The organism is Bifidobacterium sp. UTBIF-68, assembly GCF_006408855.1.
Lineage (GTDB): Bacteria > Actinomycetota > Actinomycetes > Actinomycetales > Bifidobacteriaceae > Bifidobacterium > Bifidobacterium reuteri.
In genome coordinates this window covers 1-57,671 of record NZ_JFAN01000009.1, presented here as the reverse complement: position 1 = coordinate 57,671, position 57,671 = coordinate 1, and the positions used below count along the sequence as shown (strand labels likewise).

The window sequence follows — 57,671 nt, the reverse complement described above, 5'->3', positions numbered from 1 at the left end:
ATCGCCGCCTGAGCAGCCGGGGAATTCACCGTGACCGTATCACCCACGCCCACGCCGAGCTGCTCGGCGACGGACCTCGGCAGGGCGATCTCGTCGTTGTCGATTGGCTGGTTGCCGTCCGAAACGGTGACCGGCAGCAGCGAGAGGCTCTTCGCGGTGCCGATGGCGATGCCGGTGACGTGCCGGTCGCCCTTGGCGACGGTCAATCTGGGCACGGTCGCATCGACTCGTACGTCCTCGACCCCGTCGATGGTGCGCAACTGGTCAAGCTGGAAGTCGGCGACGGTAGTGGCGTACGCCTTGTTCTGCTCGTCTTCAGTGGCGTTCTTCAATGCTTCGGAGTCGGTCGTCACCACATAGTTCGCCCCACCGTATAGCGCGGTCTGCTGGTGGACGAGCGAGTCGCCCATCGTGTTCGAGAACAGGAACGTGGCGGCGATGAACGCGGTGCCGATCAGGATGGCGATGCCGGCGGGAATGAGCATCCTGCCGTTCTTGCGCATGAGTTTCAAGGTGATGTCGAACATGATTCGTGACTCCCCCTCTCAAGCGGCGTGACGTGCGGTCACAGCGGCACGGCGGTGGCTTGAGTGACGCTTCGCGGAGGGTTCGGCGTCACTGTCGGCGAATACATCCGCCCTTACGAAACGGTCGTGTGCATCGGACGCCAGCGCGGCGCGCGTAGCCCGTTCGCGTTCGGCCATGAGCAGGTTGTTCATGGCTTCGGCGGTGGGATGCGGCTCATCGGCCACGATGCGTCCATCGGCGAATACGATGGCCCGGTCGGCGTACGATGCGGCCACGGCGTCGTGCGTGACCATGACGATGGTCTGGTCGAGCTCATTGACCGACTGCTTGAGGAATCCGAGCACTTCGGCGCTGGAGACGGAATCGAGGTTGCCGGTGGGCTCGTCGGCGAAGACGAGGCTGGGCTTGGTGATGAGGGCCCTTGCGATGGCCACGCGCTGCTGCTGTCCGCCGGACAGTTCATTGGGACGGTGGCTCAGTCGCTGCTTAAGCCCCAGGGTCTCCACCAGCAGGTTGAACCATTCCCGGTCGGCTTTGGTGCCGGCAAGGGTCAACGGCATGAGGATGTTCTGCTCGGCGGTGAACATGGGCAGCAAGTTGAAGCTCTGGAAGATGAACCCGATCTTGTTGCGACGCAGCAGGGTGAGCTGTTTGTCGTTCATACGGGTCAGGTCCTTGCCTCCGAACAGAATGCGCCCCGAGGTGGCGGAGTCCAGTCCGGCCAGTGTGTGCATCAACGTGGACTTGCCGGAACCGGATGGTCCCATGATGGCGGTGAAGCGCCCGCGCTCGAAGCTCACGTTCACATCGCGCAACGCATGCACCGCATTTGCTCCGGAGCCGTAATCCTTGACGAGGTCTACGGCTTGAATGGCTATGCCTCTGGACGGAAGCTGCATGGATTGCGAATGTACAGGCGAATTGCCGACAGTCATGATCGTCTCTCCTCTTCTTGTGACCGGAACTGTGATATCCGGATGATGATTCCCACTGTATGAAGAGGAGAATGCGCCTCACATCGTGCGCAGGACTGAATTCCATGGTCGCCATCCTCATCCTTGAGGACTATGCCTGTCTTTTTCCGGCGGGTTCTGGCAGCCGGTCGTTACTGCTCCCATTGCCGGTAGTTTGCCTGTCATTGACGGCCACAACAGTCGTCGGAGTGACCGTCCGCCGGATTCATCGTCACACGGCAAACGGAAAGCCCGCGCTGCATGACTCAGCGCGGGCTTTCACTCCCCCATTTCAATTCCGCTCATCCATGATGCACCCCATAAGCATCATGCCCTTCAATCGGAATTGATGGCTTCCTTATCGCCTCTACCTCCTACTCACTTGGCAAGACCGGAGGCACGAACGGCTTCGAAGCCACCCTTGAGGTCGTCGAGGATGTCCTCGATGTTCTCGGTGCCGATGGACAGGCGGATGGTGCCCTGGTGGATGCCCTGGTCCTCGAGCTCCTCCAGAGTCTCCTGGGAGTGCGTGGTGGAGGCCGGGTGGATGATGAGGGACTTCACGTCAGCGACGTTGGCCAGCAGGGAGAACAGGTGCAGGTTGTCAATGAAGACACGGGCCGCGTCCTTACCACCCTTGATGTCGAAGGTGAAGATGGAGCCGGCGCCGTTCGGGAAGTACTTCTTGTACAGCTCGTGGTCGCGGCGACCTTCGATGGACGGGTGGGAGACGGACTCGACTTCCGGCACGGTCTGCAGGTATTCGACGACCTTCAACGCGTTCTCGACGTGGCGCTCGACGCGCAGGGACAGGGTCTCGGTGCCCTGCAGCAGCAGGAAGGCGGCGAACGGGGACAGGGTGGCGCCGGTGTCGCGCAGCAGGATGGCGCGGATGCGGGTCACGAAGGCGGTGCCGCCCAGAGCCTCGTAGAAGTTGAGGCCGTGGTAGGACGGATCCGGCTCGGTGAGGGTCGGGAACTTGCCCGGAACCTCAGCCCAGTTGAAGTTGCCGCCTTCGACGACGACACCGCCCAGCGTGGTGCCGTGGCCGCCGATGAACTTGGTGGCGGATTCGACCACGACATCGGCGCCGTGCTCGAGCGGACGGAACAGGTACGGGGTGGCGAAGGTGTTGTCCACGATCACCGGCAGATGATGCTTGTGGGCGATTGCGGAGATGGCCTCGAAGTCCGGCAGGTCGGCGTTCGGGTTGCCGAAGGTCTCGAAGTAGACGAGCTTGGTGTTCTCCTGGATGGCGTCCTCGAAGTTCTGCGGGACCTCAGGATCGACGAAGGTGGTGGTGATGCCGTCGCGCGGCAGGGTGTGCTTGAGCAGGTTGAAGGTGCCGCCGTAGATGTTCTTGGAGGAGACGATGTGGTCGCCGGACTGGGTGATGTTACGCACGGCGTACTCGACGGCGGCCGCGCCGGAGGCGACGGCGATGCCGGCGGTGCCACCTTCAAGGGCGGCGATGCGGTCCTCGAAGACGCCCTGGGTGGAGTTGGTCAGACGGCCGTAGATGTTGCCCGGGTCTGCAAGGCCGAAGCGGGCCTCGGCGTGGTCGAAGTTGTGGAAGACGTAGCTGGTGGTGGCGTAGATCGGCACTGCGCGGGAGTCGGTGGCCGGATCGGCCTGCTCCTGGCCCACGTGCAGCTGCAGGGTTTCAAAACGGTACTTCTTGTTCTCGGCCATGATGTGCTCCTTGTCGTCGGTCGCGAGGTTCTTTTCCTTGCCACCCGCCTGCCGTATTCGGCGGTTGGCGAGGTGTTGGTTATGAAGGTACGCGCGGCGGATAGCGCGGCGCAAGCCAGACGTTATCGGGGTTGCCTATAGACCCTTATCAGCCGTTGGAATCCTTGGCGTTCACCCACCCTTCACACCGCCGAAATACCCTCCGGCAATCCCGCGACACGCCGAAGCGGCATCACCGTGGACTACGCTCGTCACTGTTGTCCGCGGTTCTTCATCAGACTTTTCGTCTGGGCTGTAATGCGGACGAGATCGCATGCAGCAACATCATCGGAAGACCTGGACCATGACCGACGTGACCTTGTATGAACGTGACCCGAAGTACATCCCGCGCGTTGCCGCCGTACACGATATGTGCGGCTATGGCAAATGCTCGCTGACCGCGGCGATACCGATCCTCTCCGCGGCCGGATGCGACGTGTGCCCGGTCCCCACCGCCCTGTTCTCCGCGCACACCAAGTATCAGGTGTTCACGTTCCACGACACCACGGATATCCTTTCCGGATATCTCGACGCCTGGCAGGCCGAGGATGTGGAGCTCGACGCCGTGTATTCGGGGTTCCTTGGCTCACCGGAGCAGGTGGCGATCATCCAGAGGCTGTACAGCGACTACCCTGCCGCCCTGCGGCTGGTCGACCCGGTGATGGGAGACGGCGGACGGACGTACACCACGTATACGCCCGAACTATGCGAGGCGATGGGGGCGTTGGCGACCGGCGCCGATGTCCTGATGCCGAATCTCACCGAAGCATGCATCCTCACCCATCGCGACTACCAAGGCCAGGATCTGAACGACGATCAGGTGAATGGTTTGCTGGATGCGCTGCTTGAGTTGGGTGCCAAGAACGTGGTGCTCAAGGGCATCGACCATGGCGATGACCGTATCGTCAATTATGTGGCTTCGGCATCGGACGGCGCTGCAGGCAAGATCGAGCTGAAGCACCTCAAACTGCCGTACATGATCCACGGCACCGGCGACGTCTTCGCATCCGCACTGTGCGGGGCGGTGATGGCGGGCCGCGGTCTGGCGGAATCCGCGCGGATCGCCGGCGAATTCGTGCGCCATGCGATGGCAAGCACCCGTGACCAGCCGCACTTCGAGGACCGTGGGGTCAGTTTCGAGCTCAACCTCGGCGAGCTCACCGATCTGGTGCGCTAAGGCCTGCACCGAGACGCGGCCTACCGGTTCTTGAAGTACCTGAGCAAGTGGCTTTCCCGGGTGAGCATCACCGCGACCCCCGCGCCCGACAGCACGCCCACCACTGCAGCGACCGGAACCCGAAGCATCGTGTCGGCGAGCGCCGCGGCCTCCGCATCCCCGTTCTGCAACCATACCCATGCCCACAATGGACTGGTCAACAGCACTGCAGCGGTCGCCCATACGATCGTCTCCAACACGATCTGCATCAACAGCGCGGTTTTCGGAACCCCGCAATGCAACGCGGAAGCCATCTCGAGTCTGCGCGTCCATGTAGCGATGAATCCCAATGCCATCGCGGCCACCAAAGCGATCCACGGCGTGTAGGCGGTCAGTCTCACGCGGAACAGGGACGCACTGTCCAGTGCGCTGCCTTTGCTCATGTTGAGCTTGGCGATCTGAGGACGTTCCTGCGTGGCATCCATGCCGGAACCGATGCCCGTCATGCGCAGCAACGATTCGATGTCCTTGGTCTCGGGCCAGGTGCGCACCCAACACTGGCTGAATGATTCCGACGAGTTGGCGGGCACCGGAGCCAACGCAACATACGAGAATCCTGACTTGCGACCGTCGTCCGGCCACTCGAACACCCCGGACACCTGTACGTTGCGCCCGTCCCGCAATGCCAGGACACTGCCCGCCGCGGCGGCGAACGGCTTGGCCGCTTCGGCCGAGAGCATCACGCCTTCCTCACCGTCTTCCGATGCGGTCTCGGTATCGGCGTCCTTCGAAACCGAGACCTGCTCCCCTCCACCGGACAGGTCGTCGGCGCTCGTGCCTGTAGTGCTCAAAGCGAACACCCTACGCGCCCCCGGCGTGATCTCCATCAAGGGCACTCCTGTGGATGGCAGGGCCGCGAACACCAGCTTCTGGTCGGTCTGTCGTACAGCGCCAGCCGCTTCGACACCATCCAATGAGGCAAGCCGGTCGCAGGCGGCGCCATCGATGTGATTGTTGTATTCCATTACCCATGTCGAGCCGCCGGCTGCCACGTATTCATCGGTCTGTCGCTGAATGGAGGCGATAGTCAGCCAATCAGCACCGACCAGCAGGAGAATCAGGCATGCAAGTCCCACCGCCAGCGCACATGCATGACTGGTGCCGCTGATCAGGTCGCGCCACGCCTCCCCCAGCATGCCGACAAGTCGCATGCGCGCGATCTTGGCTTCACGCTGCAGCTGCGTCATGATGCACCTCCTCGCTTTGCCAGTCGCGCAGGTCGATGAGGTCGGTGCAGGCGTCCCGCGTGCGCGGGTCATGCGTGGCCACGACGACAATCGCCCCGCTCATCGACAGGTTGTGCAGGTGCTCGTTGACCGTGGCCGCCGTATTGAGGTCAAGTTGCGCGGTCGGCTCGTCCACGAGCAGCAGCCCGGCGTGTGAAGCCACGCCGCGCGCGAGCATCAACCGTTGCGCTTCACCGCCCGACAGGTCACGAAAAGGCTTCGCGGCCAGTTCATCCAAGCCAAAAGCCTCCAACAGGGCCATGGCATGGGTTTCGGCATCCCTCCGGCGCTCGCCGCGCGCGATGAACGGCAGGGCCACATGATCGAGCGCGGTGCGGCGGGCCACGCCGTGGGGGTTCTGCAGCACCCAGCACACACGTCCACAATCGACGCGCTCCACCATGCCCGTCACCGGCTCCACCCATCCGGCGATGATGGACAGCAACGTGGATTTGCCCGATCCGGACGGCCCGGTGAGCGCATAGACGTGTTTGGGAAGTAGCGTCATGGTCAGGTGACGGAACAGCATGTCCTCGCCGGTACGGTCGAAACTGTGGCCGATATCGGTGAGGATCACACGACGGCCTTCACCTTGCTCCTCCAGTGAGGAGACCGATGCCGAGGAGACCGATGCCGGGGAAACCTCCGGCATCACCGATGAGCAGGAGGATGCCGCAGCCGATTGGGTATCAGGCCGCGAATCCAGCCTCGAATCAGCCTTCGAATCCGACTGCACAGACGTGCTGCGATCCGGCTCTCCGGAATCAGTTCCACGCAACGTACCCTTCGCCAAAGGGTTCCTCCGCCTCCTCCAAATCATCTCACTGCCCGTCCTGGCCTGAGGCGGAACCGGCTTCGGCATCGCAGTGTTGGGCGGTGCGCGGGGTCACATCCACGTGATCGAACTGCTGCCCATCGCCGACGCTGACCATGGTCTTGCCGAGCTGTGAGGCGATGATGGACACTTTCACCGGCTTGGCGTCCACACTCACGCATCCGAGTCCGCCCGAGGCGTCGTAGACCGCGGAGGGTGGCACGGTGAGCGCGGTCAGCGGCTGAGCGAGTCTCCAATCGTAGGACACGCTGAGTGCGCCACCGCTCGTCCCGGATGCCCCGCCAACGGCACCCGTTCCCCCGACGCCACCGGTCGGCGCGCCGCCGGAATCCCCGCTCATCGACGCCAGACGGAAGGCCACGGATCCGCCGATCGCCGCGAGCATCGCGGGATCGGTGAGTTCGACGGTTCCGGCCGGCACGGCGAACGTCTGCTCGCCGATGACGAGTGTGCGGTCGCCGACCACCAGATCGGTGGCGGACGTCGGCAGCGTCGCCTTGAGCGGGATCGCGGCAGTGGTGAACAGGTCAGCGCCCGCCGTGATCTGCCGCCCCACGGCGATTGAGGATTGCTTGACCGTCACTGAGTCGGAGGGCAGCCAGACGAACGATTCCGGCCCGATCGACCAGCCCGAGTCGGCGGTGATGCGGGCGGCTCCCTTGCTGTCGGCGAGCGCATTGTAGGCGACGATGGTGTCCCACGTCATCACATCGGAGTCGGGTGCGGCATAGCCGAGGCGACGCAGTACGGCATTGAGACCGGCCGCGTCGGACCCGCGGGTGCCGCTGGTCAGCGTGCGGTACAACGGCACGTCGGTGTGCAGGGCGAGAACTGGCCTGGCGTCCACGTCGAACACCGTGCTGCCGGAGCCGATGACAGTACCTGTACCGGCGGAGGTGCCGGTGATGGTGCCCGATACCGGCGAGGTGACGGTGGACGATTCGCCGAGGGAGACGGCCAGCGTCACGGAACGCGCGTCGTCGAACTGGGCGGAGGCCACCTTCACCGTCGTGGCCTCGGTGCTGGAGACCAGGGACGGCGGGATCTTGGAGCGGGTGAGGAGGAACCCGCCGCCAAGACCCACCGCGAATATCACCAAGGCGAGCAGTACCACGATGGAGGCCGCCACCCCATTGCGCGCGGCCCGCAGTTCCTTGCGATCCCTCGCTGCGCCTTTCCGCTTCATGTCGGCCTCCTTGCCTTGTGCCCCACGCTTTGCGTCCCATGACTTGCGCCGTCTTACGCCGTTTGGCACCCGGAGAATCAGGAAGAACAGGCGCTGGTGCATTCCTTGGTTGATTTCAGCGTATTCCCGGTTCCTGTCGCTTCCCAATACCGTTGTCATCCGAAAGACGACATGTTCCGACCGCTACTGATGCAGCGGGTCCTGTCCGCACGCCCAGAACTGCTGGCCCTGTGGCGAATTCGCATCGTATTTGTAGTCCGGGTTGGGCTGGCCATCGAAAGTGGTGCTCATGTACTCGCTGAAGAACTCATGCCAACGTCGGAGATTGGCCTCGAACTGGCTGTTGTCGGTCACGTTCGCGGTGTTCATCGTGCTCATGTACTCGTCTTCGCTGATGGGGCTCGGCAGCAGATCGTGCTTGGCATAGCATTGGTATGTCTTGCGTGCCATGGCCTCCTGATCGACGTTGTCCGGGTTCGTATTCATGGCCGCGTACAGGCTGGAGATATCACCCGAGCCGGTCTTGGCATGGCACTCGTCCATGACCTTGAACTGCTCGTCGTCGGACATCGATCCGCGATACTGGCCGACCGCCTCGCCCCGGTCCAACGTCCAAGTGGCCTGCAGTCCATAGGGTTCGAGGCACTTGTTGTAGTCGTCGTAGATCTCCTGCACCTCGGCTTCGGTGATCTTGCCGTCCTTGAGGATGTTCTTGGCCAGATCGGTGGGCGCCTGGTCGTATTCCTTCTTGAATTCCGCGGCGTACGGCCCGGAGAAGGTCGGCTCGCCGCCGGCGCCGGTCATGCCGGCGGCCTTGGACGGTCCGTTGGCGTCCGCGACCTGTCCACAGCCTGCGAGCATCGTACACGCCAACGTCACCGCACCTATCAGCACGATCGCGTGGCGCAGCCGTTGACGAATCGTCGTTGCCGTATTTCCCTGCATGATGGCCTCCTTGCCTAATGGATTCGTATGTGTGTTGCGTGTTGCGCCTACTGCTGGCTCAGCGCGTCGGTCTGGCATTCCCAGAATTGCTTCGCCTTGCCGGCGTCGTAGTCCGGGTTCGGGCTGCCGTCATCGTTGCGTTCCATGTAGACGCGGTAGAACTCGTTCCACTTCCGGGTCTTTTCGACGATCTGCTCCTCGCTCAGACCCTCCGCGCCGGTGACCTCCAGATCGAGGAACTCCTGCTCGGTGATGGGCTTGGGCAGCAGGTCGCGCTGTTTGAGGCACTGGTATATCGCACGCTGCCTGGCACCGGCGTCAACGTTGTTCGGATTGCTTTGCAGCGCGTCATACATGGACTCGACGTTCCACAGGTCGGTCTCGACGGCGCATTCGGCGTTCTTCTGGTTCATCTCATCCTCGCTCAGACTGCTTGCCCGCACCTGGGAAAGCTGTCCCTTGGTGGAGACCAGACCGTACGGCGCAAGGCACTTGTTCTGCGCGTCGAAAACCTCCGTAAGCTCCGCGTCGGTGACCCGGCAGTCCTCGAGGATGCGTTTTCCCAGTTCGGTCTTGGATTGCTCCCAATTGAGCTTGAATTCGGCCGCGTACGGGCCTTGGAAATCGGGCGCTTTGCAGACGGTCGCCGCAGCGTTCGACGGTGTCTTGCCTTCGGTGTTCGCCGCGCCGCCACCCTGCCCCGGACCGGAACAGGCCGCCATCGCCAAGCACAACGGCACCAGCACGCCCGCCGCGATCATCCGCTGCGCGACGCCGCCATATCCGTTCGTGTTCATCGTCATCCCCACCAATCATCGTGGACTTCCTTGTCATGATTCAGCTTAGGCACGCTTCCCGCGTGGATCGCAATCGCCGTGTAGTCGGTGAGGTTACAAGCGGCGAGGTTACAAGGATCGGCCATTCAGACCGTTTTGGTTGGTCCGCCAGCGTCTTTTGCCGCGTGCTTTTTGTCGTGTGTCTGTTGCCGTGTGTCTGTTGCCGTGGAAGTTGTTGACAAGGGGCTGTATGTACGCACCATCACGAGACAGACGCGTACATACGGTCCCTTATGCTCCCAAAACAGGCGGTAAGTACGCGAGACCTTCGTCGAGACGCGTACTTACCGCCGCTTTCATCGTCGGACACCGTCAGAAGGAGCCAGAGTAGCCATCGGCATCTGGCCATTCCGAAATCATCCGATGTCTGTCATCCGCTGGCTTACGCGAGTTCTCGCACGACGGCCCCATCTGTCATACCTTGGTTTTACGGACAACGAAGTCACAAAGACACTGTGCGAACGGCTGAACGGCATCCGTGACATTCACCCGCCGCGCAAAAACCAAAGATCAAAGACCAAAGACCCAAGGCCAAGACCAAAGGACGGAACTGATGAAACGCAGCACAACCTACGCAATTCGCATGTCCATCATGTCTTTCACGTTGATGTTGACGCTGTCCGGCTGCGGAGGCGTGCCGGGTACCGATACCACTCCTCAAGCCGCCGAGCCCACGTTCTCCGGCCCGTGGGCCGAGGATTTCCAACGAAATTACGATGACGCGAGTCAACAGGGCAACACATTCGCGCAGGACGTGCTGCGAGATGGGCGGATTACCGAGGCCGAGGCCACCGAGGCGGTCAACCGGTATGCGTCGTGCATGAAGGACGCCGGGTTCGCGCTCGATTACGTCAATCCGGACGGCAGCAGCCAGATGTCGGGCGAACTGACCGACGCCGAGAATGCGCGATACGGTGAGGCGGATGGTACCTGCGATGCATCATCGGGCTCCCGGTGGATCACGGCGCTGTACAACGCTGTCGCCGGCGATCCGAACGGCGATCTGCGCAATCGCAGCGACGAAGAGGCTCGTCAGGATCTGGCCGACTGTCTCAAACGCAAGGGCGTGGTCGGCGATGAGTTCACCGCCAAGGACATTCCCGAAGTCAATGCGAGCGGCGACGAGAATTGGGAGTTCCAACGCCAATTCGTCGAGCCGGGCGGCAGGTACTACAGCGAGCGCAGCACCGACATACTCACCCAATGCAACATGGATCCGCGGCAGTAAGGTAACATCCGTCCCACCGTGTGGGAGTGGATTTTCGGTTTCCCAGGAATTCCGCCATTCCCCGCCCCTACTGGTCTGTCTCGTAAATAATTGAGGAATTCAGCTTGTTCTCTCCCCCAGTCAGCTTCGCCGACAGCCCCCTCGTCAGAGGGGGCCAGGACCACTCGACCAATTACGAGACTAACCAATACATGGTGGGTAGTTCCCTACGCCATGCGGCTTATACATGCGGCCAGCGGCCCGGCATGCCCAGGCCACCATTCAGTCACCCGCATGCCTCGACCTTCTGTCGGAAGTCTGCATCGGCGCGCTTGCCTGCATCGAACGGCCCGGCGCCCGCACGGCTGTCACGATCGTAGTCATCAATCGAATACGATTCGCTCACCAACCCCTGCCGCACATAACAATCGATGATAATCTGCCGCGCATCCTTGCCGTCGTTGTCCGGATTGATCTCGGCGGCGCTGGCCAGCTGCCATATGGTCTGTGCCCCGTCGCGCGTCGAGCAGGTCTTCACATCCTGATTGAACGTGCCACCCCACGCCGCCGACTCCGCCTGGGATGCCCCGCTGGGCGGCCGCGAGCTTATCTCCCCCAGCTCCCCCATCGTGATCGAATCCGTGTCGTGACCCAGATCGCCCAGACATTGGAGCACGTGATCGTTGAGCTCGGCAAGCTCGGATTGCGTGATCACGCCGTCTTCGAGAATCCCCACCGCGAAGTCGGCGCCATCATCCTGCAACGTCCGGCGGGCTTGCCCCAGCTCAGCGGCATAGTGCGCGTTGAGGTCATATCCGCCAGCCGTCTCCATAGTTCCTTCGGTTCCTTCGGAGTCCGGGCCGCCGGACAACGGACCGGCGCAGGCAGTCAGCGCGCATAGCATTACGGCGGCCACGCACGCCGCCGTCAGCCATGCACGCCCCGCACCGGAAGCTCCGGGAGTGCCGGACGCGCCAGGAATCCCGAATGAACACGAATCATGCATGTCAGCTCCTTCGCCGTCGGAACGGCATCATCACGCCGTTGCCGCCATGCTATGCAATCGTTCGCGGAACGTCACGCCCATGTGTAATCCCATGGATGACGCGATTTCGCGGTACGGCCGGCGTCACACCGCAACCGGTCTCACAAGCCAGGCATCTCGACGCTGAGCGAGGGATGGCCGCCGTCCTTGGACGCCACGTCGCGCAGCGTCACATAATCGGATTCGACGCCGCACTGACGAATGATCTCGTTCTTCTCCTGACTGCCGATCGAACCCCGAACCGTAACGATCACCTCGCCTCCGCCGCCGTCGACCGGCTGCGCCTGAAGCCCATACACGGACAGGCATTCGTTATACGCCGTGCGCACCTCCGCAAGTTCGTCGTCTGTCACCACACCATCCTCGAGCACTTCGCGGCCGAGCCCGGTATGCAGGTTGTTCCATGCGTTGAGCAGGTCGTATTTGTCCGGCCCGGTGAATTCCGGGTGCTCGCTTCCGGACGACAACTGCGCGTCCGTGCCGTTCGTCGCGTTGTATGGCACGTCACGCCATGGCTCAGGCAGCAGCATGGCCCAGATGATGGCGCCGATCGCAACGATCACCAGCAGCGCGGTGGAGGCAATCGCGACGACCCGCCGCCGCACGTCGGCGTTCATGATGGGCTCCCGGAATCACGCTCCGACCGCGCGAGGGCACGCCCATCGGGGTGTAAGGCGCCGTTCCGTTCCGAGGCCGTCCCCGAATCCGATCTGCCAAATGAATCCCCGGCCGGCCGCGTAGGGATGCGCGCGTACAGCACCCAATCACCGTCCTCGGCGCTGTCGTTGAGCACACCGCCGAGCCCCGCGATAATGCGGCGGTGCATCATGAGCCCGCTGCCGTGCGAGGGGATGCCGGCGCTGAAATCAACGTTGCCATCGGAAACGGCCATCTCCCGGCGATCATCGGGTTCGTCGGCGGTGTCGGAGTCCACGCCGACGAAGCTTGCGCGGTTCTCGCCACGCCCCCTCGCCTCGCCGTCATCATGTTCGGCGTCGCGCGGCTGCCGCAACGGGTTGGTCTCCATGATTTCGATGATGTCGTGCCCCAACGTCACCACGCAGTAGTAGCCGCCTGTGGCAGGATCGAGATGACGGCCGATGTTCGCCGTGAGCTCGCCGATGAGGTTGGCCGCCTCCCGGACCGATTCGTCGGCGGCATCGTCCGGCAGCTCGCCGCGTATCTCGAAGGTGCCATGGAATCCAAGGCGGGACAGACGCTCCCTGCCCGCACCGACGGCCTGCACAATTGTCGCTGCGCCCACGGTACGGTCCGGCCGCACCGACCCGGCGTGGTCCGCCGAACCGGTCGGATTCGCCAATTGCCCGGGTGCAACCTCCTCCAACAGGTCGATGACGTGATGAATCTCATCGAGCACATCAAGCGCCTGCGTGTTGACGAATTCCCAGTCCCGCCGCTCAGTGGCGTGGGCGGGGTCGTCGGGCGTCCTCCGCAGCTGTCGCTGCGCGGTCAGAGCGATGTACGAGAGTCCCCCGCTGGCCGAATCGTGGATGCGCGAGGCCAGTCGTGTGTTGCGTCTCAAGGTGTCGGCCTGCCATTGCCTGCGCTCCAACGCCATCGCATGTTCGCGCATCTCGTCGCGCTGCTTGCGCCACCGGAAGGACATGCCGGCCATGGTGGCGAGGGTGAACATGCCGATGTAGTTGACCATGCCCACCCATGTGGCGGATATGGCGTTAAACGTGTTAAGAGCCACCGGCACGCATTCGGCGAGCGAAACGGTGACTAGCGCGCCAATTGCCACGGGAATGGCGCTGTCATATCCGATGATCGCGAGCGCCAGATACGCAGCCACAGCGGGTTAGGCCCGGAAAGATCAAGCACGAACAGACGGCCGAGCACCGTGGCGATGATCATCCATCCGGACGTGCGCGGCATGAACGGTGAAAGGACGATGCCCACCACGGATATACCGGAGAACAGGAAGTTCAGCGGGTAGACCGGCGGAATCGCAGCCCATTCGATAAGCGTGGCTGCAAGAATGAACAGGGCCATGGCTACGCGGAACCAATGTGTGCGGAACCATCGCGACACGAATGCGGCACTCCTCATGGCGCGGTTCCCGGCGCAGTTTCCGACGCGGCGCGCGGCACGGTCCTCCTCCCCTCCACGGCTCCCGTCGGGCTCTTCAGCATGGTCTCCGCCACGACTCCCGCTATGGTTCTCACTACGGCTCTCGCGCACCGCGTGCTCCGCGACGGCGTTCATCGTTCGTCCTCCGCCGCGCCTGTCCACAGGGCTACCGCCTGTCCCCGTGAATTGACGCCCAGCTTGTGGATGGCACGGGTGAGATAGGTCTTGGCCGTGGAGACGCTCACCTGCATCTCCCCGGCGATCTGTTCGGTTCCCAGCCCCCGCGAACACAGATTCATGGCCTCGGCCTCCCTGTCGGAGAGCAGGAACTGTCGCGGCAGACGCCGGCCGGACAGACGCTGGTGGGCCTCCGACGAGGTCTGGAAACCCTCGCCCCAAGTACCGCCCGCCGCCACAGCGCGGATAGCGTCCACAATCGGCGCCTCGACGGATTTGGGTACGATTCCTTGGGCGCCGGCTTCGGCGGCCTTGGACGCATACACCGCCAGGGAGAACGAGGTGACGGCCAGGATCATCACACGCGCGGTCTGCACACGAATCGTCCTGCACACCACCAGGCCGGACAGCTCGTCCATCGACATGTCGGTGAGCAGCACATTCGGACTCCGTTGCGCATCGAGGCACCGCGCGACCGCATCCCGTCCGGAGACGGTCTTCCACAGCACGCGCGCCTCCGGCATCAGCTCACTGATGGCGCGTTCCAGAAAGGCCAGCGAAAACTCGTCGTTGTCCAGCAATCCGATGGTCACGATAGGACGAACCGTTTCGGCCATCTCCCCCTCCTTTGCGGCAAGCCCTGCAACGCTGCTTTCACGGTAACACCAATATGCGGCCGCAACAGAATCGCCACGTCATCCGTCGGACGACAATCGGAATACTGCCCTAACAAACTGTGGATAACCCGGATTCCATCCACACGTTATCCACAACACTCCGAACCGCGTCATAGTATCCACATTCGCCGGTCGGCCTTGCGCTGCGCACATCGCAACCCGCACAGTGGATTCATGAGCAATTCAGCATCAATGCAGATCACAGGACACAGCGATACGCTGGTCACGCACCGCGGCGATTCCGCATCTTCCCGGCTCCGTCGCCCCATGCCGGTTTCCGCCCCGGATGAGCCGTCCTTCCGGCATGACACCGACCACGAACCGGACCGTCTCGCCCAGGACATGGCGAATCCTCTTCTGACGGCCAGACAGTTCGGCGAGCTGGGAGAACGGTATGTCGCCCTATGGCTCGAAGCCAAAGGATGGCATATCCTCAGCCGCAACTGGCGCACACGGTACGGCGAGCTGGACATCGTGGCCATCACACCCGAACGCATGGTGGTGTTCGTGGAGGTGAAATCACGCCATAACGCCTATTACGGCACACCCCAGGAGGCGGTGACTCGGAGCAAACAGGTCAATCTGCGCCGCGCTGCAGCCGCATGGCTCATCGACCGCCGCAATCGCATACCGCATGCGGGCGTCCGTTTTGATGTGATCACCATCCTCATGGATATGGGCCAGCCGAAGGTCGGCCATATCGTGAACGCCTTCTGACCCCATTGGCATGGCAATAGACCACGAGCAAAGAACATAGAAGGAGACCATCATGGCCATCGGCAGCACGCTGTCCGTGGGACTCATCGGACTGAAGGCCTTTATCGTGCAGGTGCAGGCGTTCATCAGCCCAGGACTGCCATATTTCTCCATCATCGGACTGCCGGACACGTCGTTGTCCGAGGCGAGGGAACGGGTGAAATCCGCATGTCAGGCCAGCGGATTCTCCTGGCCGCAGACCAGGGTGACGGTGAACATGAGCCCCGCTGCAGTGCCGAAACGGGGTTCCTCGCATGATCTGGCTATCGCGGCCAGCGTCCTATGCGCTTCCGGAGCCATCGGAGCCTCCTGCCTAGAGGACACAATCGTGCTCGGCGAGGTTAATCTCGATGGCTCCGTGCTGCCGATCCACGGCTTGCTGCCCATCATGCTGCACGCCAGGGAACGCGGGTCGAACAAGGTCATCGTGCCGTACCGCAATCTTGATGAGGCGCAGATGATCGAAGGCATGGACGTCATCGGCATACGCCATGTCGGCGAACTCATCGAGCTGATGGGCGGCAATGCCGTCTACCGTCTGCCGGAGTCCAGCATCGGCGGAGAGGATATGAGCGACGACCATGCCCTTGTGGTCGCAGACGAGCCAGGAGACATGAGCGAGGTCCTCGGCCAAGAGCATGCAAAATGGGCGCTGCAGGTGGCCGCTGCGGGAGGACATAACCTCATCATGACGGGCCCGCCGGGAGCAGGCAAGACGATGCTCGCGTCACGCATCCCCGGCATCATGAGCCCATTGGACGAACAGGCGCAGCTGGAAGTGGCTTCGATCCGCTCGTTATGCGGCACATTGCCGCACTATGGCATCACTGACGTGCCGCCGTTCGAGGCGCCCCACCATACCGCTTCGACCGCCTCGCTGGTGGGTGGAGGCAGCGGCATCGCCGCACCGGGCGCCATCACGCGCGCCCATCGGGGCATCCTGTTCCTCGATGAGGCGCCCGAATTCTCGTCCCGGGCATTGCAGACCCTACGCGAACCATTGGAATCCGGGTATGTGTCATTGACCAGGTCCAAAGGCAGCACATATTATCCGGCCGACTTCCAGCTCATCATGGCGGCCAACCCCTGTCCGTGCGGGTATTACTACGGCACCGGCGAACGATGCACCTGCAAGGAGAAGGAGCGTATGCGTTATTTCTCGCGTCTTTCCGGACCGATTCTCGACCGCGTGGACATCCAGATCACGGTCCCGCCTGTGTCCCGCATTGCCCAGCAGCACGAAAGCGCCGGCGAACCTAGCCACACGATTCGCGCACGCGTCGTGCAGGCGCGACATGCGGCTGCGGAACGGTTCAAACCATTCGGCTGGTCGTGCAACGCACAGGCTTCCGGCAAATGGCTTCACGCCAACACGTCACTCAGGGCGGTGGAGCTGGTGAATCGCGCCTTGGCCAATCACCAGCTTACCTTGCGCGGCGCGGACCGGGCCATGAGGCTGGCATGGACGTTGGCCGATCTGGCCGGGCGCACCAGTCCCACGGAACAGGATGTCCACCAGGGCATCGGATTGAGAACGAGGATGTCATGAACAATCATGGTATACAGGACGACAGGAACGACCAGAACAGCGGAAGCTCGCTGTATGTCCCCTCCGCGGACGCCATGTATCGCGCGGCGCTGACCTTCTGTCTGGATGACGCCGACGCGATGATGTACGCCCTACTCAAAGGCGCAGGAGACGCTGCAACCGTTTGGCACCTGCTCAGGGAATCACATCCGAAGAACCCTTCCTCCCAATGCGCCGCCGCCCTGGGCAAGCTCGACCTGGCCTTCACCCAAGGCCTGGTCCGCTGGGGGCGCAAGCCCCAGGCCTCGGTGATGAAAACATTCCATACCGCATTGGCGGGCTGGCACAACCGCATGCAGGACATGCCGTCCGATGACCCTGTGCGCATCGCCGATTGGTTCACCGTGGACGGCACCCAATGGCTGATCGGCCCCGACAGCCCCTACTGGCCGGGGCAGCTCGAAGATCTTGCGCTCAAATCGGATTGGGCACCGCCATTGTGTCTATGGGGCAAAGGCGACCCGCAGGCGCTGACCAGCTGCCCCAAGCCAGTGGGAATCGTCGGCTCACGCGATGTCACGGAATACGGACGCTATGTGGCGCATACGTTGGCCGAGCAGGCGGCGGCATTGGGGCATACGGTGGTTTCGGGAGGAGCCATGGGCACGGACGCCGCCGCGCACTGGGGCGCATTGAACGCCTTCCATGGGCGAAGGTCACACACCGTAGGACGCACCGTGGCGGTATTCGCCGGAGGCCTGAACCACATGGGCCCCACACGGAATCGTTCCCTGTTCGAACGCATCGAAACGCAGTCGGGGGCGCTGATCAGCGAACTGTGCCCGAACACCATTCCCGAAGCACGTCGGTTCCTGCTGCGCAACCGCATCATCGCCGCGTTGTCCTCGACTGTGGTGGTGGCGCAGGCACGTCTGCGTTCGGGCGCCTTGAACACCGCAGGCTGGGCGTACGAGCTCATGCGCGAAGTGTATGCGGCTCCGGGGGACATCAACCAGCCGGCCAACGCCGGCTGCAACAGGATCATCAGTGAAAACCGGGCCGCACTGCTGTGTGCGGCAACCGACGTGGAAAGCATCTGCCATGAAGCCCATCATCCCAGCACGGAGCATGCCTCGCACCCTGAAACGACCGCACCGCAACCGACCCTGCGACAGGTCCACGCCGAGCCGTCCTCCAGGCATGCCCGCAAACCGGGCTCGCCATCCGCAGCGTCACCCGACCTACGGACCGTGACGGCGACATCCGCAGATGGGCCGAAATCCATCCACCTCAACGCCCTGCCCGAACCTCAACGCGTGTTGGCCTCACTGATCAAGGAATGCCATAAACGCCATCTGATAGCCACTCCGGACGCCCTGCTGAAGATGGCACGGCAGCAGACGCCGAACGAGATATCCGATATCGGCACGGTTCTGGAGCTCGTGGGTGCCATGGAACTGAGCGGCATCATTCGCAGGCAGGCCGATGAGGTGGTGTTCAGCACCATCGTGGACTGACCCGGAGCATGCCTCGATGAGGCAGGAGAGGACACTGTTCGGCGGGTGTGCAAGAATCGAACCCATGAGTCCGAAACGTCTGGAAGATATGTATGATGCGGTTATCGTCGGCGCAGGAGCTGCCGGCCTGTCGGCGGCGCTGGGATTGCTGCGGTCCCCGGCGATCGCCGAGCTTACCGAGCAGGGCGTGAGCCCGAAGATCCTAGTGGTCTCCAAGCTGCAGCCTCTGCGCTCGCATACCGGTTCGGCTGAAGGCGGTATCGCGGCCAGCCTGGGCAATATCGAAAACGATGACTGGCATTGGCACTACTACGACACCATCAAGGGCGGCGACTGGCTGGTCGACCAGGACGCGGCGAAGCTGTTGGCGGAATACGCACCCGAGACCGTCATCAACCTCGAACGTCAGGGAGTGGCATTCTCCCGGACCGAAGACGGGCATATCGCTCAACGTCGTTTCGGCGGGCACACCCGTGATTTCGGCGGCGAGCCGGTCAAGCGAGCCGCCTACGCCGCCGATCGCATCGGCCATCAGATTCTTCACACGCTCTGGCAGCAGTGTGTGGCGCAGGGCGTCGAATTCGCCGAGGAATGGTATGTGACCGATCTGGTCCTCAGCGAGGATGGCGAGCGCGCCGCCGGCATCGTGGCATTGGACACGCATACCGGCAAGCTGCACGCCATTCACGCGCGCAATGTGCTGATCGCCACCGGCGGCGCAGGACGTCTGTTCCATACCACATCCAATTCCTGGGATCTGACCGGAGACGGTATGGCATTGGCGTTGTCCGCAGGCCTGCAGCTTGAGGACATCGAGTTCGTGCAGTTCCATCCCACCGGGCTCGCACATACCGGTATCCTGCTTTCCGAGGCGGCACGCGCGGAAGGCGGTATCCTGCGCAATGCCGACGGTGAGGCGTTCATGGAACGCTATGCGCCCGAGCATAAGGACCTCGCGGCCCGCGACGTGGTATCCCGTTCGATCATGGCGGAGATCGACGCCGGCCGAGGTGTCGCCGATCCCAAAGACCCGAATGGCCCGAAGGATTGTGTCTGGCTGGATATGACCGGCATCGACCCGGAACGCATGAAGCAGGCTCTGCCGCAGGTGGTGGAGACCATCGAACAATACGCGAATCTCGATCCGGCCAAGGATCCGGTGCCGATCAAACCCACCGCGCATTACACCATGGGAGGCATCCCCATCACCACAGACGGTGAGGTGTATCGTTGGCGTGACGGCGCTTCGCATGTGGTCGAAGGCCTGTTCGCGGCAGGTGAATGCTCATGCGTTTCCGTACATGGCGCAAACCGTCTGGGCGGCAATTCCCTGCTTGACGCATGCCTGTTCGGCACTCGTGCCGGCCGCACGCTGGCCGCACGCATCGCAGCGGCGCCGGTGGCCTCGCCCATGAACGACGATGCCGGCGATGAGCCATTGGCCGCGGCAGTCGACCGGACGGCATCCATGCGTCAGGATGATATCGCCTCATTGCTCCAGAGCGACCTCGAGTCTTCTGCGGACGCCGAAGCATCCCCCGTGTCCGACGGCAACGCATACCAGCTCATGGCAAAGCTCGGTTCGATCATGGAACAGGCTCTGGCGGTACGCTGCAGCGCCGATACCATTCACACTGCGCTGTATCAGCTTGATACGGCGATCAAGCCTGCCGCCGAGACGCTGCACGCACATGACAAGACGGCTGCTTTCAATCAGGAAATCACCGCCATCTGGGAAGTCCGTCACCTCATTGAGCTTGCCGAATCGGTGCTGAAGGCCTCCGACGCGCGTGAAGAGTCCCGCGGCTCAATGCGGCGCCTTGATTTTCCGCAGCGCGATGACGAGCGCTTCCTCGCGCACTCCATGGTCGCCCGAAATGGCGCAGTGGCATTCAAACCGGTGACCATCACCGATTACCCGCCACAAAGCCGCGAATACTGATCTAGTATGCCACGTCGTAAATTCGTTTTTTGATTCAGTACCCCTCAGTCCCGCTTCGCGGGCGGGGCGGGTTCCCCTGACAAGGGAACCTCCAATATATTCAACGAATTAATGACGCGGGATACCAGTGGTCTGTCTCGTAAATGTTTGAATGATGTTGGCACCCTCTGATGAGGGGCTGGCAGCGAAGCTGACTGGGGGGAGAGACTGAAGCCAGCCCCCTCAGTTATCAGTGAGACGGACCACTAGGCGTTCAATCGATGGCTGGTTCTGTAGTTCGGCACGCCCCGACCGCTATTCGGCACGCCGACGTCGAGGAGCACCATCGGACCGGGGGCACGCCGCTGATCACAACCCCTCGCCGCCTAGGGCTTGTGGCACAATAAATTGGCTGATTAGAGACTTCATGGAGGCAGATGAATGGCTGAGGCGAACACAACAACGGTTACCCTGCACGTGCACCGGTTCACGCCACGCGCCGAACGCGCAGAACACGCACGCGGCGGCAGCCCGTTCGCCCGTAAGAGCTCTCCTTTCGGCGGTGGCGCAAGCGCTTCGGCGCGCCGCCGCCCACGCGGCAAGCAATGGGTGCAGGAGTACACGATTCCCGCACGGCCCTCGGACACCGTGCTTGACTGTCTGCTGACCATCAAACGCACCATCGACCCGACGCTGGCCTTCCGCTACTCGTGCGGTCATGGCATGTGCGGCTCGGACGCCGTGGCAATCAACGGTACGCCTACGCTGCTGTGCACGGCGGCCATTCGCGATTGGGCCAAGCAGCCCGGCACGTTGCCACAGGTGGACGATGAAGGTTTCCGCCATGTCGGGAACGACAAAGACGAGAACGCTGCCGCGAACGGCGAACAAGATGCCGAAACCGAGGCTCGATCACTGGGAGTCATCGAGCTCGCTCCCCTGCCGGGCTTCCCGCCGCAACGTGATCTCATTGCGGACATCGACCCGATGCTCGACCAGATTCGCAAACTCACCCCGTATCTTCAGGCGGACGGCATGCTCGCCACAACCGCCGAAGGCAAGGTGGATGCATTCGAATACCTCCAGCATCCCGAGCAGCTCGCCAAATACGAGACGCTGAGCAACTGCATCGCATGTGGCGTATGCGAAGGCTCCTGCCCGGTATTCGCAGGCGGCGACGCTTTCATCGGTCCCGCCGCGTTGGTCTGGGCATCACGGTTCATCAATGATTCCCGCGATTTCAAGGCCATGGAACGCATGGATGCCATCGACACGGCGGATGGCGTGGCCGCGTGCCAGTCCGTACGCGCATGCTCCCGTCACTGTCCTCGTGGCATCGACGTCGGCGAGGAGATGTGGCAGATCGTGGCCAAGGTCCGCGAACGATAGAGGGCGCCTGCACCCCTCCCATGCGGATGCGAACAGGATTGAAGCCAGACCGACTACATCGTCAAAAAGGTTGTTGCAATGGATAAAACACAGTACACGAATCTCGCCAAAGCGTGGGAGTTCACCGAGGAGCATGCCCTGGAACGCCAGACACCGGTTGTCGCCGCGGTACGGGCCAAAGCAGAGCAGGCCGGCCAGCCGCAAGGCTCCGCCGCGCAGGCGCAGTTGCTGGCCATGCTGGTCCATCTGACCGGCGCTTCTTCGGTGATCGCCATCGGCACCGGTTCCGTGGTGGAGACCGTACAATTGGTGCAGGCACTCAACGGCGGCGGCCAGCTCACCGCAGTGGACTCCACCGCCCAGGGCATCGCGATGATCCGCAAGGCCTTTGCCGATCTGCAGGACACCACCGACACATCGTTGCGCGCGGTCAATGCGCCCGCGCATGTGTTCCTGCCCAGACTCAACGGCGACGACTATGATTTCATCGTCGTCGCCGGCGATGCCGCGAATTATGCCGCCTCCTTCAATCAGGCATCGCGTCTGCTGCGCTCGCACGGCATCATCGCTTTCACCGATGTCCTTGCCACAGCGGGCGACCAGGGCGGTGTGCTGGACGCCGCCGATCGCAGCGTCAAAGCCACCGCCATGCGGGAGCTGATCGCCACAGTGGAGGATGACGCCGACTTCGAATCCACGCTTACGCCGGATGGCACCGGTCTGCTGATCGCCTGCAAGCGGTAGCCAGACACAGTGGCGGAAGCCTCATTCACAGCCCTTTGGTAACCATGTCCACGGCCTCGTCGGGATCATCGCTCATGGCGACCAGATGGGGATCTATGGAGGAGATCATCCCATGCTCCTTCACCGTGCCGTTCAGCCAGTCGAACAACCCCTGCCAGTAGGCTTTGTCGTACAATACGACGGGCATGTCGGCCACCTTGTGGGTCTGTACGAGGGTCAATAGTTCGAACATCTCGTCCAATGTGCCGAATCCTCCCGGGCAGACGATCACACCGGAGGAATACTTCACGAACATCGTCTTCCTGACGAAGAAGTAGCGGAAGCTCATGCCGAGATTCACCCATTGGTTCAATCCCTGTTCGTGAGGCAGCTCGATGCCGAGCCCCACCGACTTGCCGCCGGCGAGCGCCGCTCCCCTGTTCGCCGCTTCCATAATGCCGGGGCCGCCACCGGTGATGACCGCTATGTTCTTCTTGGCTATCAGACTGCCCATGCGACGTGCGGCCTTGTACGCAGGCTCGGTGCGCGCGGTACGTGCCGAGCCAAAAATGGCCACGGCTGGGCCAAGCTCGGCCAGCGCACCGAATCCATCCACGAACTCGGATTGGATCCGCAGCACACGCCAGGGATCCATATGCAGCCAGTCGGTATCCTGATCCGGTTTGAGCAGATTGGCCGTCGTGTTGTCGGACGGAATCATCTGTCCACGCAGAATCACCGGCCCACGATGATAGGTATCTCCCAACGGGGAGGCGTCATCCGAGTCGACTGAGGCGACAGTGTCGACAGGAGCGACGTCTCCCGTCTCGACGATCAGTGTCTCCTCGGCGTTTTTCCTGTCTTCGGCTTTCTTGGCCTTCTTTTGCTTCTTGGCCATCTGATGATCTCCTTGAATGTGCTCACGCCCTCGTCGCGCTTCTGCGATTGATGCAGACGTTCCGCCCGCATCTGCTCGATCTCCTCGGGCGTGAATGCCTCCATCGTCACGCTTTGCGTACCGTCGGCCAGCATGCCCGCATGTTCTTCGAACGTATGGTCGGCGGCATCTACGGCAGGTGCCGCGCCGGAACCGGTGGCCTTGCCTGCAGCCCTCAACGCGAATCGCTTCGATTGACGATGCAACAGTATACCGGCAACCAATGCGGAAATGAGCGAACCGACCAATACGCCGAATCGGGCTTCCGCCGACAATTCGGCATTGGTGTACGCCAGCGAGGCAATCAGGAAGGAGACCGTGAAACCGATGCCGCATGCGCAGGCGGTGGGCACCAGGTCACGTACCTTCAATCCTTTGGCCATGTTCAATCCGCCGACATGCGTCGCGATCCATGCGGTGAGGACGATGCCGAGGGGCTTGCCGACGGCCAACGCCACGATGAGCGCGATGACCAGAGGCGAGAGCATGAGCTCAGGGGTCAGTTCCGCGAAGTGCACGCCAGTGGCGAACAACGCGAAGATCGGCAAGGCGAGCAACGCGGAGAACGGCTGGAGCTTGGCGGCATATCGTTCGGCACGAGGCGAGGCCTCGCCGTGCATTTCGCGGGAGGGAGTGAACAGTCCCACCAGCACGCCTGCAAGCGTGGGATGCACACCGGCCTCGAACATCATCACCCAAGCCAGTATGCCGACGAATCCCACGGCGATCCATGGTATGCGTTTCATCCGCACCAGCAACGCCCAGACAGCCGTGCATACGGCGATGCCGACGAACCAGTACCAATCATTGAGCGACGAGAAGAACACCGCGATCAGGATGATGGCCAGCAGATCATCCACCGTGGCGAGCGTCATGAGGAACGCACGGATCGATCCCGGAAGCCCTTTGGCGAACAAGGCCAGCACGGCCAGCGAGAACGCGATATCCGTTGCCGTGGGCACCGCCCAGCCATGGACCAGTTCGCCGAACGGGATGATGCTGCCGGTGCTGGGAAGCACCACATTGCCCACGCCGCCGGGACCGTACTGGGAGAACAGTGCGGACACGATAACGAACAGTATCGGCGGTACCAGCATGCCTCCTGCAGCGCACAGCATCGGCACGGCTGCGGCCTTGGGATTGGACAGCGAACCGGTGGTGAGCTCCTGTTTGAGTTCGAGTCCCACGGTCAGGAAGAATATCGTGAGCAGACCGTCCTGGGCCCAATGGCCGATAGGCAGATCGATGTTGGTGTAAGGTATGCCGATCTGCGTTTCCGCGATTGTTTCGAACAGGTGATAGGTCAACGGAAGATTGGCCGCTATGAGTCCGACCAGCGCGAAGCCGAGCATGATCAGTCCGGAGACGCGGTCCGAGGCGGCGAGTCGTTTGATGGAGTTCCATAGCCGCCATTGCGAAGTCTTCGTCACCATCTCATGCTCCTTGCTCTTCATCACCTAACGACAACAACCGTTGCACACAGACCGCGGTGTTTCAGGGAAACCGGCGTGGTATCGGCATCTTGATCAGTCCGGTCGAATATGGTTGGCTGAGTGCTCGCCCCAGTATGTTCGTACGTCCTTCCATATTACGAAATGGCTACGGACGTTCCACCCCGGGCTGAGCGGAGAACAAACGACCATCGTCGGCTATCGCTCGGACAACGCCGTCTCGAGCCGGTCGAGCACACGTTCGAGCAGTGCGGTCGGACAGGCCAGATTGATGCGTTCGAAGTAGTCGCCGGATGCGCCGAAGATGGAGCCTTCGTCGAGCCAGACACGTCCGCGCACGTGCATGAACGTGCACAGGGCTTCAGGTGAATCGAATCCCAGCCCCCGGCAATCAAGCCAAGCCAGATAGGTGCCTTCGGGCTCGATGAGCCGTATGCCGTCGACACGTCCGGCGAATGCGCGCAGCAATCCCAGATTGCGTTCGAGCACGACCATGAGCTGGTCCAGCCAACCTTCGGCGTGCTGGTAAGCGGCCTGGCACGCCACCATGCCGAAATGGCCGACATTCAACCCGCCGATGTTCTCGGCGGCTGTATCGAACCGTCGCTTGAGCCCGGCATTGGGAATGATCACATTGGAGCACAGCAGACCGGCGAGGTTGAACGTCTTGGACGGCGCGGTGAATTCGATCACGTTGTCGGCATATGCGGATCCGAGCGTGGAGAACATCGTGGCCCGGTGTCCGGGATACGTGAAGTCGGCATGGATCTCGTCGCACAGTACCACCACATCATGGTCCCGGCAGATGTCGCCGATGCGACGCAGCTCGTCGGCCGTCCAGACGCGGCCTACCGGATTGTGCGGATTGCATACCAGCATGGCGGTGCATCTGGGATCGGATGCCTTGGTTTCAAGATCATCGAAATCGATGACGTAGCGGCCGGATCGCTCATCCAGTATCAGCTCGTTGTCGAGAATGGTCAGACCGTTGTGCTCACAGGCCATGGTGAACGGGTAATAGACAGGGCGCTGGATGATGACCTTATCCCCCGGATGGGTCACCGCGCGCAACGCAGTGTTGACTGCGGGCATCACGCCATCGGAAAGGCTCACCCACTCCGGCTTCACATCGAAGCCGTGACGGCGTTTCATCCAGCCGATCAGTGCGTCGAAGTATTCGTCGGTGACGTAGTCGTACCCGAACACGTCACGGGAGGCGGACTCGACCAAGGCCTGCATGATTTCAGGAGCGGGCTTGAACTCCATATCCGCGACCGACAGCGGCACCACGTCGGCGCTGTCCGGCCCCATCTGCTCGGCGATCTCATGCCATTTATACGACGTGGATCCATGCCGTTCGAGAATGGTATCGAAATCATATCGGGCCAACCGCTCCTGCGCCACCGCACTCCGTCCTTCCACTACGCTGATGGTCATCCTTGATGACCAACCGCAAACCCACATCATCGTAGCCGCACGCCGCATATCCGCAGACCCGCATGCCGAACATGGACCTTCATTGGAAAAGCCCCGGAAGCATACGCTTTCGGGGCTTTATCGTGCGCCGGACAGGATTCGAACCTGCGACCTGCTGATCCGTAGTCAGCTGCTCTAATCCGCTGGGCTACCGGCGCATACCACTGTTATCCCCGTGGTTCGGGAGTGCGCCGGACAGGATTCGAACCTGCGACCTGCTGATCCGTAGTCAGCTGCTCTAATCCGCTGGGCTACCGGCGCATGTTGTCGTTCAAACAACTCGATATATAATACCCACTTCTTGCCATCTCGCAACTCGGCGTGTCGCATCGTGACACATACGCGGAACCGCGTCATACCAACGGTTTTCCGCTTTTCCGTCTCCGAAACGACCCGATCACGCCTCTCGAAGTCGACCGGCATCATCCGGCTGCATGGCGGTCTGCAAGAGCTTTGGGCTTCCCTCTCCAAGCACGCTCGCCTTGTCGACGATCACCTGACGCACGTCTTCGAGACTGGGAATGCGGAACATCGTATCCTGCAGCGTCCGTTCGATGATGGTGCGCAATCCCCTTGCACCTATGCCCTGGCTGATGGCGGTTTCGGCGATGGCTCGAATAGCCTCTTCGGTGAATGCCAGGTCGACCCCGTCCACTGCGAACAATTTGCGGTATTGTTTCACCAAGGCGTTCGCGGGGGTCGTCAGCACTGCGACAAGATCGTCCGCATCCAGTTCCCGCAGCACACTGGTCACCGGAAGGCGACCGATGAATTCCGGAAGCAAACCGAATTCGGCAAGATCATCCGCATTGACCTGTTCCAGCAATTGCGCATCGTCCAGATCGGCATTATGCCAATTCGTGCCGAATCCGGTTTCACGCCGCCCCAGCCGCTTGCGAATGATGTCCGTCAGGCCGATGAACGCCCCACCGCAGATGAACAGGATGCCGCGCGTGTCCATCTGCACGGTGTCCTGTTCCTTGTGCTTGCGACTGCCTTCCAGTGGCACGGACGCTATGGTGCCCTCCAGAATCTTGAGCAGAGCTTGCTGCACGCCTTCGCCTGACACATCACGGGTGATGGATGTGTTCTCCCCCGATTTACGGGCGATCTTGTCGATCTCGTCGATATAGATGATGCCATGCTGCGCCCTGCCGACGTCTCCGTCAGCGGCCTGCAGCAGTCGCTGGAGAATGGTCTCCACGTCATCGCCGACGTATCCGGCTTCGGTCAACGTGGTGGCATCGGTGATCACGAACGGCACGTTCATCACCCTCGCCAATGATTGCGCCAGATAGGTCTTGCCCACGCCGGTGGGACCGAGCAGCAGGATGTTGGATTTCGCCACTTCGACATCCGCCAACGGATCGCGGGCATCGTTGACGCCTTTCCGCCGTACGCCCGCATGAGCGCGCTCCGAACCGTCCAGACGGAGGGCATCGTCCTCAAGTTCCATATTGACGCGTTTGTAATGGTTGTAGACAGCCACGGACAGTGTTCGTTTCGCGTCATTCTGCCCCACCACATACCTGTTCAGATATTCGAAGATCTGAGCCGGTTTGGGCAGTTGCAACGCATTGACTTCGGCGTCCTTGACACGCTCCTCCGCGATGATATCCACACACAGCGCGATGCATTCATCGCAGATGGAGGCATTCGGGCCGGCCACGAGTTTCTTGACCTGGCGCTCGGTCTTACCGCAGAACGTGCAACGCGGTACGTCGTCGTTATAGCTCACTACACGCCCCATAATGCTCCTTCGCCGTCTGTACACGCTGTTCGACGTCGTATGACCACGACGACACCGGAACCATCGCATGGCACAGGCGTCGTTCTCGCCGTTTTCTAACACAATACCCCCGGCCGACACAGGCCGAGGGTATTGCAATGCCCATATTCGAAAGGCACGAAGTGCGCCTTCTCTGGTTCACGCCCGATTACCGGCGGTGTTCCAGCACCTCGTCCACGATGCCGTATTCCTTGGCTTCAGAAGCGGTCAGGAAGGTGTCCACCTCGATGTCGCGGCGGATCTTCTCCACATCCTGACCGGTGTGCTTGGCGAGGGTCTCCTCCAGCCATTCGCGCATGCGCAGCATCTCCTTGGCCTGGATCTCGATCTCCGTGGCCTTGCCGAATCCCTGGTCGATGGCCGGCTGGTGGATGAGCACGCGGGCGTTCGGCAGCATCAGACGCTTGCCCTTAGTGCCGGAGGCCAGCAGGATAGCGGCGGCGGAGGCGGCCTGACCAAGGCAGACGGTCTGCACGTCGGGCTTGATGTACTGCATCGTGTCGTAGATGGCGGTCATGGCGGTCATCGAACCGCCGGGAGAATTGATGTACATCATCACGTCACGGTTCGGGTCCTGGGATTCCAAAACCAGAAGCTGGGCCATCACGTCGTCGGCGGAGGCGTCGTCCACCTGCACGCCGAGGAAGATGATGCGGTCCTCGAACAGGCGGGAGTATGCATCCTGGGTCTTCATGCCGTACGGGGTCTTCTCCACGAACTGCGGCATGATGTAACGGTTCGTCGGCATCTGGGCGGGCGCGGCGGCAAACGCCTGAGCGCGGGCGGCGGCGGGCATGAAACCGGCCACGCCGGAGCGCCCGGCCAGACGGTCGGCGCGGGCCGCGAACTTCGCTTCTTCACTTGCCATGAGTCTCACTCCCCCTTGTTTCCGATGGTGTCCGGCGTGGTCACGAGCTTGTCCACGAAACCGTATTCGAGGGCTTCCTGCGCGGTGAACCAGTGGTCGTACTCGTTGTCGCGGTAGATCTCCTCGACGGTGTGGCCGGTCTGTTCGGCTGTCAGCTCGCTCATGGTCTTCTTCATGTCCATGATGAGTTCGGCGTTGATGCGCACGTCGGTGGCGGTGCCGCCGATGCCGCCGGAAGGCTGGTGCATGAGCACACGGGCGTGCGAGGTCAGGTAACGCTTGCCCTTGGTGCCGGAGCTCAGCAGGAACTGGCCCATGGATGCGCACATGCCGAGGCCTACGGTCGCCACATCCGGCTCGATGAGCTGCATGGTGTCGTAGATGGCCATGCCGGCGGTGATGGAGCCGCCCGGAGAGTTGATGTACAGCCAGATGTCCTTCTTCGGATCCTCCGCCGCCAGCATCAGCAGCTGGGCGCAAATGCGGTTGGCCATATCGTCCTTGACCTCTTCGCCCATCCAGATGATGCGGTCCTTGAGCAGACGGTTGAAAATCGGGTCGACGGGGCCGGCCGGGACGTCCTCGCCCGCCATGACCGGCAAGGTCGCAAAGGTATTGCTCACCTTGGTACTCCTTCTAATAACTCGAACATTGTTCAGACTACCGCCTTGAAGCGACTGCCGGCGGAATTTCGCCTGCATTTCGGCGGCAAGCGTAGGCGCAGGGGCGCTCGATTCCGCAATCCTCGCGCCGACAGTCCGATTCCATCGCCCCCGTCTCACCCCGGCATCCGGCATCGCGGCGCCCCTAGGAAACTGCCTCGCGATTGGCTTATTCCAACGTGTCGAGCACATCGTCGATGAGGAGCCGCTCCTGCGTTCGGGCGCCATCGTCTTTCAGTCTCGGGAACCGGCGTTCCGCGTTTGCCGGGCTCGCCCCCGCCGCCCGCGCCACGTTCGACTTGCTCGCCCCACGCGCCACGGCCTTCTCGGCGAGCCGATCGACCAGCGAGTCCGACACCTGCCGCATCTGTTCGGCTACCCATAGCTGGGCCATGTCCTGGCTGAGGCCGTAGTCCTCGACCAGTTCGCTGGACGCCTCCTGGATGGCCGCCCACAGCACCATGAACGGCTTGCGGTAGTAGCCGATCCGCTCGGCGAGCGGCTCGCCGGCAAGCTCCTCCAACGCCCTGCGGTCCTCCGTGTTCGCGGACATGCGCCCCCTCCCCTACATCCGCATGGTATCGGCGTCGCCCGGCAGCATGGCGTTCTGCTTGACCTTGCGGATGCACAACACGAGATCGCCCATTTGCTTGGCATCGAACAGTTTCATCATCGGCCGTGGCCTGTCGAACGGCGGCTTGGTCAGTTGCTCGGGTTCGAGATAGCCGTTGCGCTCGACGTAATCCACCACCGTGTGCAGGAAATTGATCTGCGCCTGATTCAACGTATGGGTGTTGATGAAGTCGGCGAACGCATCCATCGCCGCCTGATGGTCGAGCTTGGCGATGCGCCGCACCAGCAGGCCGAACGGCATCGAGCCGTATGAGGTCTCGTATTCAATTCGCGAACCGAGTTGGCGGACCAGTATGCGCTCGAGCTCGCTGTAATCGTCGACATCCAGCGGCTCGTTATGCCGCAGCTTGCGGATTACGCCATCTTCCCTGTGCTCGTTGACATATCGATTGACCTTGAGCTTGTAATCCTCAAAATGCTCGGTGATGTCGAACGGCAGGTTTTCCGTGCGCTCGATGAGCGGATCGGTCAGGTCGGTGACGATGATTCTGCGCGCGCCGGAATCCGCGATAAAGCGGACGAGGCCACGCAACTGAAGTCGCACCTGTTCCAGTTCGGCCACGGACATTCCAGACAGGTGCTCTTCATCGTGAGCGAGCGAGGCGATCAGCTCCTTATGACTGTTCACCTGCGGTATGGTCATTCGATCATAGAGACGTGCGGCGAGCGCCCTGACTTTCGTCGCGTATGTCGCACTGGCCGCACCCGTTGCACGGGCCACCATGAACCCGTACATGAGCGCATCGAATCGCAGCGCGTATATGTCGTCTTCGTCATAATGGGCCAGCGGGGCAAGTTCCGTGGCGAGTTCTCGCACGTTGAGATCGTCCAATGACGTGAACACGTCGCGGTTGCGGTACCGTTCGACGTATTCGCGCTTGAGTCGTACCGCGACCTTGTTCACATCCCAGCCGTTGATTTGGCCGCACACATCGTCTACCAGCGTTTCGCGCCACTGGGCTATCTGCTGGTCGTCAAGGTATGTGCCTGATTGGAAGGCGTGGATGAGTTCGGCTTTACGCGCGAAGATGCGCTCGCTCACCGAGGCGGCCGGCTTGTCTTCTACGACGTTTGTCTGTTCGCGGAAGAACGCGAAGTTGCCGCAGTAGTCGAAGATCTTGAAATATCGTTTGCCGAAGTGTTCCTCGCCACCGTCCACGCAGTCGAGTTCCGGGCACAGTCTGGTGCCTCGGCCGATCATCTGCCAGAACTTGATCTTGGACCGCACCTTCTTGAAGAACACGAGATTGACGACTTCGGGCACGTCGACGCCGGTGTCCATCATGTCGACGGATACGGTGATGACCGGATTCGGTTTGTGTTTGAATTCGGCGATGATGCTGTGCGCATAGTCCTCACTGTGCAGCACGGCTTTGATGAATCCGTTGGATGATTCCTTCGGATAGAGCCGTGCATACCGTTCGACGATAAAGCGGGCATGCAGTTGGTTTGCCGCGAAGATGATGGTTTTGCCGAGCCGCTCGCCGCCGTCGGTTCGGATGCCGTGATCGTGCAGGTCCTGCAATACGATATCGACGGTCTTCGGATTCATCACATACTTGTTGAGCGCGTCCGCATCGATATGATCGGGAATATCGGCCTTGCCGTCGTCTTCGTCCGCGCTGTCGCCGAAGTCCTCCTCGTAACGGACCCTGTCTTCTTCGGACAGCTCGTCGTAGGTGATGCCTTCGTCCATGAACTTCGTTTTGGCTTCGATGTTCTGATACGGCACAAGCACATGGTCTTTGAGCGCGGTCGCGTATTCGTACACGTACGTAGGCACGCCATGTTCGACGTGGAAGAAATCGTAGGTATTGCGATCCACTTCGTTGCGCGGCGTGGCGGTGAGCCCGACCATGATCGCGTCGAAATGCTCGAAAATCACCCGGTATTTCTTGAAGATCGAACGGTGGGCCTCATCCACGATGATCAGGTCGAAATGTCCGGCCGAGAACGCAGGTTTGCCGTCCGCTCCGGCTTCCGTGTCTATGGCGTTGATCATGGTCTGGTAGGTGGAGAAGACCACGCGCGCGTCCGCATCATGTTTGTTGTCGCATAGATTGCACAGCGACCAGTCGGGATAGTATTCGCCATATGCGCTATTCGCCTGCGAGACGAGTTCGACGCGGTCGGCGAGGAACAGTACGTTCTTGACGAGTCCGGCGCGCATGAGTACGTCGGCGAGCGCTGCGGAGACTCGCGTCTTGCCGGTGCCGGTGGCCATGACGAGCAGGCTGCGGCGTTGCCTTTGGTTGAGGTTCTCGCACACGGCTTGGATGGCTTCGAGCTGATAGTAGCGGCCGTCACCGCCCGCGACAGAACGGTTGACGGGGACGGTGGACGGGTCGATGGCGTTGCGGCGCCGGTCGATGATGCGTTGCAGGTCGTCCTGGGCGAACACTTCGCCGACTTCACGGTATGAGCCGTTGTCGTCGTCCACAAAATACGTGCGGTAGCCGTTGGAGATGAAGATAAGCGGACGGTAGCCGAATTGTCGTTCGAGACAATTGGCATAGAGGCGTGCTTGTTGCAATCCTTTTGCCGGCTCGTATGAGGTGCGTTTGGCTTCGATGATGGCGAGTGGTTTGCCGTCGCGTCCATTGAGCAGGTAATCGATGCGACCTTGTTGTCCCGGATTTCCTTCCATACCGGTGACCGGATACTCTTCTATGACGTCGCGCTGCATGTTCCAGCCGACCAATTGCAGGTCAAGGTCGATGAACCGTTTGCGCGTCTCGTATTCGCTGTACTCGTCGGCGGGAAGCTTCGGCATGGCCGGCTGTTCGGCCTTGCGGGCGGCAAGCTGGTCGCTTAACGCGCGAATCCGCTCTTCGAGTTGTGCGATGCGCACAGTCTGCTCACCAAGCTGCGCCTCGTATTCCTTACGCGCGGCGTCTTCCTGGGCTTTGCGTTGCTTGGCCGCGAGTGCATGGCTGACTGCCGGAACCTGTTTGGGATCGAAGACACGTTTGGTATAACGGCTACCGTAGCTGTAGTCGATCCATTGGATGAACAGGAAGAGAATCTTCAGGGAAAACAACGCATCTTCGGGCTTGAGCTGCGCATTGCGATGGGCGGCCATATTGCCGGCCGTGATGATGTATTGCAAGGATTCCCACAGGCGGTTGTCTGCGAGAGCGTCGCGGAAGGTGGGTTCGTGGACGAGAGACTGCAGGTTGTCTTTGTATGGTGGTTTAACGGTCTCGTCGGCGGCATACACCCATTTGACGGCGAGCTCGAACGCGCGGCGAGCCGCCAACGCGCTGATGGTGGGCGACAGCGACATCGCCCGCTCCGCCTCCAGACACGCATCGGCGAACATCTCATAATTGCTCTGCCCGATGAGGAACGAGAAGTTTGCCATTGCTCGACTCCTTTGTCTGCAGCCACCCATCACACACTGTAGGCCGCACAATCATATGGACTGTAATAGGTTTGTGCTACGCGACCGTCATATCCGAACGAATCCGTTCGGGGGCTATGTCCATGCCGTTTGACCAGGTCGGAGCACCGGCGACAAGCCGCACGCTGCGGAACATGCTAGGATCTCGCAATGCTTGGAATGCACCTTGATCAAGGTATTTCGTCATATCGAAGATTCCTGAAGCACCATCCGAACATATCACATGGAGCTTGTAGCCATCCAATGGCCGCACTTCAGTTACCTCACACAGATAATCAAGAAATGACATGACTCCGCTCCTTGTGATCATCGGCATACATGCGAACGATGATGCCGAAGAACATACTTACAATCGGCATGCCGTCCCCCTTCTGGGCCTGAGACAAGGTTTCCTTGTACTAGGTCATCATACTATCGGATTCGTGAAGTCAATGACGAGCTTATTGACGCAACACAAAGCGAGCTCCTGATACATGCTCTGATAACTGCACAGGCGCATTTCCCCGAGGTCACTCGGAAATATCAACTTGGCGCAGATATGGACTACACCATTTCGCGTCACATCAACGACAAAGACAAAGCCAAACAGCTGCTTGCATGGAAACCGCCGGAATTCTGACAACTATTACTGTGGCGTCGACCATCGTTCCCGTGAACATGGAATCGACGCCACCGTTGCTATTCGGCGAAGTAGCGTTGGGCCAGGCTGTCGTAGAGGGTGTTGAGACGGTCGAGCTGCTGGCGGGTGGCGGCTTTGAATTAATAGAGTTGGTCGTGTGAACCCGTTCGAGTGAGCACCAGTTGCAACTCTCCGCGATCAACGCGGTAGATGAGCAACCAGTCGCCCTCAATATGAATCTCCCGGTATCCTTTCCAGTTGTTCACCAACGCATGGTCACGGTATTTGGTCGACAATAAGTCACGATCTTCGGCCATCAACGTCTCGACGGCCTTGCGCAGCTTGTCCGGATCATAGTTTTTCTTAAGCAACCCTTTGAAATCCTTCTTGAACTGCGTGGTGCGAAAGACGGATCTAAGCATCCATAAGGTCCTTCATCAAATCGTTCACCGACGAGAACGACGCCCCCTGACGAATATCGGCCTGACGACGCGCCTCCGCGTTAGCCGGGTTCTCCCTTGTGGCGCGGAACGGCATACCGTTATCCGTAAGTGATTGACGCAGGAACATGTTCAGAGCGGTCGATAAGTCCAACCCCATCGACTCATACAGCTCCTTCGCCTGCCGCTTGATCTGCGGATCCGTCCGAAATGTGATCGTTGCTGTATCCCCCATCACACACCTCCATCAATCAACAATGTATAAACATTGTAATACAACATGCGCGGATTAACGAATGATATGTCATTGCGACAATCAGCAAACACTGACGCCATTCATGCGAAGTAGCGTTGGGCCAGGCTGTCGTAGAGGGTGTTAAGACGGTCTAGCTGCTGGCGGGTGGTGGCCTTGAGGGATTCGACCTGCGTGACAAACCATCTGCGCTGATCTCACTTACACCACAAGACACACATTCTCTTACTCGTCCGCAGCATCAATACCACACGTATCGCATCCTTTAGCAACACCACCCACAAGATGATGTCATTGTATGCACATCGATTTTTGAATATCTCTTGACGTTATATTGCATGCACTGTATACTGTGAGCCATGAATAGCATAGAATTGCCTTTCCCCTGGAAAGAAGTTTCCAACGCAGCCTCGGAAGACATGACCGACACGCTAGCCAGAATCGGCGCGGCACCAACTCGCGAAACGCAACAGCCCATCAGCAAGGACACAATCCTCGAACAACTTGCCGGCTGTCCACTAACCTACGGCGATATGACCGACGCCGATGTAATCAGGGACAATATGATGACCACACCCAGATCGGTCCGCTCCTACTACGTCATGGGCCACCGTTGGGTACGCGTACGTAATATGGAGACCGATCTCGAAGTCATGCTTCGCCTTCAGTCCAGAATGCCGGAATCACGCGAGATCTACATCTCATCCGTCATCGTTCCCTTCAACCAAGGCCATGAAATCAGCGGCAATGATTTGAGGGACATCCCGGTGGCCGCCATCGCCACCGCATATTCGCGGCATGAAGTGCAGAACATCATCGCTCTCAACCGAGCATTCGCGCTCGGAACCAGCGACCAAACCGATCCGATGTCCCCGCTTCCCAAAGCCAGTGGCTCCGACCAGTTCCTCGCCCTCGTCGGGCGCCAATACGATGCCATCGAACAAGCAAACCCCGGCAGGAACATCGCCAAACTCCTCGCGGAGCACAACAACACGAAGCTTCCCAACGCCCAGCGATGGATCGCCACAGCACGCAAACGTGGATTCCTAGCCCCAGCAGCCAAAGGACAACGACCGAATAAAAGGGACAACCATCAAGACGAACAGTCAGATAAATAAAGTCACAGGCCAAACGATTTCTTAACAATGGCCGGCGGATCAGTAAGGAGAATTCATAAGAATATGCAATATGAAGAGAGCAACATGATACCTCTGTTCGATGTGCCGGCCACGCCAAAGCCAAAATCCACGACGCCTATATGGGATGACTTACCGGACTGCTTCTGGGAAGGAGTCGAATTGCGCGGCGACTACGACATGCCACGCATCCAAGGAATCCAGATAGATATGGACAGAATCAAGGATCTGGTCGCTTTTAATAAGACCAGACACTCTGATATCTCTAAATCATTTATTCACTTCTTCCTCCATGACATACATTTCAAGGTATTGCTTAGGCATCCCCAGCGATATTTGCAATTATTCAATTCGGCAGCAGGAATCCTCTCACCGGACTTTAGCCTATACAGGAATGCTCCTCTATGGATGCAGGAGAGAAACTGCGCATATAACCGACTGGTCGGACGATATTATCAGCGTCATGGTATTACAACCGTGGCAACAGTCCGTTGGGGAAATGAAAAGAGCTTCGCCTTCTGCTTTGACGGTATTGACAAAGGTTCCACTGTCGCAATCGGAACTCATGGTTGTATCCGAACCAAGGAAGATCGTCATATGTTCATGCTCGGATTACGTGAATTGTTCAGAGTCGTCGACCCCTGTCTAGTCATTGTATATGGCGATATACCAGAAGAGGTCTTTGCCCCGTTTATCAAGGAGTACGGTCCTCAACGGTTTCTTCATTTCACTAGCGATATTCGTAAAACACACATGATAACTAGCGCAAAGGGAGAGAACTAAGCAATGGGATCAGGCGAGTCAGGCCGATATTACACATCACACGGCAGTCGGCTTGTCCATCATCAAGGCATCATTCATAGCCTTGACGGTGAGTACACGCATAGAAACGGACATCCCGATCGCCTCAAAGCCGGAGGCCACGGTCAAATCGCAATGGAAATCATGGACCTGAATGGCATCGAATACCATGTCGTTGTCACTTATCCTAATGGTGTCCGTACCGGATACGTGCCGAGACATAAATACACTCCGAAAAGAACCGGTATACGGCAGACTTGGTTTCCTCAACATTGGGGAGAACGAGACATTACCAACGCGGCAGAACACATCATGCAGCTGAAAAGCAACCGGAACGCGCCGGATGGCCACATCATCTGGGGAACATGGAAACGAGTAAGAGTCGGCGTAATCAAACGAAACGGACTCGCGGATACCGTGTTCCCCGCAGAAGTACAGCCTGACTATTTGTGGCGGAAGAACAAGGCAACACGAAAGAATAGACCAGGAAGGATTTGAGGATATGTTCAACATCGATAAAGTACGCGGAATCTTAGCCCGATACGAGCATATTCACCCGGAAGATTCATACAGCCTCAACCAATATTGGAAAGATCTTTCCGATGCACTGCTCGAAGACGTAAACGGGTATATATCGTTCCTTATGAATAGCTGCACCAGTCAGGAGTTGGTTCTGCTGAGTGAAGTCAATGACGAGCTTATCGACGCAACACAAAGCGAGCTTCTGATACATGCTCTGAAAACAGCACAGGCGCGTTTCCCCGAGGTCACTCGGAAATATCAACTTGATGCAGATCTGGACTTCACCATTTCGCGTCATATCAACGACAAAGACAAAGCCAAACAGCTGCTTGCATGGAAGCCGTCGGAGCTCAAATAACGATTGCAGCGGCGTGCGGTGGCGGCGATCGTCATTTCTGCGTATCCCATCAATGACCGGACTGCACACAAACTGATAGAGAGATACGGTAAATGAGTGACAAAATTGATACCATTCGTATTCAGCTTGATTTTTTACAAGGGGCAATCTGGCCTTCGGATTTCGAAACCGGAGAGCCGCTGACCGGTAATGCGATAGTGGATAACGATGAGCAAATCCGTCAATTGAACAAGACAATCGGCGACTTATTTACCTCATACTATGAGCTGGATTCGCACGGTCAAGCCTGCTGGTTCAACCGCAACAAGGAACGACATGACAAAGCGACCATGCTGCGTCTGCTCGGCGAACTGAATGCAAGATTGCACGCCGTTAACGACGGTTCTTTCATTGTTGACGACCGGGAAACGAGTCGAGTCAGAAAACTGTAGACGATATGGGTGGTGGCGGACGAAAGCATAAATACTTTTGTCCGCCACCACTACTGTTATTCGGCGAAGTAACGTTGGGCGAGGCTGTCGTAGAGGGTGTTGAAACGGTCGAGCTGCTGGCGGGTAGCGGACTTAAGGGACTCGACCTTCGTGACGAACTCGGCGAACTCGTATTGGAGGGCGAGGGGTACCAACACAACTGGCAATTGCATCAAATTCGGTTTGGTGATGTTGGCCATGCTGCTATTCGCACCAGTCGCCATCGCACTAATCCGACGATGCACAGAACGATTCACAAGCAACTGCCAAAGGAAGATAGGATTACACGTAGTCTCATCGAGATTGGCTTTCCATAGCAAATCTGATAGATACATATTCTTCGGATATTGCCACACGTATCCAGTAGATCCCACCAATTGAACCGTGTTCTTTCGATTGATGATCACATCACCATGTTTGATCTCATGGTCAGGATTCGGAACATAATCGAAAGGCAAATATTTGACCTGCGTTTCATCGAAAGTATTCGACGCCACAGCACTGGTTTTCAAGACAAGATTGATGCAACGCTCTTTACTTGCGAGACTTTTCCCAGATGAAAAACTCTTCACGTAATGCGACACTGTTGTTCGCTCTTGAATATCGACAAACATTTCGACGAAGCGGGATTGAATGAGATCGTCGGCTTTGGCGAGCATCTGCTCTGCTAACTTTATCTGCTGAAGAATCCTCTCAAAAAGACAAGAAATGGTCTTCTGCTCTTCAATGTCAGGAAGATTAACAACACTTTCTCCATAATCTTTGAAATAGATATGCGGAATTGTTGCACCTGAAGAATAATCAGCAAGATGCATGCCGCTAAGAAGAAAACGAAGATAGGAAAGAGTTATAGATTCATTGGGAATAATCGGCTGAAGTGTCCCCAGCACAGACGAATAAGCACTACATAGAAGAACACGCCCGACTCCAGCGCCATCCTTAATCACCGCAACGTAATCGCGGTCATACTGATAATTATCAAGAAATCCCACAACACCGGCAGCACCATACACCGGGTACCTACCTGCATTATGCAAGTCTTTCTGTCGTAAAGACGACGATCCTTTAGAACAAGCATCCTTGAGAGATACCCAATTCCCCATCACTCACCATCCTTGGCAAGCATGGCGTCGAGGGCGTTGAGTCCGCTCACGAACTCATCGTTCAACTCGCGCAGTTCGGCCATGAGCTGGCTGGTTGGCGGGTATTCCTTCTTCTCGTATTCGACCTTCACATATTTGTTGAAGCTGAAGTCATAATCCTGTTCGGCGATGTCGTCGCGGGTGACGAAGAAGCTCTGCGCGGTGCGTTCGCGCGCGTCCTCGGCATCCAAGTGCGCCCAACGTTCGAGAATATCCGGAATATCGTTGTGGCTCACGTCCTCGTCGCGCTTGTCGTCCAGCGTGAAGCCGTCATGCTCCATGTTGTACAGCCATACCTTGTCGGTGCTGTTCGGCGCGTCGGTTTTCGTGAACACGAGAATCGCGGTACTGACTCCCGAATACGGCTTGAACACGCCGGAAGGCATGTAGATGATCGCTTCCAAACGCTGATGGTCCACCAGTTCGCGGCGCAGCTCACGATACGCTTTCGCATTGGAACGGAACAGCACGCCATTCGGTACGATGCACGCGCACCGGCCGCCGAGCTTCAGCATGCGCAGGAACAGGGCCACGAACAGCAGTTCCGTCTGCTTGGTCTGGACGATCGACTTCAGGGAATCGTCGATGTCCTCCACGTCCAGCGAACCGGTGAACGGCGGATTCGCGAGGATTACATCAAACCGGCTACGAATCGTGTTGAGTCTCGACAGACTGTCCTGATTGCGCACGTCCGGATTCTCCACGCCGTGCAGCAGCAGGTTCATCGCGGAAATGCGCACCATCGTCTGATCGGTGTCGAATCCGGTGAACTGTTCGCCCTCGAACAGGTTCCAATCCTCAGCGCTCATCGCATCGCCGTGATGGGCGCGAATCCATTCGGCGGCGGAGATCAGGAATCCTGCCGTGCCACAGGCCGGGTCTCCTATGAGCTGACCGGGTTTCGGATCGAGCAGGCCGACCATCAGGTCACGAATGTGCTTGGGTGTACGGAACTGGCCGTTCGCGCCGGCAGTGTTGAGCTTGCTCAGCATGTATTCATACAGGTCGCCGAGATCATCCTGGTCCCTGACCACGTTCGTCAGCAGATCATCGATGCCGGAGACCGCACGCTCCAATGTCTTCGGCTTATTGAATCCGAATGACGCATCCTCCATGCTTTCGGCGAATGCGTTGCCGGTGTGCAGGGTCTTCAGGAACGGGAACACCTGCTGGGAGACCACGGCGAACATCTGCTCTGCCGGCAGGTTCTTGAACCGGCTCCAGCGCAATGCCTGACCCTCCGGGGTCTGCGGGAAGGTGAGTTTGGTGGCCGGTACGCCGGTCAACTGCGCCATCTGCTCGGCTTCCAGCTCCTTGTCGTCCAGCGACTTCATGAACATGAGATACGTGAGCTGGCTGATCACCTCAAGCGGATTGGTGATGCCGCCCTCCCACATGCGTTGCCAGATGTCATCGACCTTGCTTTTCGTGGCCCCGGTGATCATGAGCACCTTTCCATTCGTTCCGTCACAATTGAATATTCCTCATTACTGTACCGGATGTCCGGCGGTCTCCCGGCGTTTCATGCCATCCAGCACCCACTTGGAGACCAACGCGGAGGCGGCTACTGCCAATCCGACCGGCACGAAGAACGTGATCGGCGCTTCGGTCAGCTCCATTACGAGGCACATGGCCATGAGCGGGGCCTGCTGGGATGCGGCCAACAACGCAGCCGCGCCGATCAGCGCGCAAGCGGTGACCGAATCGGCGGGGAAGGCGAACATCCAGACAAGTCCCAGCATCGCGCCGAGCGTGGAACCCAACGCGATGCCCGGCTGGAGCACGCCGCCGGACGCGCCGGAGCGTATGGTCATCAGCGTGATCAGCGCCTTGGCAGCGAACGTCAAGGCCAGCACGCCCAGAATCATCCCGACGTGGGAGAGCGTCAGCACCGTGCCGGCGTTGGGCGCAACGCCGGAGCCGAAATCGAGCCACGAATCGGCGACTGAGCCAGTGACGGATGCACCCGAAGACGCAACGGTACCGGACGCACCGGCGGATGATCCAGTACCATCGACCGCGCCACCGGCGACGACGCCGCTCCCTCCGCTCAGCAGCGTCCACGGCGACGCAGCAGCGGAATCCGACGACTGAGCGGCACCGGAAGGTCCGGCGACCTCGGGAATGAACGTGCTGAAGCCAAGCTGTGCGGCGGCACGGCCGTTGCCCATCACCTGCGGCACGAACACCGCCACCAGACCGGTCACCAGACCAGCAAGCGGCATCTGCCACAGGATAGCGCGTCCGGCCGGCTGATGCGCCTGTGCCCATGAGGATCCTTTGCGGAACCAAGCTCCTACCACGCCGCATGCCGCGCCGCACAACAGAGCGAACAGCATCAGTGTCGGCGTGGAAGTGGGCTGCATGGCGGTAATGTCGTAGAACGTGTGATGGCCCTTGATGGCGGCCGCCACGAACGCAGCCACCGCAGACATGCCCAGACCGAATGCCACCTTCTCGAGCGTCACGTCCACCAGCAGAATCTCCACGGCGAAGAACATGCCGGCCAACGGCGCGTTGTAGACGCCACCCAGACCAGCGCCGGCCGCCACTGCCACTACCATGCGGCGGTCGATGCCACTATCGCCCTCGATATGCAGCAAATCGCAGAACCGCTGGGCGAGCATCGCACCAAGTTCGCGCGGTGCGACCTCCCGGCCGATCGACGCGCCGGAACCAACAATGAAGATCTGCAGCACGACATGCAGCACGGTCTGCCAGACCGGCATCCGCTCCCCCGCCACAGCCTTCTTGACCGACGGCACTTTCGTGGTCTTGTGCCTCAGCAAATACCAGACCACACCGGCGACCGTCATGCCGAGCGTCACCGAAATCAGCCGGCGCATCGCAGGCACACCGAACGGACCGGGCAGTCCCGAGCCCTCGATGTAGCCGAGCATCACATGTTCGACACCGTAGAGCAACAGTGTCAACAGTCCTGCGCCCGCACCAATGACCGAGCCAAGCGTGAGTACGGCGAGGATGATCCAGCCGAGGCGTTTTCCATCGAGTTGTGCGTTCGTCTGCGTGTGTGTCATTGCGCCAACTCCTCATGTTCTGTCTTGTTTGTCGTCCGCCTCTGTGGCTCTCGTTCCGGAAGCGACCCGTGAAGGGTAGGAGCGTACAGGGGCTTCCGCGGAAACGGAATCGTCATGTGCTCCATCGCAAGACTACCCCTCAGTCGGCTCCGCCGACAGCTCTCATGATAAGGGAGCCGAGAAATGGGGGCGAACACTGCCAACAGCTCGCATGACAAGAGAACCGAGATGTGGCCGACCATCGCCGACAGCTCTTGTGGCAGGGGAACCGGTTGCGTACCGCATTGGGGCAACTCACACCTACCAACCCGATGCGGGGAGCCAAATATAACAGAGCCCGGAACCGTATGGGTTCCGGGCTCGAACAGTCACGCTCCAGCGATCACGCTATTGCGAGACGGTCATGCTCACTCGGCGTCGGCAGCCTTGTCCTCGTCGGACTTGGACAGCTCGTCGGCCACGGCAGCGGCTGCGGAAGCGGCCTCGACGGACTCGGCTTCCTCATCCTCGGCAGCTTCGCCCAGGAAGCCGGAGAGGTCGACGACCTCGCCGTCGGCGGTGAACTTGACGGCGCGCATACCGGCGAGCAGGCCCTTGGAGCGGCCGACTTCCTGCACGGCGGAGCCAAGCTGGCCATTCTTGATGATGGCCTGGATGAAGGCGTTCGGATCCATGCCGTACTGCTGGGCAATGGAGGCGAGGAAGTTGAACACGTCGGCCTGGGAGACCTTGACGTCCAGCTTCTGGGCCAGAGCGTCGAGAACCATCTGGTCGCGCAGATCCTTCTCCACGTTCTTCTCAGCCTCGGCCTTCTGCTCGTCGGTGGCCTTCTCCGGATCCGGGGTCATGCCCTTGAGCTGCTCTTCAACCATCTTGGCCTTGACGCCCTTCGGCACCGGGATCTCGAGGCCTTCCTGCAGCTTGGCGATGAAGGCGTCGCGGGCCTCAGTGGCCTGACGGCCTTCGGCGTCCTGACCGGCAGCCTTGCGAATGTCGGCCTTGAGCTCGTCCAGAGTATCGAACTCGGAAGCCTCGGAAGCGAACTCGTCGTTCAGCTCCGGCAGCTCCTCGGCCTTGACGGAGTTGACCTTGACCTTGACCTGAGCCTTCTGGCCTTCGTGCTCGCCGGCTTCCAGCGTGCCTTCGAAGGTGGTCTCTTCGCCGGCGGACAGGCCGTCCAGAGCCTCATCCAGACCGTCGAGCATGGTGTTGGAGCCGAGCTCGTAGCTCACGCCTTCCTGGGAGTCCACGACCTCGCCGTCGATCTCGGCGCTCAGGTCGATGTTGGCGAAATCACCCTTGCCGGCCGGACGGTCCACGCCGACCAGGGTGCCGAAGCGCTGGCGCAGGGCCTCAAGACGCTTGTCGACGTCCTCATCCTTGACTTCCGGCTTGGAGATGGCGATCTCCATGCCCTCGACCTCAGGCAGCTCGATGTCGGGGCGACGTTCCACGGTGGCGGTGAACTTCAGCTTGGTCTCATCCTTGGCGGACTGCGGAACATCCTGCACATCGAACTCCGGCTGATCCATCGGGTGGATCTGCTTCTCCTCGAGAGCCTTGGAGTACAGCTCCGGCACGGCGTCGTTCACGGCCTCGCCGGCGACGGCGGCGAAACCGATGCGCTGGTCGATGATCTTGCCGGGCACGTGGCCCTTACGGAAGCCGGGAACGTTCACCTGCTTGGCGATTTCCTTGCGAGCCTTGTCCAGGAACGGGTCAAGCTCTTCCGGGTCGACGGTGATGGTGAGCTTCACCTTGGTGGGCTCGAGGTTACGAACGCTGATCTTCACGCTAATGACTCCTCAAAAGTCGTTGAATCTTATACATCTGCCGTTAAGGCAACCTCTACATGATAGCGCCACTTACGGACGGTGCAATAAGACGAACCTGCCAGTCCCGTGCGCCCTGTTCGCGCAGGAATGCTTCGACATCCAAATTCGCAGCATCCTCCGCCCAGCATAGGTTGCGCACGATCTGAGGTTTGATGACGATCTCAGCCGGGGTACGTGTATCCACTGCGATCTGATTGATGACCTTGCGCACCCGCTGCAACCGTTCATAACGATCAGGATGCCGTTGCTTCCACAGGCGCATGGATCGTGGCGCATTGATCAGGCCACTCTCATCCTGATCCGGCACGGGCATCTGCGGCCATTGACCGGGTTTGAGCGCCAAGGCCCTGTCAATGGCGGTCTTCCATGTCTTGGGTTTGACGGCACGCTGGATCGGGGCGTACCGTTCGAACATTTTGTCCTGTTCGGTCCCGGTGTGAATACGTACACGCTCGTTGAGCGAGCGAATCATACGGAATTGCGCAGCGTTATGCGGTTTTTTCTGTGCGGCCTCGATGATGGACGAATCGGCCAGCAGAAGGCTGGGGGCGATGTCATAGTGCCGCGCGAGCCGGTCACGCTCCTCCCATAGCGATTTCGCTATGGCCAGGGCCTGCCGGTCACGGCTCAGCTCCGTTATGCGGGAGATGCGCATCCACGGCACGGGGTGCGGTTTCTTGGGCTCCATGCCCTTGCGCAACGCGTAATCGAATTCCTCGTTCGCCCATTCCTCTTTGCCTGATGCCTTGAGGTCACGGCGCATGAGGGTTTCCAATTCGATGAGCACTTCGACGTCGAGCGCCGCATAGTTGCGCCAATCACGGGGCAACGGACGGTATGACCAATCAGCGGCGGAATGCTCCTTGGCCAACGTGATGCCCAGATACCGTTCGGTGACCGCGGCCAGGCCGAAGCGATGCATGCCCAGCAACCGTGCGGCGATCTCCGTGTCGAACAATCCTTGGGGCTTGAGACCGATATCGGCGAATCCCGGCAGGTCCATCAGGGAGTCGTGCAGAATCCATGTCGATTGTCCGACAGCCTGATTGAATGCGGCCCAATCCGCCCCGGCCTGGGTCAGGGCGATAGGGTCAAGCAGGATGATGCCCGCGCCTTCGCGCTTGAACTGGATCAGCCAATCCTCATGGCCATAGCGGAATCCGGAGGCGCGTTCGGCGTCGGCTGCCAACGAGCCGGAGGCATTGGCCAATGACTCGCAGGCCTGGTGGTATTGATCAAGTGTCGCAATGACATCGGGCACTCCCCCACGGGGTTCTTTCAATAGCCGTGGCTGAGTGTCGTAGACGTCGCTCACCTGTCGTCATCCTCCTCGCTCCGAACAACGGATGCCATGAATGCGGCCCACGCATTCACTTGTGCGCCGGCGTCCATAGTACCGTCAGCACCGACGACGTCAAGCGGCGTCCATGAAACCCGTATCTCGCATCCGGCGCTGGCACGGGCGGCAATGCCTCCGAACGAGGTGTTCTGGTTGACGGTCACCGTGCCGGAGAGGGAATCAGGGTCCATGTTCACCAGATGATCGCACATGCCGTCCCAATACATTTCGGGAGCCAGCGAATCGTTCTCGGCAGGGGCGAGCGGAAGCCGTGCGAAGGCCACACACCTCCACCGCGAGCCCCATTCCGCACGGGGCTCATGGCAGTAGAGCACCATCACCCATCCGGTGCCCGCGTCCTGCGGGAAGCCGGACATGTCGTCGGCTGCATGGGCAGCAGCAGCATCGGCAGCAGCACCGCCGAAACGGGCATGCCCTGCTTCCAGCTCCACGCCGATGCCGTAGTCGGCCAACGTGGAAGGCACAGGAATCTCCCGATATCGGACGCCGGGAAGATGAGGCATGGCGTTCACCGATTCGACCGCCGCCCACAGCTCATCAGGCACACCTTGAGGCCGAAGGAGCCGCCCATCATTGGGCGAGCCCGCAGGAAACACGTAGATGCTGGCCATACCTACCAGACTACGGTTGATTCGCCGGGAATTCGGTATTGAAGCACATTTCCCTCGGCCATGTCGCCGGCATCGGCGTCGTCAGTAGACGGTGAAGCCGTGGTCCTTGAACTGGTTGGCCACACGTTCACGAGTCGCTGCATTCGGGCCCTTCTGATTCTCCAGCGGATATGGAATGCGCAGCTCGTGCCACTTCGGACGGCCGAGCTGATGGAAGCCGAGCACGTCGATGTGTTCCACGGCGTCGCCGAAGGTCTCGCAGATCCGGGCCACTTTCTCGACGTTCTCCTCGGAGTCGGTCAGACCTGGAACCAGCACAAACCGCACCCAGATCTTCTTGCCCGCCTTGGCGAGTCGCTGGCCGAAGTCGATGGTGGGTTGCAATGTACCGCCGGTGACCTTGTGATAGGTCTCCTCATCGCCGGATTTCACGTCGAGCAGGCACAGGTCGATGTCTTCGAGCATCTCATCGGTGTAGTTGGTGTTCAGGAACCCGGAGGTGTCAAGACAGGTGTGCACGCCCATCTCCTTGGCTGCATGGAAGACGCGCGAGACGAACGCCGGCTGCATCATCGACTCGCCACCGGAGAAGGTGATGCCGCCATGGGTCGCTTTGAACAGGTCCTTGTACCGATCCACTTTTTTGATCATGGCATCCAGATAGACAGGCTTGCCGTCACGCATCTTCCAAGTATCCGGGTTCTGGCAGTACTGACAGCGCAGTGGGCAGCCGGACATGAACACGGTCATGCGGGTTCCCGGTCCATCCACGGAGGTGTTGATGTCCCACGAATGAACGAAACCGATATCCCCTGATTTAAGCGCCTTGATACGGTCACGCCGGTCGAGTCCGATCGGTGATTCAAAGCCGGATAGGCCTCCCATCAGCGTCTGGGAGGCATAGGTCTTGGATTCACGCAGCATGTGGCGCGTGGTGGTGCGGAACTGGTCTCCGGGCATCATTGTCCTCCTGTTCCTTGAAAAAGATGCGAGAGTCTATTGCGAGAGCCTATTGAGTTCTTACAGGTTGGGGGTTCTTGTTCATCGAGTTGGCATCGGGAAACCCCATCCGCATGCCGACGTTTCTTCCCTTCACTGTTGTCGTGACGCCCTCGCCCCTGAGGGAAGTGCAGGGGCGGGCCATAAAGAAGGGGTGGGACTTCGCCCACCCCTTCATTGCTCTACCGTGTTACCGGTGGTGTCACCTCGAATCAGTCGGTGACGGCACCCTGGTGGAAGGTGCGGGAGATCACGTCGAGCTGCTGCTCCTTGGTGAGCTTGACGAAGTTCACCGCGTAGCCGGAGACGCGCACGGTCAGGTGCGGGTACTTCTCCGGGTGCTCGACGGCGTCCTCCATGGTCTCCTTGCGCAGCACGTTGATGTTGGCGTGGTAGAGACCGTGGCCGTTGCCGGCGTCGAGGATGCCGACCAGGTTGCCGATGCGCTCGTCCTCGTCGCGGCCGAGGCCATCGGGGGTGATGGTGTTGGTCAGCGAGATGCCGTCAAGGGCGTCGTTGTAGTCGATCTTGCCGACGGAGAACATGGACGGCAGCATGCCGTGGGAGTCCATGCCGTTCTCCGGGTTGGCGCCCGGAGCGTACGGGGTGCCCTTCTTGTGGCCGGACGGGAAGGAACCGGTGTTCTTGCCGTACTCCACGTTGGAGGTGATGGTCAGAATGGACTGGGTCGGGACGGCGCCACGGTAGACGGGCAGGCGCTTGACCTGGCCCATCACAGTGGAGACGACCCACTTGGCGATGTCATCGGCGCGATCATCGTCGTTGCCGTAGATCGGGAACTCGCCGTCGGTGCGGTAGCCCACGACCAGATCGTCATCGGCGCCTTCGACGTACTCGTACTCGTGGCCTTCGAGGTTCTTGGCCTCGGCGTTGGTGATCGGGTAGACCTTGGCGTACTTGATGGCGGCCAGGGAGTCGGCGGCGATGGACAGACCGGACATGCCGCAACCGAGGGTGCGGTACACCTCCTTGTCGTGCAGGGCCATCTCGATGGACTCGTAGGCGTACTTATCGTGCATGTAGTGGATGATGTTCAGCGCCATGACGTAGGTCTCGGACAGCCACTCGAGGGCCTTCTCGTAGTTGTTCTTGACCTTCTCGTAATCCAGGGAGCCGTCGGCCTCGGGCTTGATCGGGTCGATAACACCCTTGTCGATGACCTGCATGCCGGTCATCTCGTCGCGGCCGCCGTTGATGGCGTACAGCAGGGCCTTGGCGGAGTTCACGCGGGCGGCGAAGAACTGCATCTGCTTGCCCACACGCATCGGGGAGACGCAGCATGCGATGGCGGCGTCGTCGCCCCAGTGGGAGCGGATTTCCTTGTCGGACTCGTACTGGATGGCCGAGGTGTCGATGGAGATCTTGGCGCAGAAGCGCTTGTAGCCTTCCGGCAGCTTCGGATCCCAGAAGATGGTGATGTTCGGCTCCGGGCCAGGTCCAAGGTGCTCAAGGGTCAGGGTGTTGAGCAGACGGAAGGAGGTCTTGGTGACCAGCGGGCGTCCGTCATCGCCGAAACCGGCATCGGACCAGGTCGCCCAGTACGGGTCGCCGGAGAAGATGTTGTCGTAGTCCTTGGTACGCAGGAAGCGCACGATGCGCAGCTTCATGACGATGTTGTCGATGAGCTCCTGGGCGTCGGTCTCGGTGATCTTGCCGGCCTTGAGGTCGCGCTCGATGAAGCAGTCGAGGAAGGCGGAGTTGCGGCCGAAGGACATGGCGGCGCCATCCTGGGACTTGATGGAGGCCAGGTAGCCCATGTAGGTCCACTGCACGGCTTCCTGAGCGTTCTGAGCCGGACGGGACAGGTCGAGGCCGTACTCGTTGCCGAGGTTGATGAGCTTCTTCAGGGCCTTGATTTGCTCGTCGTGCTCCTCGCGGAAGCGGATCCAGTGCTCGATCTCCGGCTCGGTGAAGTCGTTGCGGTACGGCACGGAGTCCTTGTCGCGCTTCTTGAAGGCGATCAGCTTGTTGACGCCGTACAGGGCCACACGACGGTAGTCGCCAATGATGCGGCCACGGCCGTAGGCATCCGGCAGGCCGGTAAGGATCTTGTTGTGGCGGGCGACCTTGATCTGCTTGGTGTAGACGCCGAAGACGCCGTCGTTGTGGGTCTTGCGGTACTTGGTGAAGATCTTCTTGATCTCCGGATCCGGCTCCTTGCCGGCTTCCTTGATGGCCTGCTCGACCATGCGCCAACCGCCGTTCGGCATCATGGCACGCTTGCACGGGACATCGGTCTGCAGGCCGACGATCACGTTGTCGACCTCCGGGGACTCGATGTAGCCGGCCGGGAATGCGTCGATGTCGGCCGGGGTGTGGGTATCCACGTCGTAGACACGCTGCTTGCGCTCCACGGCCAGATAGTTGTCATCAAGGTACTTCCACAGATGCTTGGTCTTCTCGGTGGCGGGGGCCAGGAACGATTCGTCGCCCTCGTACGGGGTGTAGTTCTTCTGGATGAAGTCGCGGACGTCAATGTCCTTCTGCCAATTGCCTTCGGCGAAGCCATCCCACGCCTTGGCCTCGAGCTCCTCCTGGGAGACAGCGGCATTCTCTACTGCGGTCATGTCACTCCTTTAATGGGGTTGCGGTTTCGCATCTTCACGGAACCATTAATGCTCAGTGTAGTTTGCACATTCTTATGAAAGGCTGAATTCATGCGTGAGCTATCTCACATTCACTTGTGAGCGTTATCATTCCAACGTTTTTGGGGACGGTCCAACATGTCCGCGAGACGTCAACACACCTACGAAAAACGCTCATGGCGGCATGTAACCATGAGCGTTTATTCACTATGCGGACAAGTTGCGGCCACTGGCGTCCTATGCTGATAGTTCGTGGATGAAACACCTAGCCCATCATCCTGCTCTGCTGGAAAACTCGTCCTGCAATTGCCACATAAATGCGCCGGAGCAGCCACAGGCGGACCGAATCCGCCCCAGCCCCTCCGGCGCCTCTCACAGCCTCGCGCCCCCGTGGAATCAGCGATGATATCCTTCACCGCGCCAACGGCGATCCTGTTCCTCCCACTTGGCATTGCGGTCGGTCACGATATCCCAGGCGTGCTCGGCATCCTCCTTGGTCTTGTACGGGCCCATGCGCTGCTCGATCGGCGATATGGGACCGAGCTCGGCCTTGCCTTTGACCATGTTGAAATACCATTGCTTGTCGTTGTCACTCATGGCGTCCCCTTTCTACCCGCATATCGAAAAACCACACATCCACGGTACATCACTCGCGGAAGGCGTTGGTGACAGGCAGACGCCGGTCGCGTCCGAAGGCGAGAGCGGTGACCTTGGGACCAAGCGGATACTGACGCCGCTTCCATTCGGCGCGGTCCACCAGACGCATCACGGTGTCGACCGTGGTCTCATCGAACCCGTCCGCCAGCAGGTCGGCACGGCCATGCGCATGTTCGATGTACGCGGCGAGCACCTTGTCGAGCAGAGCGTATTCGGGCAGGGAATCGGAATCCTTCTGGCCGGGGCGCAACTCGGCCGATGGGGCCTTCTCGATGGACGCGACCGGAATCATCACGCCGTTCTTCAGCGGCACTCCCGCGTTGCCCTCCTCGTTGCCCACGATCTTCAGCCCGCCGATGCCCACGCCGGCCGCCGCGGCGCGATTGCGCCAACGGCTGACTTCCCAGACACGCGTCTTCAGCAGATCCTTGATGGGCGCATAGCCGCCCACGGCGTCGCCATAGATGGTCGAGTACCCGCAGGCGAGCTCCGACTTGTTGCCAGTCGCCACTGCGAGCAGTCCACGTGAATTGGAACTGGCCATCACAATGACACCGCGGATGCGAGCCTGGAGGTTCTCGGCGGACACGCCATCGAGATGCAATTGCTGCTGGTATGCGTTGAACAATGGCTCGATGGGCTGCACCTCATAATGGGCGCCGATGTTCTTCGCCAGTTCGGCGGCGTCGTCCTTGGATCCGTCTGAGGAGTACATCGATGGCATGGAGATGCCCCACACGTTCTCCCCGCCGCAGGCGTCGGCGGCCATCGCGGCCACCAGCGCGGAATCGATGCCGCCGGACAGGCCCAGCGTGACGCCGGTGAAATGGTTCTTGGCCATGTAGTCCTTGAGACCGAGCACACAAGCGGTGTAGATCTCCTCGTCCGGATCGGGAAGGTCGGCGATGGACGCCTTCGTCTGATGGCTCGCTTGCGAGTCGAAATCCCAGAAGGTCAGATTCTCCATGAACATCGGGCTGCGCTCGATCAGGGTGCCGTCGGCATCCACCACAAAGCTGCCGCCGTCGAACACGAGGTCGTCCTGACCGCCGACCTGGTTGAGGTAGATGACCGGCGCCTTGACCTCCGCGGCCCGACGCTGCGCGAGTTCGAGACGGGTGTGGGTTTTGCCCTCCTCATATGGCGAACCATTGATGGTGAGCAGCAGGTCGATGCCCTTGCCGGCCAGATCGGCCACCGGGCCGCCATCCTGCCAGATGTCCTCGCAGATGGCCACGCCGATGGTAGCGCCGTTCACGTCCAGAGTGAGGGAGCGATCGCCCGACGAGAAAATGCGGAATTCGTCGAAAACGCCGTAGTTGGGCAGGAAATGCTTGTCATAGCCGGCCCAGACCACGCCCTCGTGCAGTACGACCAGTCGGTTGCGTGGCTTGCTCGTGGCATGGTCAGTGCCGACGGTGCCCACGACCACGAACAGACCGCCCAGACCTTCCTGGGCGAGCTGTTCGGCAAGTTCATTGGCCTTGACCCATGCGGCCTGTCGGAACGTGCGGCGCAGTGCCAAGTCCTCAATCGGGTAGCCGGTAAGAGTCATCTCCGGGAATACGACCACTTGGGCGTCGCCTGCGGCGGCCTTACGGGAGTAGTCGAGCACCTTGGCGGCATTGGCGTCAAGCGCGCCGACGCAGGTGTCAATCTGGGCGAGTGCAAAACGAAGCTGTGTCATGGTTCTCCAGTGTAGCGCCGGCACCACTCAGCTCAGCGCAGCTTTTCGATCACGCGCAAGGCGGCGTTGACGTAGAAGTTCACAAAGGTCGGGATCGCTTCATCCAAGCCGATGAAGTGCGGGCTGTGCCAGTCGGCGCAGCCTTCCTGACCATTCGAACCCACGAACGCGAACACCAGACGGGTGACTTTGCCGAATTCGCAGAAGTCCTCCCCCGCCATGGATTGACGAATCGGCTCGAGCTGTGCGTACTCGTGCACATCGGCTGCCACGGCCTTGGCCAAGTCGGGGTCGGAGACGAGCGGATCCTGGAAATCGTCCCAATCCACATCGGCTTTGATATCGTACGCCTCGGCGGTGTGATGGACGATCTCCTTGAATCGACGCCCCACCAGCTCGCCATCCTCCTTGTGGAAGTACCGGACCGTGCCTTGGAACCCGGCCTCGGCGGGCACCACGTTCCACACATCGCCTCCGTGCACTGCGGTCACCGAAAGCACCAGCGGATGGAATGGCGTCACATTGCGGCTCACGATGGTCTGCAAGCTCAGGATCATGCTGGCCAATGCCTCGAGCGGACCGGTGCCCTTGTATGGGTATCCGGCGTGGGTGCCCTGTGCGTGCAGGTTCACATGGAACTTCACGCAACCGGCCATCATGGGCTCGGTGCCGATGGCCAGCTGGCCGGGCGCATAGTTCGGGTTGTTGTGCGTGCCGATGATGGCGTCCACGTCGTCCACGAGACCGGCGTCGATCACCGCGCGGGCTCCACGACCGGTCTCCTCGCTGGGCTGGAAGACGATCTTGATCGAACCGGCGAACCGGTCGCGATGCTCGGCGAGCCAGAAGGCGGAGCCAAGCAGGCCGGTCATATGCAGATCATGGCCGCATGCGTGCATCACGCCCGCATTGACCGAGGTGAAGTCCAGTCCTGAGGCTTCGGCTACCGGCAATCCGTCGATGTCGGCCCTCAGGGCGATACGCGGCCCCGGACCGGCTTCACCTTGGATTAGTCCCACGACACCGGTCTCCATCGGATTCTCGAGGACCTCGATGCCATGGCTCTTGAGCTGATCAGTCAGATAGATGGAAGTGTCGTATTCCTTGAATCCGAGCTCGGGATGGGCGTGCAGATAGTGACGGATGGTGACGAGTTCGGGATCGATCTCAATGTGTTCACTCATAGTTGCCGATTCTAGTGGTCCGTCTCACACAATTAATTGAGGGATTCAGCTTGTTATCTCCCCCAGTCAGCTTCGCTGACAGCTCCCTCGTCAGAGGGGGCCATCACCACTCAACCAATTACGAGACGGACCACTAATGATGTCATATGTTCTGTAATGTCTCATAGTTGTTGGGCGAAACAGCGGGCGAATCGTCAATCAACCGCCCGCCGTCTCACAACAGCGCGCCGCGGGATATCCGCCCACGGCATTGCTGCACGCCGTTTCAGCCGAAATTCGCCGACTGCGGTCATTGCTGGCGCTTGAGCAGTCGCTTGGCGATAGCGTTGGCGATGCCCTGCACCACCTGCACCAGCACGATCATGATGACCACGGCGGTCCAGGTCACGGTCTGGTCGAACTTCTGGTAGCCATAGGCGATGGCAAAGTTACCAAGGCCACCACCGCCGATGTATCCCGCCATGGCGGACATGTCAAGCACACCGATGAAGAGGAACGCGTAGGCCAGAATGAGCGGGGCGAGCGCCTCGGGAATGAGCACCGTGCGGATGATGGTGAGCTTGCTGGCGCCCATCGAACGTGCGGCTTCGATCATGCCCGGGTCGACCGGCACCAGGTTCTGCTCCACCAGACGCGAGGTGGCGAAAGTGCACATCACCACCATCGGGAAGATGGCGGCCACCGTGCCGATGGACGTGCCGACCACCACGATGGTGAGTGGCTGCATGGCGGCAAGGAAGATGATGAACGGGATGGGCCGCACGATGTTGACGATGACGTCGAGAATGCGGTAGACCACGGCGTTCTCGAACAGGTTGCCGGGGCGCGTGCCGTAGAGCACCACACCGAGGATGAGTCCGAGGAATCCGCCCACCACCAAGGTGATGAGCACCATGGTGAGCGTCTGGCCGATGGACTGGAACAGCAAAGGCTTGAGAACGTTCCAGTCGCTGTTGGAATTGGCGAGGGTGATCATGCCTGTGCTCCTTCCGATGATTCGGGCGCGTATCCGGCTACGGCATCGGCGTAGGCCACGGGCCGGGCCGCGGTGCCGAAATCGATGACGTCGCTGTTGAGGGCGAGTTCGGCGAGGAAGTCTCCCACCTCACGCTCCCCTCCCTTGAATTCGTAGGTGATGGCGCCGATGGCGGAGCCACGCACGGTGTCGATGCCACCGTAGAGCAGGCTCGACTCGATGCCGTGCTTGGCGATGAGTCCGGAGATGTTCTGTCCGGAGGCGGCGATCGTACGGCCGCTGCCCTCGTCGGACACGTCCTTCTGGCGGATGAGCACGGTGACGATGCGGCCGGACCATTCAGCATGCAGCCGCTCCACACGGCTCTCCTCAGGCAACCCGGACAGTGCAGTTGCGATGAATCGCTTGGTGACCGGTTGCTGGGGCGCGGCGAACACGTCGTAGACATCTCCGGATTCGACCACACGTCCCGAGCTCATCACCGCAACGCGGTCCGCGATCTGCTGGACCACGTTCATCTGGTGGGTGATGAGCACGATGGTGATACCGAACTCCGCATTCACGCGCTTCAGCAAAGCGAGCACCTCGGTGGTGGTTTCCGGATCGAGCGCGCTGGTGGCCTCGTCGGCGAGCAGGATCTCCGGATTGGTGGCGAGTGCACGGGCGATGCCGACACGCTGTTTCTGGCCGCCGGAAAGCTGCGAAGGATATTTGTCGGCATGCTCGGACAGGCCGACAAATTCCAGCAATTCCGCCACACGGCGATCCTGGTAATCCTTACGCCAATGGTCAAGCTGGAGCGGATACGCGATGTTCTGCGCCACGGTTTTCGTGGAGAACAGGTTGAACTGCTGGAAGATCATACCGATTTTCTGGCGGATGGGCCGCAGCTTCGATTCGCTCATCCCCGTGATATCCGTACCGAGCACGGTCACCGTGCCGCTGGTGGGCCGTTCGAGCGCGTTGATCAGACGGACCAGCGTGGATTTGCCTGCGCCGGAATAGCCGATGATGCCGAAGATGTCGCCCCGGTTGATGGTCAAGCTCACATCATCAACCGCGCGGGCCACGCCGGCATTGCGCCCGCGGACCTTGAATTCCTTGACCACGTGATCGAACGTGATGATGGGGTCGCTCATGGTGCTCCCTGGTTGTTGTATCAATTGCAAATGCCATATGGCATGATGACGGGCGGGCGGAATCCATGTTCCGTCCCGCCCGTGGAATCTGCCGCCAGTAACGGCAAACCATCGTACCCGGACGGCGGATAATCGCAATGGATGATCCGCAAAGATCAATCACCTATGACGGTACCGTCCGCGTATCGGCCCTTACTTGGCCTTGGCGTCCTTCTCGATGTCGGCGAGGAAGCCCTGAAGCTCCTGAGCACTGAACTTATCGGCGAAGACCGCGGTGCCACCGGACTTCTCCTGCAGCGCGTCAAGCACGTCCTGCTCGTGGAAGATGTCGACGAGCTTCTTGTAGGTCTCGTTGTTCACATCGGCCTTGCGGGCGACCCACACGTTGATGTATGGACGGGCCTCCTCGGATTCGGCGTCGTCCTGATAGATGGCATCCTTCGGGTCGAGGCCCGCATCAGCGACGTAGTCGTTGTTGATCACACCGGCTGCGATGGTCGGGTCCTTCAGCGTGGTGGCCACCTGTTCGGCCTTGAGCGGGGTCACCTTGACCTTGCTCTTGGCCTCGTCGATGTCGGCCGGCGTGGAGAACGCGGTCCAGTCGCCCTTGAGGGTCACGAGGCCGGCAGCCTTGAGCACGCCGATGGCGCGGGCCTGGTTGGTCTCATCGTTCGGGATGGTGACGGTGGCGCCCTGCTGGATGTCCTTGATGTCCTTGACCTTGGTGGAGTAGACGCCCAGCGGGTAGATGGCGGTGCCGCCGATGGGCTGGAGGTCCTTGTTGTTGCTCACGTTGTAGTTGGCCAGGTAGAGCAGGTGCTGGAACTCGTTCAGGTCAAGTTCGCCGGAATCGAGCGCCGGGTTCTCGGAGGTGTAATCCTGGAAGTCCACGATATCCACGTAGATGCCGGCCTTCTCGGCCTTCTGCTTGAAGAGGACCCATTCGGGGTCTGTGGCGCCAACCACACCGATCTTGACCGGGTTGTCCTTGCTGCCCTTGGCGGCGGACTCGCCGGCACCGGCGAAGGCGCGGTAGCCGAAGAACGCGGCCACCGCGATGATGGCCACGACCACGATGGTGATGATGATGTTGCGGGCGGTGTGGTTCACGCGCACCGGCTCGTTGTTGTTGGCCGGGGTTGCCGGCTGGGTTGCTGCTGTCATTGTTTCCCTCTCTTGTCTTCGTGTGTCCCGGGATATTCATGCATTTCCCCGGAGGAGCTTGCCGCTCAAGTGCGGTCAGCTGCGATGACGATTCATAACAATAACGTGTCGGAATACGAAAAATGGCGGAATACAGCCAATTACCGTATAGACGTTAGTTATGACAGGCATGCAAGCGCCGTCAGCACAGGTCTTGATAACGGGTCATAACGGTTCAGCCATATGGTTTTCAAGCACTTTTGTCCACAATGCGAACGGCATTATGGGACACACTCGGCTCATCTATGGGCATCGGAAGCCTGTCTAATGAAACCTCGACGTGGAACCTCCCCAGCCTTCTTCTCCCCAAACGTACGCTGAGCGACGGTCAGTGTACGCTTGCTGAGAAAGAAAGGCGTGAAGCCTCACCAAACGTACGCTGAGCGGGATCTCGCGAGATAGGCTGGGCATGACACCCGAACTCACCGCCAACACGACAACGATACGCGAGGATTAGGAACCAATGTTTCGACAATGAAACAAAAGACGGAGAATGGCTTTATTAGAGGCTTCTGCTGTTTTCGTGGGTTAGTTGGTGGGTTGGGGTAGTCGGATGTCGAGGCCGCCGCATCGGAGCATGATCAGGCTGATGAGGTTGTCGACGTGGTGGAAGCCGTAGGCCATGCGGATGGTGACCTTGATCCTGTTGTTGAACGCCTCGAGCCTGGCGTTGGAGTAGCCGAGTTCGATGGTGCGCAGGATGTCGGGGCGGCGTCTCCTGATCTTTTTGGAGAGTTCGACGATTTCGGGGATGCGGCTGTGGGACGCCCAGAACACCCAGCGTTTGAGTTCCGCGGTGGCCTGTCCGATGGGGTGTTTGAGCAGGTTGCGCAGGAGCTCCTTGAGCTGCCAGGCGCGGTAGAGCTGTCCCTTGGGATCCGTGTTTCCCAATGCGGTGAGGGATTCGTCCTGACGGTCGGTCAATT

Annotated in this window: 52 protein-coding genes, 2 tRNA genes and 1 pseudogene (1 of these 55 running past the window's edge); 14 read left to right on the top strand and 41 right to left on the bottom strand. The window is 60.2% G+C overall.

Annotated features, from left to right (window positions below; all coding sequences use genetic code 11):
- The 3 genes from BW14_RS03095 to BW14_RS03085 all read right to left on the bottom strand — a co-directional run.
- Positions 1 to 527 carry the beginning of an ABC transporter permease gene (locus BW14_RS03095; protein WP_140462895.1) on the bottom strand. Its footprint begins 2,245 nt before the window's first position, so the window shows 527 of its 2,772 coding nt (coding positions 1–527); it begins with the start codon at positions 525 to 527; its stop codon lies off the left edge, out of view.
- An 18-nt stretch (positions 528 to 545) separates the two neighbouring features.
- Positions 546 to 1,463, bottom strand: a complete 918-nt coding sequence (locus BW14_RS03090; RefSeq protein WP_258186035.1) for an ABC transporter ATP-binding protein — start codon at positions 1,461 to 1,463, stop codon at positions 546 to 548.
- Between the two features lie 396 nt (positions 1,464 to 1,859).
- Positions 1,860 to 3,173, bottom strand: a complete 1,314-nt coding sequence (locus tag BW14_RS03085) for an O-acetylhomoserine aminocarboxypropyltransferase/cysteine synthase family protein (protein ID WP_140489257.1) — start codon at positions 3,171 to 3,173, stop codon at positions 1,860 to 1,862.
- A 343-nt stretch (positions 3,174 to 3,516) separates the two neighbouring features.
- Between BW14_RS03085 and BW14_RS03080 the strand changes: the two genes are divergently transcribed.
- Positions 3,517 to 4,389 (top strand): pyridoxamine kinase, encoded by an 873-nt coding sequence (locus tag BW14_RS03080; protein WP_044088486.1) that lies wholly within the window; start codon positions 3,517 to 3,519, stop codon positions 4,387 to 4,389.
- 20 nt (positions 4,390 to 4,409) lie between these two features.
- On the opposite strand, the gene BW14_RS03075 is transcribed toward BW14_RS03080, so the two are convergent.
- The 5 genes from BW14_RS03075 to BW14_RS03055 all read right to left on the bottom strand — a co-directional run bounded on the left by BW14_RS03075 (position 4,410) and on the right by BW14_RS03055 (position 9,417).
- Complete coding sequence (locus tag BW14_RS03075) at positions 4,410 to 5,615, bottom strand: hypothetical protein (protein ID WP_044088408.1); 1,206 nt, start codon at positions 5,613 to 5,615, stop codon at positions 4,410 to 4,412.
- Positions 5,596 to 6,447 (bottom strand): ATP-binding cassette domain-containing protein, encoded by an 852-nt coding sequence (locus tag BW14_RS03070; protein ID WP_258186034.1) that lies wholly within the window; start codon positions 6,445 to 6,447, stop codon positions 5,596 to 5,598. Before BW14_RS03070 ends, BW14_RS03075 begins: the two co-directional genes overlap by 20 nt.
- A gap of 28 nt (positions 6,448 to 6,475) precedes the next feature.
- Positions 6,476 to 7,675 (bottom strand): hypothetical protein, encoded by a 1,200-nt coding sequence (locus BW14_RS03065; protein ID WP_052382012.1) that lies wholly within the window; start codon positions 7,673 to 7,675, stop codon positions 6,476 to 6,478.
- A 183-nt stretch (positions 7,676 to 7,858) separates the two neighbouring features.
- Positions 7,859 to 8,620 carry a hypothetical protein gene (locus BW14_RS03060; protein WP_140489256.1) on the bottom strand — a complete coding sequence of 254 codons (762 nt, stop codon included), beginning with the start codon at positions 8,618 to 8,620 and terminating at the stop codon, positions 7,859 to 7,861.
- Between the two features lie 47 nt (positions 8,621 to 8,667).
- A complete protein-coding gene (locus tag BW14_RS03055) occupies positions 8,668 to 9,417 on the bottom strand; it encodes a hypothetical protein (protein WP_140489255.1) in 750 nt (249 codons plus the stop codon).
- A 592-nt stretch (positions 9,418 to 10,009) separates the two neighbouring features.
- On the opposite strand from BW14_RS03055, the gene BW14_RS03050 reads away from it, so the two are divergent.
- Positions 10,010 to 10,684, top strand: coding sequence for a hypothetical protein (locus BW14_RS03050; protein WP_044088411.1), 675 nt, complete (start codon positions 10,010 to 10,012; stop codon positions 10,682 to 10,684).
- A gap of 265 nt (positions 10,685 to 10,949) precedes the next feature.
- On the opposite strand, the gene BW14_RS03045 is transcribed toward BW14_RS03050, so the two are convergent.
- From BW14_RS03045 to BW14_RS03025, 5 genes are all read right to left on the bottom strand, one after another.
- Positions 10,950 to 11,669: a hypothetical protein gene (locus tag BW14_RS03045; RefSeq protein WP_140462883.1), complete on the bottom strand. Its 720-nt coding sequence runs from the start codon at positions 11,667 to 11,669 to the stop codon at positions 10,950 to 10,952.
- Positions 11,670 to 11,809: 140 nt separating this feature from the next.
- Positions 11,810 to 12,325, bottom strand: coding sequence for a hypothetical protein (locus BW14_RS03040; RefSeq protein ID WP_044088413.1), 516 nt, complete (start codon positions 12,323 to 12,325; stop codon positions 11,810 to 11,812).
- Entirely contained in the window at positions 12,322 to 13,524 is a 1,203-nt protein-coding gene (locus BW14_RS03035; RefSeq protein WP_181162283.1) for a hypothetical protein, read from the bottom strand. Before BW14_RS03035 ends, BW14_RS03040 begins: the two co-directional genes overlap by 4 nt.
- Complete coding sequence (locus tag BW14_RS11860) at positions 13,455 to 13,763, bottom strand: hypothetical protein (protein WP_181162282.1); 309 nt, start codon at positions 13,761 to 13,763, stop codon at positions 13,455 to 13,457. Before BW14_RS11860 ends, BW14_RS03035 begins: the two co-directional genes overlap by 70 nt.
- 170 nt (positions 13,764 to 13,933) lie before the next feature.
- Entirely contained in the window at positions 13,934 to 14,596 is a 663-nt protein-coding gene (locus BW14_RS03025) for a response regulator transcription factor (RefSeq protein ID WP_044088415.1), read from the bottom strand.
- A 327-nt stretch (positions 14,597 to 14,923) separates the two neighbouring features.
- On the opposite strand from BW14_RS03025, the gene BW14_RS03020 reads away from it, so the two are divergent.
- From BW14_RS03020 to BW14_RS02995, 6 genes are all read left to right on the top strand, one after another.
- Positions 14,924 to 15,373 (top strand): YraN family protein, encoded by a 450-nt coding sequence (locus BW14_RS03020; protein WP_223847908.1) that lies wholly within the window; start codon positions 14,924 to 14,926, stop codon positions 15,371 to 15,373.
- 52 nt (positions 15,374 to 15,425) lie between these two features.
- The gene (locus tag BW14_RS03015) at positions 15,426 to 16,961 is read left to right on the top strand and encodes a YifB family Mg chelatase-like AAA ATPase (RefSeq protein WP_140489252.1); all 1,536 of its coding nucleotides are present in this window, start codon (positions 15,426 to 15,428) and stop codon (positions 16,959 to 16,961) included.
- On the top strand, positions 16,958 to 18,457 hold the full coding sequence (locus BW14_RS03010; RefSeq protein ID WP_375138429.1) for a DNA-processing protein DprA: 1,500 nt from the start codon (positions 16,958 to 16,960) through the stop codon (positions 18,455 to 18,457). Before BW14_RS03015 ends, BW14_RS03010 begins: the two co-directional genes overlap by 4 nt.
- A gap of 64 nt (positions 18,458 to 18,521) precedes the next feature.
- Entirely contained in the window at positions 18,522 to 20,399 is a 1,878-nt protein-coding gene (locus BW14_RS03005; protein WP_140489251.1) for an FAD-dependent oxidoreductase, read from the top strand.
- A gap of 420 nt (positions 20,400 to 20,819) precedes the next feature.
- Positions 20,820 to 21,767 carry a succinate dehydrogenase/fumarate reductase iron-sulfur subunit gene (locus BW14_RS03000; RefSeq protein ID WP_140489250.1) on the top strand — a complete coding sequence of 316 codons (948 nt, stop codon included), beginning with the start codon at positions 20,820 to 20,822 and terminating at the stop codon, positions 21,765 to 21,767.
- A gap of 78 nt (positions 21,768 to 21,845) precedes the next feature.
- The gene (locus BW14_RS02995; protein ID WP_140489249.1) at positions 21,846 to 22,511 is read left to right on the top strand and encodes an O-methyltransferase; all 666 of its coding nucleotides are present in this window, start codon (positions 21,846 to 21,848) and stop codon (positions 22,509 to 22,511) included.
- A 25-nt stretch (positions 22,512 to 22,536) separates the two neighbouring features.
- On the opposite strand, the gene BW14_RS02990 is transcribed toward BW14_RS02995, so the two are convergent.
- The 11 genes and pseudogenes from BW14_RS02990 to BW14_RS02940 form a co-directional block, all read right to left on the bottom strand.
- Entirely contained in the window at positions 22,537 to 23,388 is an 852-nt protein-coding gene (locus BW14_RS02990) for a TIGR00730 family Rossman fold protein (RefSeq protein ID WP_140489248.1), read from the bottom strand.
- 205 nt (positions 23,389 to 23,593) lie between these two features.
- Positions 23,594 to 24,860, bottom strand: a pseudogene (locus BW14_RS02985) (Na+/H+ antiporter NhaA); the annotation flags it as partial.
- Positions 24,861 to 25,076: 216 nt separating this feature from the next.
- Positions 25,077 to 26,315, bottom strand: a complete 1,239-nt coding sequence (locus BW14_RS02980; protein WP_044088421.1) for a MalY/PatB family protein — start codon at positions 26,313 to 26,315, stop codon at positions 25,077 to 25,079.
- A gap of 123 nt (positions 26,316 to 26,438) precedes the next feature.
- Positions 26,439 to 26,512, bottom strand: a tRNA-Arg gene (locus BW14_RS02975).
- Positions 26,513 to 26,541: 29 nt separating this feature from the next.
- Positions 26,542 to 26,615 (bottom strand) — tRNA-Arg (locus tag BW14_RS02970).
- A 136-nt stretch (positions 26,616 to 26,751) separates the two neighbouring features.
- Positions 26,752 to 28,104: an ATP-dependent Clp protease ATP-binding subunit ClpX gene (gene clpX, locus BW14_RS02965; RefSeq protein WP_044088422.1), complete on the bottom strand. Its 1,353-nt coding sequence runs from the start codon at positions 28,102 to 28,104 to the stop codon at positions 26,752 to 26,754.
- 187 nt (positions 28,105 to 28,291) lie between these two features.
- Positions 28,292 to 29,011, bottom strand: coding sequence for an ATP-dependent Clp protease proteolytic subunit (locus BW14_RS02960; RefSeq protein WP_140462865.1), 720 nt, complete (start codon positions 29,009 to 29,011; stop codon positions 28,292 to 28,294).
- A 5-nt stretch (positions 29,012 to 29,016) separates the two neighbouring features.
- A complete protein-coding gene (locus tag BW14_RS02955; protein WP_100494185.1) occupies positions 29,017 to 29,634 on the bottom strand; it encodes an ATP-dependent Clp protease proteolytic subunit in 618 nt (205 codons plus the stop codon).
- Between the two features lie 208 nt (positions 29,635 to 29,842).
- Positions 29,843 to 30,226: a hypothetical protein gene (locus BW14_RS02950; protein ID WP_044088424.1), complete on the bottom strand. Its 384-nt coding sequence runs from the start codon at positions 30,224 to 30,226 to the stop codon at positions 29,843 to 29,845.
- A 12-nt stretch (positions 30,227 to 30,238) separates the two neighbouring features.
- Positions 30,239 to 33,670 carry a DEAD/DEAH box helicase family protein gene (locus BW14_RS02945; RefSeq protein ID WP_052382013.1) on the bottom strand — a complete coding sequence of 1,144 codons (3,432 nt, stop codon included), beginning with the start codon at positions 33,668 to 33,670 and terminating at the stop codon, positions 30,239 to 30,241.
- Positions 33,671 to 33,746: 76 nt separating this feature from the next.
- Positions 33,747 to 33,998 (bottom strand): DUF2442 domain-containing protein, encoded by a 252-nt coding sequence (locus BW14_RS02940; protein WP_140489246.1) that lies wholly within the window; start codon positions 33,996 to 33,998, stop codon positions 33,747 to 33,749.
- 308 nt (positions 33,999 to 34,306) lie between these two features.
- On the opposite strand from BW14_RS02940, the gene BW14_RS11855 reads away from it, so the two are divergent.
- On the top strand, positions 34,307 to 34,489 hold the full coding sequence (locus BW14_RS11855) for a hypothetical protein (RefSeq protein WP_181162281.1): 183 nt from the start codon (positions 34,307 to 34,309) through the stop codon (positions 34,487 to 34,489).
- Here BW14_RS11855 and BW14_RS02935 read toward each other — a convergent pair.
- Together BW14_RS02935 and BW14_RS02930 are read right to left on the bottom strand one after the other, a co-directional pair.
- Complete coding sequence (locus tag BW14_RS02935; protein WP_140489245.1) at positions 34,469 to 34,750, bottom strand: type II toxin-antitoxin system YafQ family toxin; 282 nt, start codon at positions 34,748 to 34,750, stop codon at positions 34,469 to 34,471. The genes BW14_RS11855 and BW14_RS02935 overlap by 21 nt on opposite strands.
- On the bottom strand, positions 34,743 to 35,003 hold the full coding sequence (locus tag BW14_RS02930; protein ID WP_140489265.1) for a type II toxin-antitoxin system RelB/DinJ family antitoxin: 261 nt from the start codon (positions 35,001 to 35,003) through the stop codon (positions 34,743 to 34,745). Before BW14_RS02930 ends, BW14_RS02935 begins: the two co-directional genes overlap by 8 nt.
- Positions 35,004 to 35,440: 437 nt before the next feature.
- Between BW14_RS02930 and BW14_RS02925 the strand changes: the two genes are divergently transcribed.
- The 5 genes from BW14_RS02925 to BW14_RS02905 all read left to right on the top strand — a co-directional run bounded on the left by BW14_RS02925 (position 35,441) and on the right by BW14_RS02905 (position 38,269).
- Entirely contained in the window at positions 35,441 to 36,139 is a 699-nt protein-coding gene (locus BW14_RS02925) for a hypothetical protein (RefSeq protein WP_140489244.1), read from the top strand.
- A gap of 63 nt (positions 36,140 to 36,202) precedes the next feature.
- Positions 36,203 to 36,940, top strand: a complete 738-nt coding sequence (locus BW14_RS02920) for a DUF4417 domain-containing protein (protein WP_181162280.1) — start codon at positions 36,203 to 36,205, stop codon at positions 36,938 to 36,940.
- Positions 36,941 to 36,943: 3 nt separating this feature from the next.
- Entirely contained in the window at positions 36,944 to 37,456 is a 513-nt protein-coding gene (locus tag BW14_RS12485; protein ID WP_219847182.1) for an EndoU domain-containing protein, read from the top strand.
- A gap of 4 nt (positions 37,457 to 37,460) precedes the next feature.
- The gene (locus BW14_RS02910) at positions 37,461 to 37,838 is read left to right on the top strand and encodes a hypothetical protein (RefSeq protein ID WP_140489242.1); all 378 of its coding nucleotides are present in this window, start codon (positions 37,461 to 37,463) and stop codon (positions 37,836 to 37,838) included.
- Positions 37,839 to 37,930: 92 nt separating this feature from the next.
- Positions 37,931 to 38,269 carry an RNA helicase gene (locus tag BW14_RS02905; RefSeq protein WP_140489241.1) on the top strand — a complete coding sequence of 113 codons (339 nt, stop codon included), beginning with the start codon at positions 37,931 to 37,933 and terminating at the stop codon, positions 38,267 to 38,269.
- A gap of 56 nt (positions 38,270 to 38,325) precedes the next feature.
- On the opposite strand, the gene BW14_RS02900 is transcribed toward BW14_RS02905, so the two are convergent.
- The 15 genes from BW14_RS02900 to BW14_RS02830 form a co-directional block, all read right to left on the bottom strand.
- On the bottom strand, positions 38,326 to 39,411 hold the full coding sequence (locus tag BW14_RS02900) for a restriction endonuclease subunit S (RefSeq protein WP_181162279.1): 1,086 nt from the start codon (positions 39,409 to 39,411) through the stop codon (positions 38,326 to 38,328).
- Positions 39,411 to 40,895 carry a class I SAM-dependent DNA methyltransferase gene (locus BW14_RS02895; protein ID WP_140489239.1) on the bottom strand — a complete coding sequence of 495 codons (1,485 nt, stop codon included), beginning with the start codon at positions 40,893 to 40,895 and terminating at the stop codon, positions 39,411 to 39,413. The genes BW14_RS02900 and BW14_RS02895 overlap by 1 nt, the downstream gene beginning before the upstream one ends.
- Before the next feature lie 42 nt (positions 40,896 to 40,937).
- A complete protein-coding gene (locus BW14_RS02890; RefSeq protein WP_140489238.1) occupies positions 40,938 to 42,488 on the bottom strand; it encodes a chloride channel protein in 1,551 nt (516 codons plus the stop codon).
- A gap of 407 nt (positions 42,489 to 42,895) precedes the next feature.
- The gene (tig, locus tag BW14_RS02885) at positions 42,896 to 44,281 is read right to left on the bottom strand and encodes a trigger factor (RefSeq protein ID WP_044088431.1); all 1,386 of its coding nucleotides are present in this window, start codon (positions 44,279 to 44,281) and stop codon (positions 42,896 to 42,898) included.
- A 55-nt stretch (positions 44,282 to 44,336) separates the two neighbouring features.
- The gene (locus BW14_RS02880; protein ID WP_044088433.1) at positions 44,337 to 45,638 is read right to left on the bottom strand and encodes an HRDC domain-containing protein; all 1,302 of its coding nucleotides are present in this window, start codon (positions 45,636 to 45,638) and stop codon (positions 44,337 to 44,339) included.
- A complete protein-coding gene (locus tag BW14_RS02875) occupies positions 45,635 to 46,294 on the bottom strand; it encodes a DUF3000 family protein (protein ID WP_044088434.1) in 660 nt (219 codons plus the stop codon). The genes BW14_RS02880 and BW14_RS02875 overlap by 4 nt, the downstream gene beginning before the upstream one ends.
- An 81-nt stretch (positions 46,295 to 46,375) precedes the next feature.
- Positions 46,376 to 47,257 carry a pyruvate formate-lyase-activating protein gene (gene pflA / locus BW14_RS02870; protein ID WP_044088435.1) on the bottom strand — a complete coding sequence of 294 codons (882 nt, stop codon included), beginning with the start codon at positions 47,255 to 47,257 and terminating at the stop codon, positions 46,376 to 46,378.
- A gap of 248 nt (positions 47,258 to 47,505) precedes the next feature.
- The gene (gene pflB / locus BW14_RS02865) at positions 47,506 to 49,881 is read right to left on the bottom strand and encodes a formate C-acetyltransferase (protein WP_140462853.1); all 2,376 of its coding nucleotides are present in this window, start codon (positions 49,879 to 49,881) and stop codon (positions 47,506 to 47,508) included.
- A 414-nt stretch (positions 49,882 to 50,295) separates the two neighbouring features.
- A complete protein-coding gene (locus BW14_RS02860; protein WP_044088438.1) occupies positions 50,296 to 50,496 on the bottom strand; it encodes a hypothetical protein in 201 nt (66 codons plus the stop codon).
- Between the two features lie 49 nt (positions 50,497 to 50,545).
- Positions 50,546 to 52,243, bottom strand: coding sequence for an NAD+ synthase (locus BW14_RS02855; RefSeq protein ID WP_044088440.1), 1,698 nt, complete (start codon positions 52,241 to 52,243; stop codon positions 50,546 to 50,548).
- A gap of 32 nt (positions 52,244 to 52,275) precedes the next feature.
- Positions 52,276 to 53,427, bottom strand: coding sequence for a M20 family metallopeptidase (locus tag BW14_RS02850; protein ID WP_140489237.1), 1,152 nt, complete (start codon positions 53,425 to 53,427; stop codon positions 52,276 to 52,278).
- Between the two features lie 289 nt (positions 53,428 to 53,716).
- A complete protein-coding gene (locus tag BW14_RS02845) occupies positions 53,717 to 54,403 on the bottom strand; it encodes a methionine ABC transporter permease (RefSeq protein WP_044088442.1) in 687 nt (228 codons plus the stop codon).
- A complete protein-coding gene (locus BW14_RS02840) occupies positions 54,400 to 55,542 on the bottom strand; it encodes a methionine ABC transporter ATP-binding protein (RefSeq protein WP_044088444.1) in 1,143 nt (380 codons plus the stop codon). The genes BW14_RS02845 and BW14_RS02840 overlap by 4 nt, the downstream gene beginning before the upstream one ends.
- Positions 55,543 to 55,734: 192 nt before the next feature.
- Positions 55,735 to 56,706 carry a MetQ/NlpA family ABC transporter substrate-binding protein gene (locus tag BW14_RS02835; RefSeq protein WP_140489236.1) on the bottom strand — a complete coding sequence of 324 codons (972 nt, stop codon included), beginning with the start codon at positions 56,704 to 56,706 and terminating at the stop codon, positions 55,735 to 55,737.
- Positions 56,707 to 57,273: 567 nt separating this feature from the next.
- The coding region (locus BW14_RS02830; RefSeq protein WP_140489235.1) for a transposase at positions 57,274 to 57,671 on the bottom strand (398 nt) is incomplete at its 5' end.

Excerpts from the sequence above, each read along its gene's own strand:
- BW14_RS02935 (WP_140489245.1), bottom strand. The coding sequence starts at position 34,750 with ATGCTTAGATCCGTCTTTCGCACCACGCAGTTCAAGAAGGATTTCAAA.
- clpX (WP_044088422.1), bottom strand. The coding sequence starts at position 28,104 with ATGGGGCGTGTAGTGAGCTATAACGACGACGTACCGCGTTGCACGTTC.
- BW14_RS03050 (WP_044088411.1), top strand. The coding sequence starts at position 10,010 with ATGAAACGCAGCACAACCTACGCAATTCGCATGTCCATCATGTCTTTC.
- BW14_RS11855 (WP_181162281.1), top strand. The coding sequence starts at position 34,307 with ATGGAAACCGCCGGAATTCTGACAACTATTACTGTGGCGTCGACCATC.
- BW14_RS02855 (WP_044088440.1), bottom strand. The coding sequence starts at position 52,243 with ATGACACAGCTTCGTTTTGCACTCGCCCAGATTGACACCTGCGTCGGC.
- BW14_RS02950 (WP_044088424.1), bottom strand. The coding sequence starts at position 30,226 with ATGTCCGCGAACACGGAGGACCGCAGGGCGTTGGAGGAGCTTGCCGGC.
- BW14_RS03060 (WP_140489256.1), bottom strand. The coding sequence starts at position 8,620 with ATGCAGGGAAATACGGCAACGACGATTCGTCAACGGCTGCGCCACGCG.
- BW14_RS03025 (WP_044088415.1), bottom strand. The coding sequence starts at position 14,596 with ATGGCCGAAACGGTTCGTCCTATCGTGACCATCGGATTGCTGGACAAC.
- BW14_RS02960 (WP_140462865.1), bottom strand. The coding sequence starts at position 29,011 with ATGGCAAGTGAAGAAGCGAAGTTCGCGGCCCGCGCCGACCGTCTGGCC.
- BW14_RS02840 (WP_044088444.1), bottom strand. The coding sequence starts at position 55,542 with ATGAGCGACCCCATCATCACGTTCGATCACGTGGTCAAGGAATTCAAG.
- BW14_RS03045 (WP_140462883.1), bottom strand. The coding sequence starts at position 11,669 with ATGCATGATTCGTGTTCATTCGGGATTCCTGGCGCGTCCGGCACTCCC.
- BW14_RS02845 (WP_044088442.1), bottom strand. The coding sequence starts at position 54,403 with ATGATCACCCTCGCCAATTCCAACAGCGACTGGAACGTTCTCAAGCCT.
- BW14_RS02920 (WP_181162280.1), top strand. The coding sequence starts at position 36,203 with ATGCAATATGAAGAGAGCAACATGATACCTCTGTTCGATGTGCCGGCC.
- BW14_RS03055 (WP_140489255.1), bottom strand. The coding sequence starts at position 9,417 with ATGAACACGAACGGATATGGCGGCGTCGCGCAGCGGATGATCGCGGCG.
- BW14_RS02980 (WP_044088421.1), bottom strand. The coding sequence starts at position 26,315 with ATGACCATCAGCGTAGTGGAAGGACGGAGTGCGGTGGCGCAGGAGCGG.
- BW14_RS03080 (WP_044088486.1), top strand. The coding sequence starts at position 3,517 with ATGACCGACGTGACCTTGTATGAACGTGACCCGAAGTACATCCCGCGC.
- BW14_RS03020 (WP_223847908.1), top strand. The coding sequence starts at position 14,924 with ATGCCGGTTTCCGCCCCGGATGAGCCGTCCTTCCGGCATGACACCGAC.
- BW14_RS03075 (WP_044088408.1), bottom strand. The coding sequence starts at position 5,615 with ATGACGCAGCTGCAGCGTGAAGCCAAGATCGCGCGCATGCGACTTGTC.
- BW14_RS03090 (WP_258186035.1), bottom strand. The coding sequence starts at position 1,463 with ATGACTGTCGGCAATTCGCCTGTACATTCGCAATCCATGCAGCTTCCG.
- pflB (WP_140462853.1), bottom strand. The coding sequence starts at position 49,881 with ATGACCGCAGTAGAGAATGCCGCTGTCTCCCAGGAGGAGCTCGAGGCC.
- BW14_RS03015 (WP_140489252.1), top strand. The coding sequence starts at position 15,426 with ATGGCCATCGGCAGCACGCTGTCCGTGGGACTCATCGGACTGAAGGCC.
- BW14_RS02875 (WP_044088434.1), bottom strand. The coding sequence starts at position 46,294 with ATGGCCAGCATCTACGTGTTTCCTGCGGGCTCGCCCAATGATGGGCGG.
- BW14_RS02945 (WP_052382013.1), bottom strand. The coding sequence starts at position 33,670 with ATGGCAAACTTCTCGTTCCTCATCGGGCAGAGCAATTATGAGATGTTC.
- BW14_RS03010 (WP_375138429.1), top strand. The coding sequence starts at position 16,958 with ATGAACAATCATGGTATACAGGACGACAGGAACGACCAGAACAGCGGA.
- BW14_RS02990 (WP_140489248.1), bottom strand. The coding sequence starts at position 23,388 with ATGGCCAAGAAGCAAAAGAAGGCCAAGAAAGCCGAAGACAGGAAAAAC.
- BW14_RS03040 (WP_044088413.1), bottom strand. The coding sequence starts at position 12,325 with ATGAACGCCGACGTGCGGCGGCGGGTCGTCGCGATTGCCTCCACCGCG.
- BW14_RS02905 (WP_140489241.1), top strand. The coding sequence starts at position 37,931 with ATGAGTGACAAAATTGATACCATTCGTATTCAGCTTGATTTTTTACAA.
- BW14_RS03065 (WP_052382012.1), bottom strand. The coding sequence starts at position 7,675 with ATGAAGCGGAAAGGCGCAGCGAGGGATCGCAAGGAACTGCGGGCCGCG.
- BW14_RS02835 (WP_140489236.1), bottom strand. The coding sequence starts at position 56,706 with ATGACAGCAGCAACCCAGCCGGCAACCCCGGCCAACAACAACGAGCCG.
- BW14_RS03000 (WP_140489250.1), top strand. The coding sequence starts at position 20,820 with ATGGCTGAGGCGAACACAACAACGGTTACCCTGCACGTGCACCGGTTC.
- BW14_RS02900 (WP_181162279.1), bottom strand. The coding sequence starts at position 39,411 with ATGGGGAATTGGGTATCTCTCAAGGATGCTTGTTCTAAAGGATCGTCG.
- pflA (WP_044088435.1), bottom strand. The coding sequence starts at position 47,257 with ATGATGCCCGGAGACCAGTTCCGCACCACCACGCGCCACATGCTGCGT.
- BW14_RS02890 (WP_140489238.1), bottom strand. The coding sequence starts at position 42,488 with ATGACACACACGCAGACGAACGCACAACTCGATGGAAAACGCCTCGGC.
- BW14_RS02860 (WP_044088438.1), bottom strand. The coding sequence starts at position 50,496 with ATGAGTGACAACGACAAGCAATGGTATTTCAACATGGTCAAAGGCAAG.
- BW14_RS02940 (WP_140489246.1), bottom strand. The coding sequence starts at position 33,998 with ATGTCATTTCTTGATTATCTGTGTGAGGTAACTGAAGTGCGGCCATTG.
- BW14_RS03005 (WP_140489251.1), top strand. The coding sequence starts at position 18,522 with ATGAGTCCGAAACGTCTGGAAGATATGTATGATGCGGTTATCGTCGGC.
- BW14_RS12485 (WP_219847182.1), top strand. The coding sequence starts at position 36,944 with ATGGGATCAGGCGAGTCAGGCCGATATTACACATCACACGGCAGTCGG.
- BW14_RS02850 (WP_140489237.1), bottom strand. The coding sequence starts at position 53,427 with ATGAGTGAACACATTGAGATCGATCCCGAACTCGTCACCATCCGTCAC.
- BW14_RS02895 (WP_140489239.1), bottom strand. The coding sequence starts at position 40,895 with ATGATCACCGGGGCCACGAAAAGCAAGGTCGATGACATCTGGCAACGC.
- BW14_RS02910 (WP_140489242.1), top strand. The coding sequence starts at position 37,461 with ATGTTCAACATCGATAAAGTACGCGGAATCTTAGCCCGATACGAGCAT.
- BW14_RS02930 (WP_140489265.1), bottom strand. The coding sequence starts at position 35,003 with ATGGGGGATACAGCAACGATCACATTTCGGACGGATCCGCAGATCAAG.
- BW14_RS02925 (WP_140489244.1), top strand. The coding sequence starts at position 35,441 with ATGACCGACACGCTAGCCAGAATCGGCGCGGCACCAACTCGCGAAACG.
- BW14_RS03085 (WP_140489257.1), bottom strand. The coding sequence starts at position 3,173 with ATGGCCGAGAACAAGAAGTACCGTTTTGAAACCCTGCAGCTGCACGTG.
- BW14_RS02995 (WP_140489249.1), top strand. The coding sequence starts at position 21,846 with ATGGATAAAACACAGTACACGAATCTCGCCAAAGCGTGGGAGTTCACC.